The sequence below is a fragment of the Bradyrhizobium sp. USDA 241 genome (genome assembly GCF_049739505.1).
In the GTDB taxonomy this organism is placed as follows: domain Bacteria; phylum Pseudomonadota; class Alphaproteobacteria; order Rhizobiales; family Xanthobacteraceae; genus Bradyrhizobium; species Bradyrhizobium liaoningense.
Window position 1 is genome coordinate 1,188,098 of the sequence record NZ_JBMGPZ010000004.1, and the last position, 56,944, is coordinate 1,245,041.

Genomic DNA, 56,944 nt, shown 5'->3' on the forward strand with positions numbered 1-56,944 from the left:
GTCACGACGGTCAGCTGCGATATTCGCGACGGCGCGGCCGTCGACTGCATGATGGATCAGATCTGGCGAGAGGCGCCGCTCGACATCCTCGTCAACAATGCCGCTGCGACCTTCATCGCACAGAGCGAGCATCTCTCCTTCCGCGCCGCGGACGCGATCCTGGCGCCGACGCTGCATGGCGCGATGTATTGCACGCTCGCCGCCGGCAGGCGCTGGATCGCGGGCAAGCATGGCGGCGTCGTGCTCTCGATTCTCTCGACCTCCACCATCACCGGCCGCGCTTTCACGGTTCCGTCGGCGATGGCGAAGTCCGCCCTGCTGGCGATGACCAAGAGCCTTGCGGTGGAGTGGGGCCCGAAGGGCATCCGCACCGTCGCGATCGCGCCCGGTCCGTTTCCGACCGCCGGGGCGTCCGGTCAGCTCCGCCCCGAGGGCCGCGATGAAGGCTGGGCCTCGCGCAACCCGCTCGGCCGCACGGGTGAGCATAGTGAGCTTGCCGATCTCGCCAGCTTCCTGGTCTCCGACCGTGCCGGCTACATCAATGGCGAGATGGTGGTGATCGACGGTGGAGCGCATTTGCGTAGTTCCGGCGCCGAGGATTTGCTCGGCTGGACCGAGGCGCAATGGGCCGAGCAACGCGCCGCGCGATCCAGGGCCTAGCCGCAGCCGATACCGCTAACTGCCTTCCCAAATTGGACTTTCCCGGCTATCCCTGCCCGGGGACAAAGCGCGGTCGGGCCATCTTCCAGTCACAATATTGAGGGAACCACTCCGAGCATGTGGCGGGTGCTGATTTTAGCTTTGATGACTGGCGTCATGGCCGGGGGAATCGCCGATTCCGCGCGGGCGCAGACGGCGCAACCGGCGCCCAAGTCCGTTCCAAAAGAGTCTGCTCCAAAAGAGGCGACACCGAAGCCGGCTGCGTCGCCGGCCCATACGACCGCAAAGGGGGCTTCGAAGCCCGAGAGCAAACCGGCGGCCTCGCCCGCGGGAGTTGCGGGTGGCGCCGAGCCGACCTTGATCGGGCAATTCGGCACCTGGGGCGCCTATGCGGCGACGCCCAACGGCAAGAAGGTCTGCTTCGCGCTGGCCAAGCCTTCATCGTCGAAGACCAATCCGCCGAACCGGCCGCGTGATCCCGCCTATGCGTTCGTCTCGACCCGGCCGGCGGAGAAGGTCAACAACGAAGTCTCGGTCATGATCGGCTACGCGCTGAAGCCGGGCTCGGAATCGACCGTCGAGGTCGGCGGCGCCTCTTTTGCGATGTACACGCAGGGGGATGGCCTCTGGATCAAGAACGCGGCCGAGGAGGAGCGGATGGTCGAAGCCATGCGCAAATCCGCCGACCTCGTGGTCAAGGGCGTCTCGGCCAAGGGCACGGAGACGACCGACACCTTCTCGCTGAAGGGCCTCGCCCAGGCGCTCGACAAGATCGCCCAGGACTGCAAGCGGTAAGGCTAAGCAACGGCCACGGTCGCAATCGGCAGTTCCGGTTGCTATATAGAGGCGGTTCCACAATTTCGGTCGTCATGGCCGGGCTTGACCCGGCCATCCACGCGCAACCGCGATTGACGAAAGACGTGGATGCCCGGGTCAAGCCCGGGCATGACGAATTCAAACAGCAGTAATCCCAGGTCCTTTCGATGCAACCCACGACCGAGCCGCACAACGCAACCCTGGTGGAGAAGACTCCGCTCGAAACCTATGTGCCGCCGGCAAAACCGTCGCTGATCGGCCTGTCGCGCACCGAACTTGCCGACCGCCTCGGCGAGATCGGCGTCGCTCCGGCCCAGCGCAAGATGCGCGTGCAGCAGCTGTGGCACTGGCTCTATTTCCGGGGTGCCCAGAGTTTTGACGACATGACCTCGATCTCCAAGGGCATCCGCGCCGATCTCGCCCAGCACTTCACGGTCGACCGGCCCGAAGTCGTGGCCGAGCAGATCTCCAACGATGGCACCCGCAAATGGCTGCTGCGGCTGCCGAGCGGCGATTCCGTTCAAAAGGCGCATGAAGTCGAGTGCGTCTACATCCCCGAGACCGACCGCGGCACGCTTTGCGTCTCCTCGCAGGTCGGCTGCACGCTGAACTGTTCCTTCTGCCACACCGGCACGCAGCGCCTGGTGCGTAATCTCACCGCCGGCGAGATCGTCGGCCAAGTGATGGTCGCGCGCGATCGCCTGAACGACTGGGCCGATCGTGAGGACGGCACGCGCCGCGTCACCAACATCGTCATGATGGGCATGGGCGAGCCGCTCTACAATTTTGACGCGGTGCGCGATGCGCTGCTCATCGTCGGCGACAATGAAGGCATCGGCATCTCCCGCCGCCGCATCACGCTGTCCACCTCCGGCGTGGTGCCGAACATCGTGCGCGCAGGCGAGGAGATCGGCGTCATGCTCGCGATTTCGCTGCACGCGGTGCGCGACGAGCTGCGCAACGAGCTGGTGCCGCTGAACCGCAAATATCCGATCAAGGAGCTGCTGCAGGCCTGCCGCGACTATCCCGGCGCCTCGAACGCACGCCGCATCACCTTCGAATATGTGATGCTTAGGGGCGTCAACGATTCGCTCGACGATGCCAAGCTGCTGGTGAAGATGCTCAAGGGCATTCCGGCCAAGATCAATCTGATTCCGTTCAATCCGTGGCCCGGCACCGCCTATGAATGCTCGGACTGGGACCAGATCGAGAAGTTCTCCGAATACATCTTCAACGCCGGCTATTCCTCGCCGGTGCGCACCCCGCGCGGCCGCGACATCCTTGCCGCCTGCGGCCAGCTCAAGTCGGAGACCGAAAAGCTCAGCGCACGCGAACGTCAGGCGCTCCGCGCCATGGCGATGACGGATTGAGAATGGCGACTGTCTCCACGCGCGTCGTGGCCGGGCTTGACCCGGCCATCCACGCCGAGCCGCAAGAGAGAAAGTCGTGGATGCCCGGGTCAAGCCCGGGCATGACGACCAGGGGCCTGGTGACGCTGCCGGTCACCAATTTGCTTGCATCATGTCCCTGATCGGCCGCCTCGTCGTCATCTTCATCGGCTTCCTCGCCGCCTGCTTCGTCGGCGGCATGATCGTCGTCGTCGCGCTGCTGTTTCCGGAATTCGCCGATCTCGGCGCCGGTCCCGTCGATCAGGGCACGATCGACATCCTGCTCGGCTTCGGCTTCATTTTCGTCTCCGGCTTTGCGCTGGTGCCGGCGGCGGTGATCGTCGCGATCACCGAAGCGCTCTACATCCGCAGCGCGCTCGCCTACGCCGTCGGCGGCGGCGTCGTGGGGCTCGCCTGCTATCTCGGCCTCGTTCCCTTTCATCCCGACACGTTCCAGTTCGAGGGCATCGTGCGCCGTCACCTGGAGATCATGACCGGCGCCGGCATCGCTGCCGGCGTGGTCTACTGGCTGATCGCCGGCCGAAATGCCGGCGCCTGGCGCGATCCGCCGCCCGCGCGCAAGCCGCCTCCGCCGCTGCCGTCACAGTCGCGGCCGGATGCGCGGTGATGCTTTCTTACCCTCCCCTGGAGGGGGAGGGTCGATCGCGCATAGCGCGAGCGGGGTGGGGTGACAGACTATCCGCGATAGCGGTGCGCGTGGTTTCACCCCACCTCGGTTCGCATTTCGCTTCGCTACATTCGAACCGATCCTCCCCCTCCAGGGGAGGATGGGCACCTCCGTTGGGGTTTTCATCTCCGCCCCACTCCGCTAAACCGCGCGCCATGAACCGGACTGGACTCTTCATCGCCCTGGCGCTGTGGCTCGTGATCGGCGTCGTCTTCGGCCTCTATCCCGAGCTCGATCTCAAGCTCGCTGCGCTGTTCTTCGATCCCGAGACCAGGACGTTTCCGCTCAAGCTGAACGGCTGGGCCAGTTTCGCACGTGACGCTGCGATGTGGGTCGCCTGGGCATTCGTGCTGCCATCGCTGGTCGCACTCGTGGTCAAGATGATCCGGCCGGACCGGCCGCTGATAGTGTCGGGCCGCGCGATGGTGTTCCTGCTGGTCACGATCATCCTGTCGGCCGGCATCCTCACCAATCTCACCTTCAAGACCTATTGGGGCCGGCCACGCCCGGTGGTGGTGACCGAGTTTGCCGGCGACCAGCAATTCGTGCCGTGGTGGGATCCGCGCGGCGGCTGCGCGCGCAACTGCTCGTTCTTCTCGGGCGAGGGTGCGACCGCGTTCTGGACGCTCGCGCCGGCCGCGCTGGCGCCGCCGCCGTGGCGCCCGCTCGCCTATGCCGCCGCCGTGGTGTTCGGCGCCTTGACCAGCGGGCTGCGCATGGCCTTCGGGGGCCACTTCTTCACCGACGTTTCCATCGCCGGCCTCGTCACCTTCGTCGTGATCTGGTTCGCCTACGCGCTGATTTACCGCTGGCCGCGGACGCGGTTTTCGGACGAGGCGGTCGATGCCGCCCTGACCCGGCTGAGCATGCCCGGCTACCGGCTCCGCCAGCGCCTGTTCGGCCGCAAGACCGGTCCCGAGCCGTCGGTTTAGGCCATTAAAGGGGTGCCGAGCCCTGCGAAATTTGATATTCGCGCGGTCAAGTTCGCACCTTCATCAGCCCTTGAGACCCGATTGGAAGCCCCATGACCACGATCCTGAAGAGCCTGCCCAAGGGCGAGAAAGTCGGCATCGCGTTTTCGGGCGGCCTCGACACCAGCGCGGCGCTGCTCTGGATGAAGCAGAAGGGCGCGCGCTGCTACGCCTACACCGCCAATCTCGGCCAGCCGGATGAAGCCGACTACAACGAGATCCCGCGCAAGGCGATGGAGTTCGGCGCCGAGAAGGCGCGGCTGGTCGATTGCCGCACGCAGCTGGTGCACGAAGGCATCGCCGCGATCCAGTCCGGCGCCTTCCACATCTCGACCGGCGGCATCACCTATTTCAACACCACGCCTCTGGGCCGCGCCGTCACCGGCACGATGCTGGTCGCGGCGATGAAGGAGGACGGCGTCAACATCTGGGGCGACGGTTCGACCTTCAAGGGCAACGACATCGAGCGCTTCTACCGCTACGGCCTGCTCACCAATCCCGGCCTGAAGATCTACAAGCCCTGGCTCGACCAGCAGTTCATCGACGAGCTCGGCGGCCGCGCCGAGATGTCGGCGTTCATGACCGCGCAGGGCTTTGCCTACAAGATGAGCGCCGAGAAGGCGTACTCGACCGACAGCAACCTGCTCGGCGCCACGCACGAGGCCAAGGATCTCGAGAGCCTCGACAGCGGCATCAAGATCGTCAACCCCATCATGGGCGTGCCGTTCTGGCGCGACGACTGTAACGTCAAGGCCGAGAAGGTCGTGGTGCGTTTCGAGGAAGGCCAGCCCACCGCGCTGAACGGCCAGACCTTCTCCGATCCCGTCGCACTGTTCCTCGAAGCCAACGCGATCGGCGGCCGCCACGGCCTCGGCATGAGCGACCAGATCGAGAACCGCATCATCGAGGCCAAGAGCCGCGGCATCTACGAGGCGCCGGGCATGGCGCTGTTGCACGTCGCCTACGAGCGCCTCGTCACCGGCATCCACAACGAGGACACTATCGAGCAGTACCGCATCAGCGGCATGCGCCTTGGCCGGCTGCTCTATCAGGGCCGCTGGTTCGACTCGCAGGCCCTGATGCTGCGCGAGACCGCGCAGCGCTGGGTCGCGCGCGCGGTCACCGGCGAGGTCACGCTCGAGCTGCGCCGCGGCAACGACTATTCGATTCTCAACACCGAGAGCCCCAACCTCACCTATGCGCCGGAGCGGCTCAGCATGGAGAAGGTGGAGGACGCCGCCTTCACGCCGGCCGACCGCATCGGGCAGCTCACCATGCGCAACCTCGACATCGCCGACACCCGCACCAAGCTGAAGCTCTACAGCGACACCGGCCTGCTCTCGGGCAGCGAAGGCTCGCAGATCTTCCGCCTGGAGAGCGACAAGGGCTGAGCCTTCCGCGCGCCCGGATTGCGCTTCGCTCGATCCGGGTCCAGCGAATTTAATGACGGTGTCATTCTCGAACGCTACGCTTGCCGTTCCTGTCGGAAACCGGATTGCGGAGCATCGAGCATGGTCAGGGGATCGGCACTCGCCTCTTTCATCGTCCTCTGTTGGGCATCGTCATTGTCGGCGCAGACGATCTATCCGATCGATCGTGCCGAGATCCTGGCCGGAGCCAAATTCGACTTCAAGGTCGAGCTCCCCGGGCCGGTCGATCCCGCCAAGTTGAAGGTGACGGTGAACGGGGCGGACTATGCGACCGCGTTCGGCCGTGCCGGAACCTTCATCGAGCGCGAGGACGGCAAGGATCAGTCGGCCCTAGAGCGTGATGTTTTTGACTGGAATCGGGGTTCCCAGAGCGGGCGATTTCTGATTCAAGCTCCATGCTGGAGTGCGGAGGCCAGCATGGATGACGCGCCCCTATTCGGAAGACATCCGTGAACGCGCCTTGGCTCGCGCTGACGCGGGCGAGACGGTTCGTTCGATCGCAGAGGCGCTACAGATCAGCCCCTCGTGCGTGACGAAGTGGAAGAACCTAAGGCGTGATACCGGAGGCCTGGCGCCCGGCCAGATCGGCGGCCACAAGAAGCGGGTTCTGTCGGATGCCAACGCCGACTGGCTGCGCAAACGCATTCGCTCGGGGCCATTCACCTTGCGCAAGCTGACGCAGGAGCTGGCTGCACGGGGGATCAAGACAGACGTGCGGGCGGTGTGGACTTTTGTTCACGCCGAGGGGCTCAGCTTCAAAAAAAACGCTTCTACCAGCCGAGCAGGATCGCCCAGACGTCGCCCGTAAGCGGACCCGATGGAAAGCGCATCAAGGCAGGATTGACGTCACGCGGTTGGTTTTCATCGACGAGACGTGGATCAAGACCAATATGGCGCCGCTACGCGGCTGGGGGCCTTGTGGGCAGCGCCTCCAAGCATCTGCACCTTTCGGCCATTGGAAGACCATGACCTTCATCGCGGCGCTGCGTCATGATCGGATCAGTGCGCCTTGGGTGATTGATGGTCCCATCAATGGTGAACTCTTCACGCTGTACGTCGAGAAGGTGTTGGCACCCACCCTCGCACCGGACGAGATCGTCGTTCTCGACAATCTTGGCAGCCACAAGGGCAAAGCGGCTCGCCAAGCTATCCGCGCCAGAGGAGCCCACCTTATCTTCTTGCCGCCCTACAGCCCTGACCTCAACCCGATCGAGCAGGTCTTCGCCAAACTCAAACACCTCATGCGATCCGCAGAACCTCGTGACGTGGAGGCAACCTGGCGGAAGGTTGGTGAACTCCTCGATCTCTTCTCCCAGGAGGAGTGCACCAACTACTTCAAAAACTCAGGCTATGTTTCCGTGTAAATACATCATGCTCTAATCCTGCGCGACGTCACGCTGACCAGGCCAGGCAACGTCGTCGTCGACGTGAGCGACGGCATGGGCCAGCACAGCGTCACATGGACGGTCTACGACACGGGCCCGCGCAAGGCGAAGAATGTCATCCTCTTCATCGGTGACGGCATGTCGCCGGCTCATCGGGTCGCAGCCCGAATCCTCTCTAAGGGGATTTCGGAGGGCAAGAGCCGCGGCAAGCTCGCCATCGACGACATGCCTCACATGGCGCTGGTGGCAACCGCAGGCTCGGATTCGATCGTCACCGATTCCGCGAACGCGGCCAGTGCCTATGCGACCGGGCACAAGAGCGCCGTCAACGCTCTCGGCGTCTATGCGGACCGCACCGCAAGCCCGTTCGACGATCCCCGGGTCGAGACCATCACGAGCCTCGCCAGGAGGCGGCACGGCATGGCGATCGGTGTCGTCACCAACACCGAGATCGAAGACGCGACGCCGGCGGCGATGGTGGCGCACACGCGCCGCCGTGCCGCCTACGACGAGATCGTCGAGCAGTTCTTTGCGGCGAAGCCGGATGTCCTGATGGGCGGCGGCAGCGCGAATTTTCTGCCGAAGTCGGCCGCCGGCTCGAAACGCAAGGACGAGACCGACTACATCGCCAAGTTCCGCGATGCAGGCTATCAGGTGGCGACCACCGCGAGCGAGCTCGGCGCTCTCTCGGCACAGCCCGAGACGGCCAGGCTGCTCGGCCTGTTCGCCACCGGCAACATGGACGGTGTGCTGGACCGCAAATTCCTGAAGGGTGGCGGCGTCAAGAAATTTCCTGAGCAGCCCGACCTGACCGAGCAGGTGCAGGCAGCGCTGCAACTGCTGTCGCGGAATGAGGCCGGCTTCTTCCTGATGGTCGAATCCGGAATGATCGACAAATATGCGCATCTGCTCGACATGGAGCGGGCCGTCTACGACACGATCATGCTCGACAATGCGGTGCGCCAGACGCGTGAATGGGCGCGGGCGCGCGGCGACGACACCCTCATCCTGGTGCTGGCGGACCACAATCATCCCAACAGCCTCGTCGGCACGGTGAATGACGACATGGCCACCGTGCCCAACGTTCCCTTGCGCGAGCGCGTCGGCGTCTACGATCGGGCTGGATTTCCCAACTATCCGGCTCCTGACGCGGACGGTTATCCGGCGCGCATCGACGTGAGCCGCCGGCTGGCCATTTTCTCCGCCAGTCTGCCGGATCACTACGAGACGTTCCGTCCGAAGCTGGACAATCCCAACGAGCCGACCGTCAAGGCCGACGCCGACGGGACCTTCAAGGCCAACGACAAATACAAGGACGTTCCGGCGCGGTGCTGCGCCCCGGTAATCTTTCGGCGATGATCGGCGCCAGCGTGCATTCGGGCGAGGACGTCATCCTGACCGCGACCGGACCGGGCAGCGAGCGCGTGCACGGCTCGATGGACAATACCGACGTGTTTCGTGTCATGGCCGACGCGTTGGGATTGGCCGCGGGGCAATGATACAGCGGTTCGATTGCGAACCGCGGCCCGGTTGCACTTCTCCCGCAAACGGGCGCAGCAAGTCGGTCCGGCCCTGGCTCGCTCACATCACATGCATTTCACGATGAGGGGGGCGGCGCGAAGACCAGTTTCACACAGCTGCGGAAGAGCAGGATCTGCCGCTCCAGCCGCTTCGGATCGTTGAGTGTCTTCGACATGATGATCGCGCCGTCGACCACGCACGAGATCATCTCTGCGAGATCGTCGAGGTCGACCGGCTCGCGCGGCGGATAGACCGCGGCGATGCCGTCGAGGATCGCGCGGAAGTGCGCGTTCCAGGCCCGGACCGATTGCGCGGTCAGGTCGCGAACCTCGCGGTCGAACAGGCGCTCCTGATAGCAGATGCTGGCGATCAGGCACCCGGGATGGCCGTTGGGCAGATCGGCCATGACCTCGGCCAGCAGCTTCAGCGAGATCAGGAATGATTGCAGCGGATCGTCCGAGAGCTCACGCCCTCGCTGGAAGATCTCCTCGAACAGGCGATCGTTCGTCTCCACATAGCGGCGCAGCATCTCCCGCGCGAGCGCGTTCTTGTCCCTGAAGTGATAGAAGAATCCGCTCTTGGTCAGTCCGGCCTCGGCGATGACCTCTTCGATCGAGGTCGCGCCGAAGCCCTTTGCGAGCACCGCCGCTTCCGCGATCTCGAGAATGCGTTCGCGCGTCGCTTCGCCCTTTCCCATCGATCCCTCCAAAACCGTACCAGCGGTGTGGAATCCGCCGCGTGCGAAATCCGCGCCGCTCCCGGCGCTCCGCGTAAGTCTCTGATTTTGTATCTGTTTGCAGGTGGAGGTTCAGCCGCACCATCAGACTTCTAGAGCGGCGCGACATTATGCGGCACCACTTGCGCGAGACCGAAGGCGCCGCGACGCGACCGAAGTGGAGCGGCTGGCGCCAAGCGAAGGAGCGATCAATGGCCAAATATAGGCACGATCTGCCGCAGCATGGCGGCGGCATTTTCCTGACCGACGGCGGCATGGAAACCAGCCTGATCTTTCACCACGGGCTGGAGCTGCCGCACTTCGCGGCATTCGTGCTGCTGGACAGCGCGGATGGTCGCGCGCATCTGAAGCGGTACTACGAAGCCTATCTTCGCATCGCGCGGCAGCATGGACTCGGCTTCGTGCTCGACAGTCCGACCTGGCGCGCCAACCCTGATTGGGGCGTCAAGCTCGGCTACGATGCGGCCGGGCTCAAGGCCGTCAACATGGGCGCCATTCGTTTTCTCGACGAATTGCGCAGCACATGGGAATCGCCTCGCACCCCATGCGTGATCAACGGCGCGATCGGTCCGCGTGGCGACGGCTACAAGGCCGGCAACATGGACGCGGCGGAGGCGGAGGTCTACCACGCGGCCCAGATCGCAGCCTTCGCCGAGGCGGGCGCCGACATGGTGACTGCATTCACGCTGAACAGCATCAACGAAGCCATCGGCGTGGTGGGTGCAGCCAGGACGCAGGACATTCCGGTCGCGATCTCCTTCACGGTCGAGACCGATGGCTGCCTCGTCAGGGGAGAGTCGTTGCGCGAGGCGATCGAAGCGGTCGACGACGCAACGGACCGTGCTTGCGAATATTTCCTGATCAACTGCGCGCATCCGGCCCATTTTGACAGCGCGCTCGCGGCCGGCGAATCGTGGGTCCAGCGCATCCACGGCATCCGGGCCAACGCGTCGATCAAGAGCCATGCCGAGCTCGACGAATCGGAGACGCTCGACAGCGGCGATCCCGTCGATCTCGGCCGCCGTTACCTCTCGCTCAGGCGCGCGTTTCCGCAGATGCGGATTCTCGGCGGTTGTTGCGGTACCGATCACCGGCACGTTGCGGCCGTTTGCGAGGCCTGCCTGCCGCCAGAAGCGATGAGTGCGTGATACATGCAAAATGAATTGGCCGGGATCGCTCCCGGCCATTTACGTTTGTGGCTTGTGCCTCAGCGCGGCGGCGCAGTGCCGGGCGGGGGCGGCGGCAGCGAGGCCTGGCCGCCGTTGAGCAGCGGCGTGATGCGGCGGACCGTGACGCGCCGGTTGATCACGCTCGGTCCTTGCGTCTGCTCCTTCAAGTACTGCTCGCCGTAACCTTGCGACGTCAGGTTCTCAGCCGGGACACCGAACTGCTGCGTCAGCAGTTCGGCCGCGGACTGCGCGCGACGGTCCGACAATGACAGATTGTCGACCTCGTTGCCGACCGCGTCGGTGTGGCCCTCGATCAGGAACACCTCGCGCGGGTTGCGCTGGATCGCACGGTTGAGGCCGTCGGCGATCGCCTGCAGCCGGGCCGCCTGGTCCGGTGGGATGGTCCACGATCCCGTCTCGAAGTTGATCGTGTTGACGTCGATGCTCGGCATCTGCATGCGAACATTGGGGCTGTAGCGGATCTCGTCGAGCGAGTAGCGCCGATCGATCCGCTGCACCGGCGGTGCCTCCATGGTCTCGTAGATCAAGTCCGGCGACGCCTCCTGGGCATCGACGATGTAGCGGTCATAGGGCATGTTGACGACCGGCGGCGGCACGTCGACATAGAAGCCGCCGACCGACCGCGGATCGCGGTAGGTGTTGTCGATGATGATGACCTCGCGCCCAGCGGGGTCTCGGCGGATGCGCCGCATCAGCCGGCCGTCGGTGCCGACCACGGTGATGATCTCGCTGCCGTCGGGACGGATCACGACGGTGCGGGTTTCGCCGCCGACGGTGTCGGTGCGGATGTCGCGGGCCCCATAGCGGAAGCGATAGAGATCGTTGCCGCGGACATAGGCCTGCCCGCCCGGATCGCGGACGATGATGCGGTCCGGCTCGGTGTAGACGGTGCGGCCGCCTTCGATGGTCTCGCGGCGCTGGTTATGGAGATCGGCGATGGTGGCGCCGATCACGGCGCCGGCCACCACGCCCGCACCAACTGCGAGCGGCGTGAGGTCACGCTGCGGCGGACGCGGCGGCGGCGGCAGCGGTGCAGCAACCGTGGGAGCGGCCCGGAACGCGGGCGTCACCGTGGGCGGGGCGTATTGCGCCCTGTTCGGCGGCGGTGCGGCGGCCGGCGAGCCGGGAACGACCGTCGGCGCCGCAGCGCCGGCCGGAGGCGCCGGTGGGCGAGCCGGAGCGCCGGCTTGCGGTGCGGGCGGCGTACCGGCAGCGGGTGCGCCCGCAGGCGGCGTATCACCTCGAGGGCCGGGCGTCGGCGTCACCGTGCCGGGGGTCGGCGTCGCGGCTGGGGCCGGGGTTGCGCCGGGTGCAGGCGTCGGTGCCGTCCCGGGACGTGCGGGCGGCGTCGTCGGAGTGACGCCACCTGGTGCCGGCGTGGCCGCTGGAGCGGGCGTGGCACCGGGAGCAGGCGATCCTGCAGCCGGGGGCGTGCCGGGACGCACGCCGGGCGACGTCGTGCCGGGGGCCGGGGTCGCAGTCGGTGCGGGTGTGGTCGCCGGGGCAGGTGCGCCCGGTCGAGCCGTGGGCGCTGCTGTCGGAGCAGGGGGTGTCGCCGTGGGCGCCGGCGCGGGCCGCCCCGAAGGAGGCGCTGGAGGAGGCGGCGTCGGAGTCGGGCGAGCCGCAGGCGGCGGCGGTGTGGGCGCGTGTTGCTGCGGAGCCGCGGCGGGAGGCGGCGCAGGCTGCTTCGGCGCGGCAGGCGGCGGTGCCGGCGGCGTGGGCGCCGGGCGCGCGGCAGGCGGCTGCGGAGCCGCAGCCGGAGGCGGCGCAGGCTGCTTCGGAGCGGCCGGCGGCGGCGGGGGCGGCGGAGGTGCCGGACGGGCCGCAGGCGGCGGCGGAGGTGGGGGCGCCGGACGGGCCGCAGGTGGAGGCGGAGGCGGTGCTGCCGGACGCGGCGGTGCGGCTGCCGGCGGGGGCGCGGCGGGCGGATGGGGTGGCGCAGCCGCGGGCGGTGGTGCCGCCGGGCGCGCGGGTGCTGCAGGCGGAGCCGCTGCCGGCGGTCCCTTCGGCGGCTGCTTCGGTTTTCCGTCAGGGCCCGTCTCTTGAGGCTGGGCCTGCGCGACCACGAGCGGCGAAGCGTCCTGCGCATGCGATGCGGTGTTTGCCAATTGCATCGCGGTCAGAGCCGTCGTCGCAAGCAGCACGAAACGAAGGTTGGTCATGGTGTTGAACTTCCCCGGAAGGTTCTTTGACGAAGTGTCGGGATGAACAGCTACGCGTTAGGCCGCATTGTGGCAGGCGATGCAGCCGCAGCCCGATTTATTTCTGCACGCAAATCATCTCACTATGGCGACGTTCATTGCGCATTCAGATGCTGGTTGCAATCGCCTTGCATGTGATTGGAGAGTTCATGCGTGATCCCGCGGCATTGCATCTGTCGCAGGATTCGGAGTGAGCGGCCCATTCGGACCGCGTGAGGGAATCTCTTCGGGCACGTGGCCCGGCAATTCGTCGGGGCGCGGTGATTCGCCTGGCTCGCGGACCGGTGGTGTGATCTCAGGCTGCGGATTGCCAGGGGGGATTCCGGGCGGCGGCTCAGTTGGCGTGCCTGGTGTCGACGGCGGAATCTCGGGCGGTTCGATCGGCATCACATCGAGACCTTGCGGTTTTCGCCGATGTCCGGGCGTGTGTTCGTGACGGCCGCGGCCGCCATCTTCACGTAGGAGATCACCGTCCCCGGCGAGTCCCAGAATTCGGCGTCGTCAGGCGTGACCTTGAGCACGCGGATGTTGGGATCTTCCGCAGAGTCCCACCATGCCTTGGCCGGCGTCGAGAACAGCTCCTTGATCTTGGCACGATCGTTGGAGACGACGGCAGTGCCGGTCAGCGACACATATTTCTGGCTGCCGGCATCCGCGAACGACAGGTTGATGGATGGATTGCGCGCGATTTCCTCATCCTTGTGACGCCGTGCATCGGTCAGGAAAAAATCGTGTTCGCGTCGCGGTCGAAATAAGCGCTCATCGGCCGCGCGCGGAGCTTGTCGCCGTCGCGCGTGACCAGCATCGCGAACCCGATTTTCTTCATCAGATCCCAGACGCGATCGACGTTGCCGGCATTGTCGTTGGCCATGTCGTGCTCCTTTTTGCAAGGAACGATAACGGCCTGCCTGGAACGATGTTCCTGTCGAATCCTTCCTATTCCGGGGCGTGGCAGACGGCCTCGATATTGTGGCCGTCAGGGTCGAGCACGAACGCGCCGTAGTAGTTCGGGTGGTAATGCGGGCGGATGCCGGGCGAACCGTTGTCGCGGCCGCCGGCTGCGATTGCGGCCTTGTAGAAGGCGTCGACCGTGGCACGATCCTTGGCGCGAATGGCGACATGCACCGGCTTGTTCATGGCGCCTTCGCCGCCGATCCAGAAATCGGGCTTGCCCTCGGCGCCGAAGCCTGCGGCGGAAGCGTGGCCGGTCTGCTCTGCCGTGACCTCCATGACCAGGCTGTAGCCGAGCGGCGCCAGCGCCGTGGTGTAGAACGCTTTCGCGCGTTCATAGTCGGAGACCGAGATACCCAGATGGTCGATCATGGCAACCTCCCTTGTCCGCCCCTGTCGGCGTGACAGGAACGTATTGCGTCGGGTCTTGCGTGTCATCGCTCTTGAGCGAATGTGGCGCGAGATGCCCACTCCAAGTCTTCGCCAAATTGCTCCCTGTGGGTGGGCCCCGGATCGGCGCACGCTTGTTTGGGACGACGGAGAGAGAGTGCTACGCCGCCCGCTTGCGTTGCCTCAGGAAGCGGCCGAGCAGCTTGCGCTTGCCCTTGCGCGGAATCAGGTCGATGTCGCTGACGAGCTTGGCGCCGCCCTTGCGCCGCTCCAGCACGATCTTGCGGCTGTGGAAGGCCTCCAGCTCGGCGCGATGCGCGACGCTGACGATCGTCGCCTTCGGCAGCGCGTCGGTGATCATCTTCATCATCTTGTCCTGGCTCTTCTCGTCGAGCGCCGAGGTCGCCTCATCGAGCACGACGATGTCGGGATTGTGCAGCAGCAGCCGCGCAAAGGCGAGGCGCTGCTTCTCACCGCCGGACAGCGTCTGGTCCCAGGGTCCTTCCTCTTCGATCTTCTCCTTGAGATGATCGAGGCCGACCTTGTGCAGGGCTTCGCCGATCTCCTCGACGGTCCAGTGGTCGGCAGCGCCCGGATAGGCGACCGCCCGCCGCAAGGAGCCGGAGGGCACGTAAGGCCGCTGCGGCAGCATGAACAGCCGGCGGTCGGCATGGAAATTGACGCTGCCGCCACCCCAGGGCCATAGGCCTGCGATGGCGCGCACCAGCGTGCTCTTGCCGGTGCCGGATTCGCCGGCGACCAGCAGTCGTTCGCCGGGCTCGATCACGACCTCGGTCTCGCCGACCACGGCGGTGCCGTCGTCGAGCGTGACGGAGAGGTCCTTCAGCTCCAGCATGGCGTCGTTGCGCGTCTCGCCGCGCTTGATGCGCCCAAGGCCATCGCCCTGCTCGGCGCGTTCGAGGCCGTCGAGCGACATCATCAGCGAGGCGATGCGGCGCGCGCAGGCGTTCCAATCTGCCAGCCGGGGATAATTGTCGACCAGCCAGCCGAACGCGCTCTGCACGATGGTGAAGGCGGAAGCCGCCTGCATCACCTGTCCCAGCGTCATGCTGCCGTCGAGGAATTTTGGCGCGCACAGCAGCAGCGGCACCACCGGCGCAACCAGGCTCGATCCCTGCGACACCAGCGTGGTGCGCATGTGCTGGCCGGCGAGTCGCGCCCATTGCCGCAGCACGCGGGTGAAATTGCGGTCGATGCCGTCGCGCTCCTCCTCCTCGCCGCCGAGCAGCGCGATGCTCTCGCCGTTCTCGCGCACGCGCGTCAGCGTGTAGCGGAAATCGGCCTCGGCCTGGTTCTTGTCCTCGGAGACCTGGACGAAGCGCCGGCCGATCACCACAATCGAGCTGGATGCGGTAGCGGCGTAGAGGATCGCGGCGATCACGAGGAAGCCGGGGATGGTGATGGCCGAGCCGCCGAGCGTGACGGTGAGCGCGCCGCCGATGGTCCAGAGCACGACGATGAAGGTCGCGGCCGACAGCAGTGCGGACGTCACGCCGGCGAGGAAATCGACCGGGGAGTCGGTCGCAATCCGCAGATCCTCGGCGATGCGGTATTCGGGATTTTCGTGATCGCCGCCGACCAGGTTGAGCTGGTAGTAGCGCCCGTTCTTGAGCCACCGGGTCAGCACGCTCGCCGTGAGCCAGGCCCGCCAGCGCCGCTGGATGCCCATGCGCGCGAACACCTGCGCCACTGCGAGCACGATGCTGCCGATCGCGAGCGGGACGAACGCCGCCGTGAGCTGGAAGACACTCGTTGCGTCGCGCTTCTCGATGGCGTCGAAGATCGCGCGATTCCAGACATTGATGCCGTACTGGAAGCCAACCGTCAGCACGATCAGCAGGCCGAGACCGATCGAGAGCGGCCAGGCGAGGCGGTCGCCGCTGCGGCCCCAGAAGCCGCGGGCGCTGATCCAGAACCGGGTCAGCAGATAGTCCTTGCGGGCCTGCTCGGCTTCCTCGGGCGAGAGCTCGGGGTCGGGTTCGACCAGCTCCGGCGGGGGCGGTGCCACGTCATCGCCGTTCTCGCCTTTGATCTCCACAATGGGCGGCTTCCTGCCGCGGTTCGCGCGTTGTGGCCGGCTTGTGCATGAGCGGACAACGCACAAGGAAATCAAACGGTTCCCTTTGGTTCCGGCCGCCGGATCACTCGGCGGCGCCGTCGCGGACGTGCCGCAGCCGCGCGGCCCGGTGCAGAACGTGCGACAATTCCTCGACCGAATAGGGCTTTTGCACGAGATCGCAGCCGGCCGCGCCCTCCTGTGACAGAGCCTGGCTGTAGCCCGTGGTCAACACGACCGGCACGGCGATGCCGCGCTCGCGGATCGCCCGTACCAGATCGAGCCCGGTCATTCCGGGCATCACCACGTCCGAGAGCACGACGTCGAAACGATCCGCATCCACGACGAGCTCGGCAAGCGCATCGGCGGCATTGTCGACCAGCGTGATGCTGTAGCCGAGCTCGGTGAGGCCATCCGCGGCGAAATTGGCAAGCTCGATATTGTCCTCGACCACCAGCACCGACATGCCGGTACCGGCCACCGCCGGCGCAGTGTTGGGCGCCTGGCGCTGCGGCAGCAGCTCCGGGGACACGCGCGGCAGATAGAGCGAGAAGATGCTGCCGTGTCCCACCTCGCTCGTGACGGTCACTTCACCGCCGGACTGCCGGGCGAAGCCGAACACCTGGGACAGGCCGAGACCGGTGCCGTGGCCGATCTGCTTGGTGGTGAAGAACGGCTCGAAGATGCGCCCGAGCCGTGCGGCGGGAATGCCGACACCGGTGTCGCTGACGTTGACGCGGACGAAGCCATGGTCAGCCAAGATCTGGCTGGCCGAAGGCTTCGCCAGCGTGTCCGGAACTGTCGTTGCGGCCTCGACGCTGAAAACGATCGTGCCTTTGCCCCGCATGGCATCGCGCGCGTTGGTGGCCATGTTGATCAGCGCCGTCTCGAACTGGCTGGCATCGGCATTGACGAGGTACGGCTCCGCCGGCAGCCGCATGACGATCTCGATCGCGGGGCCGAGCAGCGTGGCGAGCATGTCGTGCAGCGATTGCACCCGCGCACCGACGTCGAACACCTCCGGCTTCAGGGTCTGGCGCCGCGCAAAGGCAAGTAGCTGCGAGGTCAGCTTGGCCGCGCGCGCCACCGAATCCGCAATGGCCGTGATGTAGCGCTGTCGGCGCTCCTCCGTCAGTTGCGGCCGGTTCAAGAGGTCGACCGACGCGCGGATCACGGTCAGGAGGTTGTTGAAGTCGTGCGCGACGCCGCCGGTGAGCTGCCCGAGCGCCTCCAGGCGCTGGCCGTGCTTGAGCGCCTCCTCGGCCTCGCGCCGCTTTGCAGCTTCCGCCTGAAGGTGCCGCGTTCGCCGCAACGCGAGCGCCAGCAACAGAAACAGAAGCGCGGTCGCGGGAATGCCGAACACCAGATGCTGGCCCATGGTGGCGAACCAGCGCGCGCGGATCGCCGAGGTCTCGAGCCCGGCGCTGACATAGATCGGATATTCGGCGACACGCCGGTAGGCGATGCGCCGCTCGATGCCGTCCGAGGGCCATGCGACGGTGATGAGGCCGTGCTCGGGTTGAGCCGCGATCTTCTGGCCCACCGGTCCGGCCGGATCGAGCCGAAGCTCCTGGTCAAGCCGGGGAAAATGCGTGAGCATCGCGCCGTCGGTGCGGCCCATCGCGAAGAAGCTGCCGGGATCCGATCCAATTCTGGCGTAAAAGCTCTCGAAATATTCCGGCAGGACCGAGGCCTGGATCACGCCGATGAAGCTGCCGTCATCGGAGTCACGGCGGCGGCTGACCCCAAAGAAGCGGGCGCCCCGATAGGGTGGCCGTGGCGTCAGGGCTGTGCCGATGAAAGTGCCGATGCCATGGTCGATGTGGGCGTAGAAGTAATCGCGATCCGCAAAGCTGAGGTCCGGCGGCGGCGAGGCAAGGCTGTTGACCAGCGCCTTTCCGTTCGCGTCGAAGATCCAGGCCGATTTGAGCTGCGGCAGCGCATCGGTCAGGCGCTTCAGGCGGCGATGCAGCGCCGGTTCTCGCGCGCGGATGATGTCGTCCGGCAAGCCGCGCACGACCTCGTTGAGCTCGGCGATGCTGCGGTCGATGGTCTCGAACACCTTGAGCGCGTGCTCATGAGCGACATCGACCGTGCGCTCGATCTCCCGGTCGGCGATATCCCTGGTGGAGGTGTAGGAGATCGTGGCGGCAACGGCGAAGAGCGCAATCGGCAGCGCCAGGGATGCCGCCATCATCCACTGCAAAAGCCTTAGCGAATTGCGATGCGCGCCCTGCACGGCTCCGGACCCTGATCGTAAGCTTAACCGAATTTCGCGCTAGGAAGGAAGCAGCTTGTTGGTCCAGCCACGGGTTGAATTCTTGTGAAGCCGCGCGCCTCGCGGGCTGAGGAAGATTCTACTCAAATTGCGCCCGATGGACAGGGCTCTTTCCCAGACCAGCCTGGCTGCGCGGTCAGATATCGTGCTCGTCGCGCAGCGCGCGTGCCGCCTTCTCCCCGATGATGACGCAGGGCGCCATCGTGTTCCCGGTGGTGATCCGCGGCATCACCGAGCCGTCGGCGATGCGGAGACCGTCGATGCCGTACACCTTGAGCTTGCCATCGACCACGGACATCGCATCGCGTCCCATCTTCGCCGAGCATGTCTGGTGCCAGTAGGTCACCGCGGAGTCGCGCACGAAGCGTTCCATCGCGGCGCCACCGAGAGGGCCGGGCATCGACTCGCGCACCACCAGCGGCTCGAAGGCGCGGGTATTGCCGAGCGCACGGCAAACATCGACGCAGGCGATCGCCGTCCTCACATCGTCAGGATGCGACAGCATGTTGGCTTCGATCCGCGGCGTCGCCAGCGGCTCGGCGTTTCGGAGCCTCACCCTGCCTCGGCTCTTCGGCAATGCAAGGCCGGCGAACATCGTCCAGCCATGGGCAGGCGCCCGGCCGGCTGCCTCGGGGCTCGGCACGGGAAACTCGACCTGGCAGAACAGCAGGTCGGGAGTCCTGAGTGCAGAATCAGATTTCCAATAGAGCGTCGCCCCGTTGCCGGTGTTGCGCGGCGCGATCGGCTCGCGATACTCCCAGATGCATCCAAACGATACGTGATCCTGCAGGTTCTGACCGACACCGGGCAGGTGCTGGACCACGGGTATATCAAACGTTCGAAGCTCGTTCTCATCGCCGATGCCGGAGCGCATCAGCACGGACGGTGTTTGTATTGCACCGAGCGCGAGCACGACCTCCCTGGACGCGTTGATCCGCAATGTCCTGCCGTCGCGCACCGCCTCGACGCCGACGGCCCTCCCGCGTTCGAGCAGGACGCGGGAGACCTGTGTGCCGGTCAGCAGGGTGAGATTGGGCCGATCGAGATAGGGATAGGTATAGGCGCGGAAGATGGAATGGCGTCTGCCGTTCCGGACCAGGATATCTGCAACGGCGCAGCCGCCTTCGCCCTCCATCATCTCACCATTGGGGCTTTCGAAAGTCGGAATACCGATCTCCTCTGCTGCATCGAGCATGGCCAGGGCGGCTGGACCGGGATTCGGTGACGGCTGCACGAAGACGGGGCCCCCGGTACCGCGATGGCGTGGATCGGGCTTGCCTTGCCAGTTCTCGATCTGCCGGAAGATCTTCGAGACTGCGTCGTAACCCCAGGATTGATCGCCGGTTTCCTCGGCGAAGAAATCCCAATCACTGCGGTGACCCCGCGCCCACAGCATCACATTGATGCTGGAGCCGCCGCCGAGAACCTTGCCCATCGACATCGGAAGCGCACGGCCGTTCAAATGCGGATTGGGCTCTGCGACAAAGCCCCAATCGGTCGCGCTCCCGAGGTTGCCCGGCCATGCCGCCGGCTCCATGACGGTCGGCACCTCGTCGCTTCCCCCTGCTTCGATCAGCAGAACAGTGACGGAGGGATTTTCGGCGAGGCGGCGCGCGACGACCGACCCGGAACTGCCAGCGCCGCAAACGACGAAGTCGTAACTGCCGCTGGAATTTTCGTGGAGGCGACGCTGATTGGCAGCAACGCGGTCAGCAAACTCCGGAAGATCGGAAGGCAGAAAGTCACTCATGAGGATGCTCCAGACAAATCGACGGTGCGGGGGACGCAACGCACCAGGGAAGACGGCGGTAAGGAGATGAAGAGGGGCGTCGCCGGGACGAAGCTCGGTCGAGAGGCGTCACGGATCGCGACATTCCCGTGGTTGAGAGTGTGTGGAGTGGCCAGCCGCGCGGCGGTTCGGCTTGCGCGAGGACGATTCGCCGGGCGGCTCAGGGCCAGAGCCCGGCTTCTTCCAGAGGAAGACGTGGCCCTCGGCAGCTCGCATCTGCCATGCAGTGCGGAGCCATCCTATCAGATTTATCAAATCTATCGTTATCATCAAATCTATCAAAATAGCAGCCTCCTGCTCTTGTCAACACAAAGTGGCAGCACGACATTGTGAGGTCTGGGACGAGGCCGGCCGGCGCGCGGTCGGGGGTAAAGATGGATGGTATGGCCAAGGACATTCTGACGACGGCGGAGGCTGCCAAGATACTGGGCGTCTCCGTCCGCACGGCTCAGCTTCTGATCGAAGGCGGCTCGATCCCGTCCTGGAAAACCCCGGGGGGTCATCGCCGCGTCTACCGCCGCGACGTTCTCGGGCTGATCGCCGGCTCCGGCGAGCCGCCGATGCTTGCTTCCGCCCGGGTGATCCTCATTGCGCGGCAAGAACGCATGGCCGACTACAAGGCGGCCTTGGCGAAGGTCGATTTCTGTGTCGTCGAAAGTTACTCGGACATCTACACCGCGCTGCTTGCGATCGGCACGCGGTTGCCGGCTGCCGTTGTGATCGAAGCCGAAACATCGGACGCCAGCAGACTCGCCATGCTGGAGAGCCTGCGCGCCGATCCATCACTCGGAAGTACCGAGATCCTTGTCGTCGGGCGCTCGGCTGCAACCCGGCGATCAGGCGGGGGCGGGCCCGACTCCAGAATGACGGTGTTCGTCGACGAATTGCCGGCGTTGCCTGCAGCAATCGAAACCGTTTTCAAAGCCGCCGTCGGACATCCCTTTCCGTTCGAGACGCCGCCTTCCTTTCCCTTCCCGGACAATGAGGGCCAGCGGCTTCTCGCACTCGAACGCTCCGGCCTCGTCGACACGCCGCCTGAAGATTCTTTCGATCGCCTGACCTGGCTGGCGGCGCGCAGCCTTGATGCTCCCGTGGCACTGCTGACGATGCTGACCCCGACCCGACAATGGTTCAAGTCGCGCCATGGGCTCGATATGATCGATACGCCGCGCGGCTGGGCGTTCTGCAACTACACCATTCTGCAGAAGGGTATCATGGTCGCCGAGAACCTCGCGACCGACCTGCGTTTTGCGGAGAATCCGGCGGTGAAGGGTGAGCTGGGGTTTCGGTTCTACGCTGGCTGCCCAGTGAGCGATCCCGACGGCTTTACCCTGGGGTCGCTCTGCGTGATCGACACTCGGCCACGCGCGCTGGACGAAACGCAGAAGCAGATCCTTGCCAATCTCGCCGCTCTCGCCTCGGACGAGATTAAGTTGCGCGCCACGGACCGCCAACTGCGCTGGGCAATCGAACGCGGGAATTCAAAACCTGGCGCGGCGGCAGCGTCGCCCCTGCCTGGCACCAAGCGTGTAGTGGAGCATCAATAAAGCGCGATGGGGATCGGGTGATCGACGTCGCGCTTGGATCATCGTTTGAGAATGATTTTGAGCGTCGGCTCTGATTCGATCAGAACCGACAACGCTCCGGGCCGCAGTGAGACGCGTCGTCGCTCACACAGGGCCAATCAGATCTGGCGTTCGACCATCTTGAGCTTGAGCTCGGCGATGGCTTCCGCCGGGTTCAGTCCCTTCGGGCACGCCTTGGCGCAGTTCATGATGGTGTGGCAGCGGTAGAGGCGGAACGGGTCCTCGAGATTGTCGAGCCGCTCGCCGGTTGCCTCGTCGCGGGAATCGGAGACCCAGCGGTTGGCCTGGAGCAGCGCGGCAGGTCCGAGATAGCGCTCGCTGTTCCACCAATAGCTCGGGCACGAGGTCGAGCAGCAGGCGCACAGGATGCATTCGTAGAGGCCGTCGAGCTTCTCGCGGTCCTCGTGGCTCTGGCGCCATTCCTTCTGCGGCGTCGGCGAGGTCGTCTTCAGCCAGGGCTCGATCGACGCATACTGGGCGTAGAAGTTGGTGAGGTCGGGGACGAGGTCCTTCACCACCGGCTGGTGCGGCAGCGGGTTGATCTTCACCGCGCCGTCCTTGACGTCGTGCATCGAGCGGGTGCAGGCCAGCGTGTTCTGGCCGTCGATGTTCATGGCGCAGGAGCCGCAGACGCCTTCGCGGCAGGAGCGGCGGAAGGTCAGCGACGGGTCGATGTGGTTCTTGATCCAGATCAGGCCGTCCAGCACCATCGGACCGCAATCATTGGTGTCGACGTAATAGGTGTCGACGCTCGGATTCTTGCCGTCGTCCGGATTCCAGCGATAGACCTTGAACTCGCGGAGCTCGGTCGCGCCCGCAGGCTTCGGCCAGGTCTTGCCACCTGATATCTTGGAGTTCTTCGGAAGTGCGAATTCAACCATTGCTCTAACCTTTCGTCATTCCGGGCTGGTCGGACCAGGCCCGGAATCTCGAGATTCCGGGCCTGATGCTTCGCATCGCCCCGGAATGACGGCTACTGTTCGATCAATACACGCGCGCCTTCGGCGGGATGTACTGCACGTCGTTGGTCATGGTGTAGTCGTGAACCGGGCGGTACTCGATCCTGACCTTGCCGGCATCGTCCAGCCAGGCCAGCGTGTGCTTCATCCAGTTCTTGTCGTCGCGCTCGGAGAAGTCCTCGCGCGCATGGGCGCCGCGGCTCTCGGTGCGGTTGGCGGCCGAGTTCATCGTCACCACCGCCTGCGAGATCAGGTTGTCGAACTCCAGCGTCTCGACGAGGTCCGAATTCCACACCAGCGAGCGGTCGGACACGGCGATGTCGCTGATGCCGCTGTGAACCTTCTGGATCAGGTTCTGGCCTTCGCTCAAGACTTCGCCGGTGCGGAACACCGCGCAATTGTTCTGCATCACGTGCTGCATGCCCTCGCGAAGCTTCGCGGTGGGTGTGCCGCCTGAGGCGTAACGGAAATGGTCGAGGCGGCCGAGCGCCATCTCGGCCGAGTTCGCCGGCAGCTCGGGCTGCTTGCCGTTGGGCGTGAGCTTCTCGGCGAGGCGGAGCGCAGCGGCGCGGCCGAACACGACGAGGTCGATCAGCGAGTTGGAGCCGAGGCGGTTGGCGCCGTGCACGGAGACGCAGGCGGCTTCGCCGATCGCCATCAGGCCGGGGATCACCGCGTTGTCGTCGCCGTCCTTCTTGGTCAGGACTTCGCCGTGATAGTTCGTGGGAATGCCGCCCATGTTGTAGTGCACCGTCGGCACGATCGGGATCGGCTCGCGCGTCACGTCGACATTGGCGAAGATCTTTGCGGATTCCGAGATGCCCGGCAGGCGCTCGGCCAGCACGGCGGGATCGAGATGGTCGAGATGCAGGAAGATGTGGTCCTTCTTCTTGCCCACGCCGCGTCCCTCGCGGATCTCGATCGTCATCGCGCGCGAGACCACGTCGCGCGAGGCGAGGTCCTTCGCCGACGGCGCATAGCGCTCCATGAAGCGCTCGCCCTCGGAGTTGACGAGATAGCCGCCTTCGCCGCGCGCGCCTTCGGTGACGAGGCAGCCCGAGCCGTAGATGCCGGTCGGGTGGAACTGCACGAACTCCATGTCCTGCAGCGGCAGGCCGGCGCGCAGCACCATGCCGCCGCCGTCGCCGGTGCAGGTGTGCGCCGAGGTGCAGGAGGCGTAGGCGCGGCCATAGCCGCCCGTCGCGAGGATCACGGTCTGGGCGCGGAAGCGGTGCAGCGTGCCGTCGTCGAGCTTGATCGCGATGACGCCGCGGCAGGTGCCCTGGTCGTCCATGATCAGGTCGATGGCGAAGAATTCGATGAAGAACTCGGCCGCGTGGCGCAGCGACTGGCCGTACATGGTGTGCAGCATCGCGTGGCCGGTGCGGTCGGCGGCGGCGCAGGTGCGCTGCGCCTGGCCTTTGCCGTAGTCCAGGGTCATGCCGCCGAACGGGCGCTGGTAGATCTTGCCGTCCTCGGTGCGCGAGAACGGCACGCCCCAATGCTCGAGCTCGTAGACCGCTTCGGGCGCGTTGCGCACCATGTATTCGATCGCGTCCTGGTCCCCCAGCCAGTCCGACCCCTTCACGGTGTCGTACATGTGCCAGCGCCAGTCGTCCTTGTGCATGTTGCCGAGCGAGGCGGAGATGCCGCCCTGCGCCGCGACCGTGTGCGAGCGGGTCGGAAACACCTTCGTGATGCAGGCGGTGCGAAGTCCGGCCTCGCTGCAGCCGACCACCGCGCGCAAGCCGGCGCCGCCGGCGCCGACCACGACGACGTCGTAGGTGTGGTCTTCGATCGGATAGGCTTTGCCGTTGGTGGCGGGAGCGCCGTTGCCCGTGCCATTCGTTGTGGCGGCCATGGGTTACACTCCGGAAGAAAGTTTCAGGATCGCATAGGTCGAGGCGAGTGCGACGGCGATCGAGAAGAAGTTGTTGAGCATGATCGCGGTGAGCTTCAGCTTCTCGTTATGGACGTAGTCCTCGATCACCACCTGCATCCCGATCTTCATGTGCCAGGCGCTGGCGAAGATGAAGAGCAGCAGGATCACCGCGATCGGCAGCGAGCCGAGGATCTGCGCCGCGCCGGCCTGGTTGCGGCCGAGCAGCATCATCACGATGACCACGACCGGAATCATCAGCAGCGTCATGGCGACGCCGGTGATGCGCTGGCGCCAGAAGTCGGTGGTGCCGGAATGCGCAGCGCCGAGATTGCGGACGCGGCCGAGCGGGGTGCGCATGGACGGCGGCTTCGGAGAGCCGTGCGACTCGGTGTAGCTCATCGTCCGCCTCCGATTGCATAGGCGATGATCCAGATCAGCACCGTCAGCACGATGCCACCGATCAGCGCGCCCCAGGTCAGGGCTTCGCGCTCGTTGGCCTTGAAGCCGTAGCCGAGGTCCCACACGAAATGCCGGATGCCGCTCAGCATATGGTGCATCAGCGCCCAGGTGTAGCCAAACACGATCAGGCGGCCGATGATGCTGCCGGTGAAGGCCTGGACGTGGGCGTAGGCGGCCGGGCCGGAGGCTGCCGCGATCAGCCACCAGGCGAGCAGCAGCGTTCCGACGTAAAGAGCGATGCCGGTGGCACGGTGAACGATGGACAGCGCCATCGTCAGGGTCCAGCGATAGGTTTGGATGTGCGGCGAAAGCGGTCGTTCGATCCGTGCGGTCATGGGCGGCTTTTGATGTTTGTTGCGGCCCAGCATGGGGCGCGCGGGGATCTTGAAAGGTCGGCTCTATTTACGGAGTCGATTTGGCCGGCGCAATCACCAAATCGCCATAAATCGAACTTGGGTTCAGCTCTATGGTCTTGATGAACCAAGGCCAATCCGGCTCTTGGTATACCAGGCCGGCGGTCCACCAACCAAGATAGGAATATAAATTCATATTTTGGGCCGGCAAGGCAGGCGCGTTGAAATCGCTATTGGAACGCCTCTAATCCACCCAATTGCCATCGGCGGTTCGTGACGGCCAGCGCATCGGCGCAGCTAGCCGCTCATTCCTCGCGACGGAACCTTGGACGCAGCTCAACGGTGCCATGGCGCGCTGCCAGCCGATATGCGCGGCCCGCATTCCACCCCAGCCGGGCTGTCCCGGCGTGTCGACCAGATCAGGCAGATCGCCTACAGCTTTGCCCGCAGCCAGATCCGAGCCGATGCTTCGGAGCAGCTGCGCCAGTCGACGGGGCAGTTCGGGGTGATTGCGGGTCTCGATATCAAGGAAATCGTCGAGCTCGCGCTGCTGCTGATCGCAACCGGCGCGCTCTCGGGATTTCTGGCCGGCGTGTTCGGGATCAGCGGCGGCGCGATCCTCGTGCCGGTGTTCTATGAGTGCTTCCGCATCGCCGGCGTGCCGCTCGAGGTGCGGATGCCGCTGTGTGTCGGCACCTCGCTCGCCGTGATCATCCCGACCTCGATCCGCTCGTTCCAGGCGCATTACAAGCGCGGGGCGGTCGACATGACGATCCTGCGCGCCTGGTGGCTGCCGATCGTGATCGGCGTCCTCGCCGGCAGCGTGATCGCGCGCTACGCGCCGGAGCGGCTGTTCAAGATCGTGTTCGTGGCCGTCGCCTGGTCAGCCGCGGTCCGGCTGATCTTCGCGCGCGAGACCTGGAAGCTCGGCGACGATATGCCGAAGGGCCCATTGATGCGCGTCTACGGCTTCTGCGTCGGCATCTTGTCGACCTTGATGGGCATCGGAGGCGGCCTGTTCTCGAACCTGCTGATGACCTTCTATAGCCGTCCGATCCATCAGCCGTCGCGACCTCGTCGGCGCTCGCGGTGCTGATCTCGATTCCCGGCGCGCTCGGCTACATCTATGCCGGCTGGCCGGCGGCGGCGAAATATCCGGCCGTCGCGGCCCTGCAGGCTCCCTTCGCGCTCGGCTACGTCTCGCTGATCGGTGCCGTGCTGGTGATGCCGATGAGTCTTGTGACAGCACCGCTCGGCGTGAGAGCCGCGCATGCGATGTCGAAGCGGACGCTGGAGGCCGCGTTCGGGTGCTATTTGTTTATCGTCGGCAGCCGGTTCGTGCTGAGTCTGGTGGGCGGGCTGTAGCCGGCTTAGGCCTAACCCCACATCGAACACTCCGCTGTCATCGCCCGACTTGATCGGGCGATCCAGTATTCCAGAGACAGCATTGATTGGGCCGAGAGGCCGCGGCGTACTGGATGCCCCGGTCCCGGCTCCGCCAAGGCTACGCCGAGGCCCACGGAGTTGCTCGGCGCGCCGAAGCGTCAGCGAAGGCGGCAAGCCGGGGCATGACAGCGCGCTATGTGGATGCTCTCCGCTGCAACGACTGCGACGAGCGCCTCACTTCTTCGCGTAGATGTCCTTGTACGTATCGCGCAGCACGTTCTTCTGCACTTTGCCCATGGTGTTGCGCGGGAGCTCGTCGACGACGAAGACGCGCTTGGGCATCTTGAACTTGGCGAGCCGGCCGTCGAGCGCCTTGAGCACCGAGGCTTCGCTGACATCGGCGCCCTTGTTGCAGACCAGCACCGCCGTGACACCCTCGCCGAAATCGGCATGCGGTACCCCGATCACGGCGGACTCGACCACACCAGGCATGGCGTCGATCTCGCTCTCGATCTCCTTCGGGTACACATTGAAGCCGCCGGAGATCACGAGATCCTTGCCGCGGCCGAGGATGTGGACGTAGCCCTTGGCGTCGATCTTGCCGAGATCGCCGGTGATGAAGAATCCGTCCGGCCGGAATTCGGCCTTGGTCTTCTCCGGCATGCGCCAATAGCCTTTGAAGACGTTCGGGCCCTTCACCTCGATCATGCCGATCTCCTCGCGCGGCAATTCCTTGCCGGTCTCGGGATCGGTGACGCGCACCGAAACGCCGGGAAGGGGAAAACCGACCGCGCCGGGCACACGCTCGCCGTCATAGGGGTTCGACGTGTTCATGTTGGTTTCGGTCATGCCGTAGCGCTCGAGGACCGCATGTCCCGTGCGCGCCGACCATTCGCGGTGGGTGTCGGCGAGCAGCGGTGCCGAGCCCGAGATGAACAGCCGCATGTGCTTTGTGGTGTCGCGCGAGAGCGCGGGATTTTGCAGGAGCCGCGTGTAGAAGGTCGGCACGCCCATCAGCACCGTCGCGCGCGCCATCAGCTTGATGATCAGATCCGGATCGAGCTTCGGCAGGAAGATCATCGAGGCGCGTGCGAACAGCGTCACGTTGGTCGCCACGAACAGGCCGTGCGTATGGTAGATCGGCAGCGCGTGGATCAGCACGTCCTTGTCGGTGAAGCGCCAATAGTCGACGAGGCTCAGCGAGTTCGACGCGAGATTGTCGTGCGTGAGCATCGCGCCCTTGGAGCGGCCGGTGGTGCCCGAGGTGTAGAGAATCGCGGCGAGATCGTCGTTTTCGCGCGGCACCGTGGTGAACTCGCTGCTCGCCTTGTCGGCGGCGTCCGTCAGCGAGCCCTTGCCGTCGGGCCCGAGCGTCTTGACCTTGGCCTTCACCTTGGCGGCAATGGGGGCAAGCCCTTCTGCCTTGGCGGGATCGCAGACCACGAGCGACGGCTCGGCATCGCCGATGAAGTAGTCGAGCTCGTTCAGCGTATAGGCGGTGTTCAGCGGCAGATAGACCGCGCCGGCCCGCACCGTGCCGAGATACAGCACGATATTGGCGACCGACTTTTCCACCTGCACCGCGACGCGGTCGCCCGGCTTCACGCCGCGGGCGACCAGCACGTTCGCCATCTGCCCCGCGCGCGCGATCAGATCGCCATAGCTGATATGGGCGCCGTCATGCGTCTCGATCGCGAGCCGCTTGGGATCGTCCAGGCCATCGAACAGGCGGGAAAACAGGTTGGCGTCGGCAGCTTGGTTCATGCAACATTCCTCGCCGGCAGAGGCCGGTTAAAACCGAGGGCTGGATTAGCAAAAACCGCCCCGCAGAAGCAACGGAGACAGTTTGCATGTCAAAAAACGGGAAACGCGTGGCCTGGGTCACGGGCGGCGGCAGCGGGATCGGGGAAGCCGGCGCCGAGGCGTTGGCGGCCGACGGCTGGACGGTGGTGGTCTCGGGCCGCCGCAAGGATGCCCTGGATACCGTGGTTGCCAGGATCATCGGGGCGGGCGGAGCGGCCGAGGCCATTGCGCTCGACGTCTCCAATGCAGCCGAGGCCCAGAAGGCGGCCGATCAGATCGTCGCAAAGCACGGCCGCATCGATCTGCTGGTCAACAATGCCGGCATCAATCTCCCCAAGCGCAGCTGGAAGGACATGGAACTGGAAGGGTGGGACAAGCTGGTCCAGGTCAATCTCAACGGCGTGCTCTATTGCATGCGCGCCGTGCTGCCGACGATGCGAAAGCAGCAGGACGGCGCGATCATCAACGTCTCGTCCTGGGCCGGCCGGCATGTCTCGAAGATGCCGGGTCCGGCCTACACCACGACCAAGCACGCGGTGCTGGCGCTGACCCATTCCTTTAACATGGACGAATGCGTCAACGGCCTGCGCGCCTGCTGTCTGATGCCGGGCGAGGTGGCGACCCCGATCCTGAAGCTGCGCCCGGTGGTGCCGAGCGAGGAGGAGCAGGCGAAGATGCTGCAATCCGAGGATCTCGGCCGCACCATCGCCTTCATCGCGTCGATGCCGCCGCGTGTCTGCATCAACGAGCTCCTGATCAGCCCGACGCATAATCGCGGCTTCATCCAGACGCCGAACAACAGGGATTGAAGCACGACCACCGCGCGGCAATCTCTCCTCGTCGTCCCGGGGCGCGACGCAGTCGCGAACCCGGGACCCATAACCACAGGGAGAAATCGTCGCGCGAGACTGGTAACTCCGAGTCTTCGCCAAACCACTTCCTGTGGTCATAGGTACGGATCTGCGCTGCGCTTGTCCGGGATGACAGCGGAGTGTGTGGCTTCGCTTTTCGCAATGACGACGAAGCCACCACACGGCCATTCCGCCCCATAGTTTCACGCATCACAAAGAATTTTTCTCCGAAACCACATCGCAAACCCTCCCGTAGCTCGGCCAACGACGGCGCTGCTGCTTCACGTCAAACTGTCGCAAGCGCCGTTGTTGCAAACTCAACGCCGGCCGTGCCGGTCACCATTCAATCGGGAGATCTCCATGTCGAAGCGCATTGCCTATCTCGCTGCTGCCGCCTTCAGCGCCCTCGCCATCACCGCGACCGTCGTCGCGCCGGCCAGCGCCGAGGAGAAGACCGTCATGGTCGGCGGCGCTGCGATGTTCCCGTCGAAGAACATCGTGCAGAACGCGGTCAACTCGAAGGACCACACCACGCTGGTGGCGGCCGTGAAGGCGGCGGGCCTGGTGCCGACGCTGGAAAGCAAGGGTCCGTTCACGGTGTTCGCGCCGACCAACGCCGCCTTCGGCAAGCTGCCGGCCGGCACCGTCGACAATCTGGTCAAGCCCGAGAACAAGGCGACACTGACCAAGATTCTCACCTATCATGTCGTGCCCGGCAAGCTCGCGGCCTCCGACCTCACCGACGGGAAGAAGATGAAGACCGCGGAGGGCGAGGAACTGACGGTGAAGAAGATGGACGGCAAGACCTGGATCGTCGATGCCAAGGGCGGCACCTCGATGGTGACGATCTCCAACGTCAACCAGTCGAACGGCGTGATCCATGTGGTCGACACCGTGCTGATGCCGGCGACGTAACACCGCGCGCCCCTGTTTCATCCCCCGAACAGGGTGCTTTGAGACGGCGAGCCGGGGGTGCCCGGCTCGCTTTTTTGTGACCGCGATAGGCTCGCGGCATCGATTCCATGCCGGACAGGGCGTAACGAAAGCGGAAACTTCGGCGTATAATTATCGTCAGACGATCTTCAGGACGGAACCAGCATGGCGAGTCTCACAGTCACCGACGAGCGGGTCGGGGCCACCCCGGCCAAAGTGATCCAGCCGGCCTGGGTGCGGATCATGCACTGGGTCAACGCGCTTGCCATGATCCTGATGATCCTGTCGGGCTGGCAGATCTATAACGCCTCGCCGCTGTTCGGCTTCAGCTTCCCGCGCGAATATACGCTCGGCGGCTGGCTCGGCGGCGGCCTGCTCTGGCACTTTGCGGCGATGTGGCTGCTGATGATCAACGGCCTCGCCTATCTCGTCACCGGCTTCGTCACCGGCCGCTTCCGCAGAAAGCTGCTGCCGATCACGGCGTCCGGCGTGCTGCACGACGTCAGGGCGGCGCTGACCTTCAAGCTCGGCCATGACGATCTCACCGTCTACAACTATGTTCAGCGCCTGCTCTATGCCGGCATCATCGTGGTCGGCGTGCTGATCGTGTTGTCGGGACTTGCGATATGGAAGCCGGTACAGCTCTATTACCTCGTGATGCTGTTCGGCGATTATCCGGCCGCGCGCTACGTGCACTTCTTCTGCATGGCCGCGATCTGCGCATTCCTCGTCATCCATGTCCTGCTCGCGCTGCTGGTGCCGAAGAGCCTGCGCGCCATGATCATCGGCCGTTGATTAGGAGTATTGTCATGGCCAAGCGTCCGTTTCTGATCCCCGGCGTCGACAAGCGGCTCCTGATCAAGGACTCCCTCAAGACGATGCCCGATGTCACCCGCCGCCGCTTCATCGCAGGCGGTGCCAGTCTCGGGGCGCTGACGCTGCTCACCGGCTGCGACGTCGTCGACTCGTCCTCGGCCGAAACCATGCTCGCCAAGGTCTCGAAGTTCAACGACGCCGTGCAGGCTTGGATGTTCAATCCGGACGCGCTGGCACCGACCTTTCCCGAGAGCGCGATCACGAAGCCGTTTCCGTTCAACGCCTATTACGATCTCGACGACGCGCCCGATATCGACGGCGCCGACTGGAAGCTCGAGGTGCGCGGTCTCGTCGACAACAAGAAGTCATGGACGCTGGACGAGCTCTACAAGCTGCCGCAGGTGACGCAGATCACCCGCCACATCTGCGTCGAGGGCTGGAGCGCGATCGGCAGCTGGACCGGCACGCCCATGCGCGACTTCCTCAAGCTGATCGGCGCCGACACGCGCGCCAAATATGTCTGGTTCCAGTGCGCCGACAAGGACGGCTACAACTCGCCGCTCGACATGCGCTCCGCGTTGCATCCGCAGACCCAGATGACGTTCAAATACGCGAGCGAGATCCTGCCGCGCGCCTACGGTTTCCCGATGAAGATCCGCGTGCCGACGAAGCTCGGCTTCAAGAACCCGAAATACGTGGTCTCCATGGAAGTCACCAACGACTACAAGGGCGGCTATTGGGAAGACCAGGGATATAATTCGTTTAGTGGAAGCTAGTACCCACTTTTCTTGGAACGTGAGTCGTGATTCAAGGTCGGGATGATACCCGAAGCAAGAGAAGTCCACCTTTCGAGGAAAGATCGCAAGGTGCTTGAGGCGTGCTGTCGCTCACCGGTGACGTTGCAGCGCGATTTGAAGCGGGCGCGGATAGTTCTGTTGGCGGCGGATGGGCGCAGCACCCGGTCGATCGCCAAGGAAGTTGGGGTCCAGCCGCGGATTGTCAGCCTTTGGCGGCATCGCTATGCCGACCATGGCCTTGAAGGGCTGCAAGACAAGCCGCGGCCTGGCAAGCAGCCGATCTATACGAAGACGACCGACAAGCGGATTCTGAAGCTGCTGGATAAGCCGCCACCGCAAGGGTTTGCGCGCTGGACCGGCCCCCTGCTGGCCGAGGCGCTGGGCGATGTCGATGTCCAATATGTCTGGCGGTTCCTGCGCAGCCACAAGATTGACCTGGTGGCTCGCAAGTCCTGGTGCGAGAGCAACGACCCGAACTTTACGGCCAAAGCCGCCGATGTTGTCGGCCTCTATGTCGCGCCGCCGGCGAAGGCCATTGTGCTGTGCGTGGACGAGAAGCCCTCGATCCAGGCTTTGGAGCGAGCGCAGGGTTATCTGAAGTTGCCCAATGGCCGCGCCTTGACCGGCCAAAGCCACGATTACAAGCGGCATGGCACCACAACATTGTTTGCGGCGCTCGAAGTCGCCACCGGAAAGATCATCGCGACCCATTCAAAACGCCGGCGCCGCGTCGAGTTTCTCGATTTCATGAACAGCGTCACCGCGGCTTTTCCGAACCGCAAGCTTCACGTCATCCTCGACAACCTCAACACCCATAAAAAGAACGAGGACTGGCTCAAGGCCCACCCCAACGTGCAATTTCATTTCACGCCGACAAGTGCGTCATGGCTCAATCAGGTCGAAGTATGGTTTTCCATCTTGCAGGGGCAGTCGCTCAGCGGCACCTCCTTCACGAGCCTCAAGCAGCTTCAGGAACACATCGATGCCTACGTCAACGCATACAACGACAGAGCCGAGCCCTTCGTCTGGACCAAGAAAAAGGTCCGTCAACGCCGTTTCAAAGGCCGCCGTATCACTCAGCTCTGATTCCGGGTACTAGGCTGGATCTTACCCTCCCCTGGAGGGGTCCGGGACGAGCGTAGCTCGCCCATGGGTCGGCACGTGATCGAGCGAAGCGAGATCGCATGACGGGGTGGGGTGATCTCTCCACTCGGGCACTGTTCGTCGCGGAGAGACCGTCACCCCACCCCGCTCGCGCTGCGCGCGATCGACCCTCCCCCTCCAGGGGAGGGTCAGCAAGAAATCGCGCCACCTTCGCAGCGGCCCACCCGCCCTTGCCGAAGCCGCATTGGGTGTCTACCTCTCGCGAGGTGCTTATTTCAGAGGATCTCCCATGCTGGATGCCGCCATCAAGGCGCTGTCGCAAATGATCTCGCCGCCAATGCGCTCGATCCTGTGGCGATCGGTCGGCTTGGCGCTGGTGCTGATCACCGTGCTGGCGATCGGCCTGCAGCGGCTCCTCAGCTGGTTTGCGACCAATGGCGAGGTCTGGCTGGAAGGCCTGCTCGGACCGGGCTGGCATTCATCGATCGAAGTCCTGTCCTGGATCGTCTCGATCGCGGCGGGCCTCGGCGTCGTGTTCGGCGGCATCTTCCTGATGCCCGCGATCACCTCGCTGGTGGCGAGCCTGTTCGTCGACGACGTCGCCGACATCGTCGAGCGTGAGCATTATCCGGCCGAGCGGCCCGGCGTGGCGCTGCCGTTCAGCCAGGCGATCCTCGAGGGCATCAAGACCGCGCTCTTGACGATTGTGATCTATCTCGTCGCCTTGCCGCTGGTGTTGTTCGCCGGCGCGGGTTTCCTGATCTTCTTCCTCGCCGCGGCCTGGCTGCTCGGCCGCGAATATTTCGAGCTCGCCGCGATGCGCTTCCGCCCGCCGGAGGAAGCCAAGGCGATGCGGCGTGACAACGCCGCCACGATCTTCACGGCCGGGCTCTTCATCGCCGCCTTCGTCTCGATTCCGATCGTCAACCTGGCGACGCCGATCTTCGCCATGGCCTTCATGGTCCACATGCACAAGCGCCTGTCAGGCCCGCGGCCCGAGCTGATCGAGCCGGTGCGGCAGGTGCGGTGATTGTGCTCTCCCGCTTGCGCTTGCGGGAGAGGTGAACACCCCCGTCGCGCGAGCGAACGAACCAACCACCACCCCATTCAGGCGGCCCGCACACCACACTTTCGCAGCAGCATCCTGGCGAAGCCGAACGGCGCCGGCGTGAAGGGACCCGTCGGCGCGCGCGTAACCAGCGCGACGATTGCGAGCGCGACTATCGCGAGCCAGAAGCAGAGCCAGAAGCCGTCGATATAGGCGAGCACATTGGCCTCGCGCTGCACGATGCCCGCCAGCGTGCCGACCGCGCGCGACTGCGCAGATCCTGTGCCATGGGCGGCGAAGTGATCGGCAAGCTGCTTCAATCTCTGCACGACATCGGCATCGCCGACCGCAAGGTTCTGGCCGAGATAGAAGGAATGGACCTGCTCGCGCACGCGCAGCCACGTGCCCATCAGCGCCACGCCGATCTCGGCGCCGCCGAGCCGCATAATCTGGATATAGGCGGCAAAGGAGGTGGCGCGGCTGGGATCGGAGTTGGAGAGCAGCGTGATGATCAGCGGCAGCAAGGTCAGCGACTGCCCGATCGCCTGGAGCAGCACGATGCCGGCGAAGTCCTCGCGCGCCCAGGCGTGGGTGAGTTGCGTGCCCCAGAGATTGGCCGCGGCGAAGCAGGCAAAGCCCACGACGATCACCGTCCGCGTATCGAAATGCCGCAGCAGCCAGATCGAGACCGGCACCAGCACGAACATCGGCAACGCGCCATAGGTGAGCAGCAACAGGCCGCTCTGCTCGGGCCTGAGCAGCGCGATGGTGGCAAGGAAGTTCGGCACCAGCGACGCATTGGACAGGCTGGTCAGCGTGTAGAGCAGGATCAGGACCAGTCCCAGGCCGATGTTGCGCGAGAACAGCACGTTGACATGTGCCCAGGGCTTCCGCACCAGGGACTCGTTGACGAGGAAGGCCAGAAACAGCACCGCGCCCGCTGCGAGCAGTGCCATCACCGTGCCGGAACCGAGCCAGTCCAGCCGGTTGCCCTGGTCAAGCCCCGCATAGATCATCGACACCGAGGCGCCGAGCAGCAGCATGCCGCCCCAATCGGCCTCGCGCAGCAGCGCGCGGTTCACCGGCTCGTTCGGCGTGCCCAGATAGACCATCAGGCCCATCAAGGGCGCGATCACGACGCCCTGCCAGTACAGCCATTGCCAGCCGAGATGGTCGACATAGAAGCCGACCAGCGAGGTCGAGGTGTCCAACGCGAAGCCGACGCGGATCGCATAGATCGAGATCGCCGGCAGCCACCAGCGGATCGGCAGATTGCGGAACACGATCATCAGCGTCGCCGGCACGAAGGTGCCGAGCAGGAGACCATGCACGACGCTGAGCGCGAGCAATGTCGGATAGTCGTGCACGAACGGAATGATGAACGAGACGGCGGCATAGACGAGGCTGGGGATGCCGAGCACGCGGCGCAGGCCGAACACCGTGGCAAGCCAGGCCACCGCGGGCGCGATGAAGATCTGCGAGCCGATGCCGGCGGTCGAGAGCCAGGCGCCCTCGTCGAAGCCGAGCGAGAACGCGCCGCGCAGGTCCGGCAGGCCGACCGTGGTCAGCCGGCTGTCGAAATTGGCAAGGAACGAGCCGAGCAGCACCGCCGCGACGGCGAACAGCGGCTGCGGCGCGACGCCACCGCGCGAGAGCGGCTCGCGGCTGGCATCGTCATTTTCGGCCATTCGCGGCCTTCGTATCGATGCTGGTGACCACCGACATGCCCGGCACCAGCCGCGCCAGCAGCGGCTGGCCGTCATCGAACTGAATGCGCACGGGAATGCGCTGCACCACCTTCGTGAAATTGCCTGTTGCGTTGTCGGGCGGCAGCAGCGCCACCTGTGCACCCGTCGCCGGCGCAATGCGCTCGACCCGGCCGCGCAGCTTCTCGCGCGGGAAACTGTCGACGGTGATCTCGACCGGCTGGCCCGGTGCTACGTGCGTGAGCTGGGTCTCCTTGTAGTTCGCGATCACATAGACCTTGGGCAGCGGCACCACGTTGATGAGGTTGGTGCCGATATTGACGTAGTCGCCGGGCTGCACCTGGCGCTCGCCGACAACGCCGTCGAACGGCGCGGTGATCTTCGTGTAACCAAGCTTGAGCTTCGTACCCGCCAGCGTCGCCTTGGCCGCCTCGACATCGGCAGCGCGCTGCTTCCTGGTACCTTGCAGGACCTCGAGCTGGTGCTGCTGGGCCGCGATCACGGCGCGGCTCGCGCGCACGTCGGCCTGTGCCGCGACCGCCTGCTCGAGGCGCTGGCGCGTGCCGGACTCGGTCTGCGACAGCGATTGCTGGCGCTCCTGCTCCTGCCGGGCCTCGACCTCCATGGCCTCCGCAGACAGCCGCGCGGCCTGCGCCTGCGCGATCGTCGCATATTGCAGCTCGATCTGGTTGGCGAGATTGTCGAGCGCGGCTTGCGCCGCGGCGACCGCAGCTTCGGCCTGCGCGACTTGCGCCTCGTAATCGGCGGGATCGATCTGGATCAGGAGGTCGCCGGCCTTGACGCGCTGGAAATCGGTGACCCCCACGCTCAGCACTTCGCCCGAGACGCGGCTCGACAGCCGCGTCAACTCGGCGCGCACATAGGCGTCGTTGGTGGTCTGGATCACCGTATTGCCGACCCATTCGTCGAAGCGCAGCGTCGCCAGCGCGACGAAGGCGAGCGCGACGATGACCGCAAACAGCGGGATCGCGAGCCGGCTCCAGAGCGGCGTGGCCGGCCGCTGCGTCGGCTTCGGCGGTAGGGCCGGTGATGCGGGTGGTGCGTTCTGTTCCTGTTGACTCACGAGATCACCTCAACCCGGCGCCACTAAAACACAAATCCCGCCTTGTCATTCCGGGGCGATGCGTAGCATCGAACCCGGAATCTCGAGATTCCGGACCCGGTCCTTCGGACAGCCCCGGAATGACGATCATTGAATCACACCGTCTTCTCCGGCCACCGGCAGAGATCGTTGATCAGGCACACCTCGCAGCGCGGCTTGCGCGCGAGGCAAGTATAGCGACCGTGCAGGATCAACCAATGATGGGCATGCAGCATGAACTCTGCCGGGATGACCTTTTCGAGACCGAGCTCGACCTCGAGCGGCGTCTTGCCCGGCGCAAGTCCAGTGCGGTTGCCGACGCGGAAGACATGCGTGTCGACCGCCATGGTGTGCTCGCCGAAGGCCATGTTGAGCACGACGTTCGCGGTCTTGCGTCCGGCGCCGGGCAGCGATTCGATCCCGGCACGCGTGCGCGGCACTTGGCCGCCGAATTCGCTGAGCAGCTTCGCCGACAGCGCGATCACGTTCTTCGCCTTGGTGCGGTAGAGGCCGATGGTCTTGATGTACTCGCGCAGGCGCTCCTCGCCGAGCTCGAGCATCTTCTGCGGGGTGTCGGCGACCTCGAACAAGGCGCGCGTCGCCTTGTTGACGCCGGCGTCGGTCGCTTGCGCCGATAGCACCACCGCGACCAGCAGCGTGAACGGATTGACGTGCTCGAGCTCGCCCTTCGGCTCCGGATTGGCCTTGCGGAAACGGCTGAAGACCTCGTGGACCTCAGCCGGCGTCCAGGGCTTTATGGCTTTGAGCGATTTCTTCGCGGGCGCCTTCGGTTTGGTCGCGACCGGTTTTGCCTTTTTCTTCGGCACCGCCGCTTTACGCGGGGCCGGCTTGCGGGTGATTTTCGCCATGATCGGGATATACTGATGGACGATGAGCACAGGCAACGAAATTGAGTGCGCGCGATCTGAAAGCGAGGACGAGCCTCAGATCTTCTCCGCGCTGCTGACGCCGCACCGCTCGCTGAACCGCACCGGCTTTCTCGCCGTGATGCTGTTCCTGAGCGTCGTCAGCTTCGTCACCGGCCTCGCTTTCCTGATGATGGGCGCCTGGCCGGTGTTCGGCTTTTTCGGCCTCGACGTGCTGGTGATCTGGTGGGCCTTCAAGGTCAATTTCCGCGCGGCGCGGGCCAGCGAGGAGATCGTGGTGACGCCGTCGGAACTGCGCGTGCGGCGCGTCAGCCATCGTGGCCAGGTTGCCGAATGGACCTTCAATCCGCTCTGGGTCCGGCTCGACCAGGAGATCGACGAGGAATACGGCATCGAGCACCTCTATCTGATCTCGCGCGGCCGCCGGCTGCTCATCGCCGGTTTTCTCGGACCAGTAGAAAAGGCAAACTTTTACAATGCCTTAGTCGGGGCCCTCAACGCTGCAAGACGTGGACCGACGTATAATCCGGTGACCTGAGCACAGTCGGAAATCGGGTGGTTTCGAGCCACCCCTTCTCCTACATTCCGGTCATGATGACCCTCGCGATACATGACCAGCGCCTGACCAAGCCGGGCACCCAGAACGCCGCGTTGCGCGACTATGATTCGGTGCGCCGGGCGATCGCCTTCATCTCGGCGAACTGGCGCGCGCAGCCGACCATCGAGGCGATGGCGGATGCCGCTGGCGTCACGCCGGACGAGCTGCACCATCTGTTCCGCCGCTGGGCCTCGATCACACCGAAGGCCTTCATGCAGGCGCTCACCCTCGACCACGCCAAGAACCTGCTCAGGGATTCCGCCAGCATCCTTGATGCGGCGCTCGACTCCGGCCTGTCGGGCCCGGGCCGGCTGCACGATCTCTTCGTCACCCACGAAGCGATGTCGCCGGGCGAATGGAAGAACGGCGGTGCCGGCCTCACCTTGCGCTACGGCTTCCATCCCTCGCCGTTCGGCACCGCGATCGTGATCGCCACCGATCGCGGCCTGACCGGCCTCGCCTTCGCCGATCACGGCGAGGAGAAGGTGGCGCTCGCCGACATGACGCGGCGCTGGCCGAAGGCCACCTATGTGGAAGATCACGAAGGCACCGCGCCGTTCGCAGCGCGCATCTTCGACCCGAAGCTGTGGCGGCCGGATCAGCCACTGCGCGTGATCCTGATCGGCACCGATTTCGAGGTGCGGGTGTGGGAGACGCTGCTGAAGATTCCGATGGGACGCGCGGTGTCCTATTCCGACATCGCCTGCAACATCAACAGCCCGAAGGCCTCGCGCGCCGTCGGCGCTGCCGTCGGCAAGAACCCGGTCTCCTTCGTCGTGCCCTGCCACCGCGCGCTCGGCAAGAGCGGCACGCTCACTGGCTATCATTGGGGCATCACCCGCAAGCAGGCGATGCTGGGCTGGGAAGCGGGGCAGCTGGGGGTGCAGTGACCGAGATGCCGTAGGGTGGGCAAAGCGAAGCGTGCCCACCATTCTCATTGATTGCGGATGAATGGTGGGCACGGCGCTATGCGCCTTTGCCCACCCTACGAGACCTTCGTCAACCCGCCAGGTCCAGCTTCGAGGCCACGGTCGAATCCGCATTGAGCCGGTAGATGATCGGCACGCCGGTGGCGAGTTCGCGCTTCAAAATGCCCTCGGGCGAGAGCTTCTCCAGCACCATGATCAGCGCGCGCAGCGAATTGCCGTGGGCGGCAACCAGGGTGCGCTTGCCGTTGAGCACGCCGGGCAGGATCTCCTGCACGTAATAGGGCAGCGCGCGCGCGAGCGTGTCCTTCAGGCTTTCGCCGCCGGGCGGCGGCACGTCGTAGGAGCGGCGCCAGATCAGCACCTGCTCCTCGCCCCATTTCTTGCGCGCATCGTCCTTGTTGAGACCGGAGAGATCGCCGTAATCGCGCTCGTTCAACGCGAGATTCTTCGAGGTCGGCAGACCGGTCTGGCCGAGCTCGGCGAGGATGAGATCCAGCGTGTGCTGCGCGCGCGTCAGGACCGAGGTGAAGGCGACGTCGAACACGAGACCCTGTGCCTTCAGCTTGCGGCCGGCTTCCTTGGCTTCGTTCACACCGAGCTCGGTGAGATCGGGGTCCTTCCAGCCCGTGAACAGGTTCTTCAGATTCCATTCGCTCTGGCCGTGGCGCACGAGCACGAGAAGACGTTCGCTCATTGACTGCTTTCCGTTAGGTTCGCTCAGATGTCGGAGAGGCCGAGCACGTCGGCCATCGAGTAGTGCCCCGGCTGCTTGCCGTGCGCCCACAGCGCCGCCTTCAGCGCGCCATGGGCGAACAGCATGCGGTCCTCGGCCTGATGCGACAGCGTCAGGCGCTCGAACGGGCCGAGGAAGCTGACGCTGTGATCGCCGGCCACGGTGCCGCCGCGCAAGGAGGCGAAACCGATATTTCCCGGCCGGCGCGCGCCGGTGATGCCGTCGCGCCCGCGCTCGGAATGTTCATCGAGGGTGACGCCGCGGCCGCTGGCTGCGGCCTGGCCCAGCATCAGCGCCGTGCCCGAGGGCGCGTCGACCTTCATGCGATGATGGGTTTCGACGATCTCGATGTCGAAGCTCTGGTCGAGCGCCTTGGCGACGCGCCTGACCACGGCGGCGAGCAGATTGACGCCGAGGCTCATATTGCCCGATTGCACCACGACGGCGCGATTGGTGACGCTCTTGATCACGGCGTTGTCGGAGCCGGACAGTCCGGTCGTGCCGATGACGTGGACGATGCCGCGCTCGGCGGCGATCGCGACATTGGCGATGGTCGCCGCCGGAACGGTGAAGTCGAGGATGCCGTCGGCATCCTTGGACATTGCCCAGAGATCGGCGGACAGCTTGATGCCGCTGGCCGGCAGGCCTGCGAGCACGCCGGCATCCTTGCCGAGCAGCTCCGAACCCGGTGCCTCCAGCGCGCCCGCCAGCACCGCGCCCTTGCTCTCGGCAATCGCCCGCACCAGCGCACGGCCCATCCGGCCGCCGGCTCCTGCAACAATCAAGCGCATGTCGGACATGGTGTGATCCTCTCCGGCGCCGTTTTAGCGGGGGGATGCAGTTCCGGCAACCGAGGGCCCGAGAGCGCGACGCGCGATTGCGTGACGGGGTGGGGGACGGTCTCTCGACAGCGAACAGCGCCCGAAAAGGGGAGATCACCCCACCCCGCTCGCGCTTTGCGCGATCGACCCTCCCCCTCCAGGGGAGGGTTAAGAGCCTCAGCCGTCCTGCGGCTGCGGGCCGTCATAGCCTTCGATGATGATGAGGTCGGCAACCGAGTGCGGCTGGCGCACCTTGATGTTGGCCTGGTATTCCGGCGAATTGTAACAGGCGAGCGCAGTCTCGTAGTCCGGGAATTCAATGACGACGTTGCGGGTGCGGCTGGCGCCTTCGACGGTGGTGAACTTGCCGGCGCGGACGACGAAGCGGCCGCCCCATTTCTTGAAGATCGGACCGTTGGCGACGGCGTAGGGCTTGTAGCCCTCGTCACTGCTTACATCGACACGCCCGATCCAGTAGCCCTTTGCCATCGTTCTCTCCCTTGTTGATTAGCTGAGCGCTTGCACGATCTCGGCCTGGATTGCATCGGCCGCGGCCTTGGGATCGGACGCCTCGAGGATCGGCCGTCCGACGACGAGATAGTCGGCGCCCGCCGCGATCGCACGACCCGGCGTCATGACGCGCTTCTGGTCGCCGGTCGGTGCGCCCGCCGGACGGATGCCGGGCGTGACGAGGCTCATCTGATGGCCGACGATCTTGCGCAAGGCACCCACCTCTTCCGGCGAGCAGACGAGTCCATCGATGCCGAGCACCTGTGCCTGCTGTGCGCGCGCTTCGACCAGCTCGGAGACGCCGAGCCGATAGCCGGCCGCGTGCAGGTCGTCGTCATTGTACGAGGTCAGCACCGTGACCGCGAGAATCTTCAAGCTCGATCCGCCACGCCCGTCGACCGCCGCCTTCATGGTCTGCGGATAGGCGTGGACGGTGAGGAAGGTCGCCCCCAGCCTGGCGACACTCTCGACACCGCGCATCACGGTGTTGCCGATGTCGTGCATCTTGAGATCGGCAAACACTTTCTTGCCCTCGCCGGCGAGCTTGCCGATCAGCGGCAGGCCGCCGGCATAGGCGAGCTGATAGCCGATCTTGTAGAACGTGACGCTGTCGCCGAGCCTTGCGACCATCGCCTCCGCAGCCTCCGGGCTCGACACATCGAGCGGAACGATCAGGCGGTCCTTGGGGGCGATCTCGGCTGGCGTCATGTCACCTCACATCATGCGTTGGGAAACGTCGATCAACTGCGCTACCAGCTCCTTCAACGCGGCGATATCGCCCTCATTCTTCAGCCTGTCCATATCGTCATAGGCCTGGTCGGCAAAGGCGAGCGTGAGCTGGCTGGCAATCACATTGGCGTGGCACGAGGAGAGGATCAGCCGCAAGGCCTGGAGCGCGCGGGCCGCGCCAAGGCGGCTCTGCGAGGCGCCGGCGAGCGCGAAGACGCGGTTGCGGAACACCTCGCCGCGCGCTTCGTGCAGCTCGTGCACGCGGCTGACCCAGTCGATCGCGTTCTTGAGCAGCGGCGGCACCGAGGCGTTGTATTCGGGCGAGACGATGAGGACGCCGTGATGGGCGCCGATCATGCGCTTGAGATTGATGGCGTGCTTGGGCACGCCGGATTTGGCCTGGAGATCGCCGTCGTAGATCGGCAGCGGAAAATCGGCCAGCGAGATGCGGGTAACGTCGACGCCGGCCCGGGCGAATTCATACGCAGCGACCGCTGCCAGCTTCGCGTTGTGCGAGCCGGTGCGCAGTGAGCCGGGAATGATCAGGATTTTGGGCGCGGACATCCAATCCCATGCGTTCGGCGAAACGAGCCCGCCGCGCAAAACGAGGAGCCGGCGGAATTAGTCCTTGCGATACACCCAGACGCGGGCCGGCGGAAGGTTCATCCAGATCCGTTCCGAAGCCTCTGTGGACACGCCGTGCAGCGATTTCGGGATCGGCGGCACCACCGCATAGGTGAACTGGATGAAGGGCGCGCCGGGCGCGAGCGCGGTGAAGGCGTCGCGGATGAGCCGCAGCCGCGTCAGCATCGGTTTTGTGACGAGCGGCAGGCCCGAGACGACCGCGCTAGCCGGCGCGCTCAAGACATTCCAGAGCGTGTCGCGGAGGCGATAGGCATCGCCCTGCACCACCTTGGCTTGTGGATAGCGGTCGCGCAGCAGCGCGCAGAAGCCGGGATTGTATTCGACCAGGACGAGACGCTTCTGGTCGACACCGCGCTCGATCAGCGCGGAGGTGATGGCGCCGGTGCCGGGTCCGAGCTCGACCACCGGTGCGTCCGAATCGACATCGACGTAATGAGCCATGGTCCGCGCCAGCAGCTTGCCTGACGGCATGACCGCGCCCATGTGCAGTGGCTTTTCGATCCACGACCTCAGAAAGCGCACCTCGTCATCGAGTCGAGGCTTCTTCAACGCACGCGCGGACGATGGCAATGGCATGTTGGGACCGGACGGGACCGCGGGACCGCGGCGTGTCAGAAAATGGTCATAAAGACGTATAGGCCGAAGGCGGTACGGTCAAGACGAGTCAACTCGCCCGATTACCGAAGAAATCCTTGACCTTGGCGAAGAAACCCTCGGATTCCGGCTGGGTGTTGCCGGAGGAGAGCTTGTCGAACTCGGCCAGCAATTCCTGCTGCTTCTTGGTGAGATTCTGCGGGGTCTCGACCACGACCTGAACATACATGTCGCCCATCTGTCGCGAGCGCAGCACCGGCATACCCTTTGATGCAATGCGGAATCGGCGGCCCGACTGGGTTCCGGCGGGCACCTTCACCTTGGTCTTGGCCTTCTCGATCGTCGGCACTTCGAATTCGCCGCCGAGCGCGGCCGTCACCATCGAGATCGGCACGCGGCAATGCAGATCGGCGCCGTCGCGTTGGAAGAACTGGTGCTGGGCTAGGGAAAGGAAGATGTAGAGGTCGCCGGGCGGTCCGCCGCGGACTCCGGCCTCGCCCTCGCCGGCGAGCCTGATCCGCGTGCCGTCCTCGACGCCCGGCGGAATGTTGACCGACAGCGTGCGCTCGCGGGTGACCCGGCCCTGGCCTGCACAGGACGGGCAGGCGTCCTCGATCATCTGGCCGCGCCCCTGGCAACCGGGACAGGTCCGCTCCAGCGTGAAGAAGCCCTGCGACTGCCGCACGCGGCCGGCGCCGCCGCAGGTCGAGCAGGTCTTCGGCTTGGTGCCGGCCTTGGCACCGATGCCCGAGCAGGCCTCGCAGGTGACCGAGACCGGAATCTCGATCTGCGCGGTCTTGCCGCCGAAAGCTTCCTCGAGGGTGATTTCCATGTTGTAGCGCAGGTCGGCGCCGCGCTCGCGGCCGCCGCGGCCGCGCTGTCCGGCCATGCCGAACAGGTCTTCAAAAATGTCCGAGAAGGAGGAGGCGAAGCCCGCACCGAAGCCGGCACCGCCGCCAAAGCCGCCGCCCTGCTCGAAGGCGGCGTGGCCGTAACGGTCATAGGCGGCGCGCTTGTCCTTGTCCTTCAGGACCTCGTACGCCTCGTTGATTTCCTTGAACTTGACTTCGCTGGTCTCATCCCCGGGATTGCGGTCGGGGTGGAATTTCATCGCCAGCTTGCGGAACGACGATTTCAGCCTGGATTCGTCGGCATCACGTTCGACTTCGAGGGTCTCGTAATAGCAGCGCTTGGTGGACGTGGACATGCTGAGCTCGGTCTATCCAATCGCGATTCAAGTTGGGGCGAAACAACGTTGCCACGCACCGATATAAGCGCCCTTCGACCTTGCGGCAGAGGGCAGCATGGCAGCGCTGGGAATAACGGCTGGGAATTGATCGATCATAGTGGGCGCCTTGCCCGCCCGCCCCGACACGACGGCCTCCCCCGCGAAGGAGGAGGCCGGCACTGCGTGTGGGGTCCAAGCCGTCCGCATCATCACCCTCTCGGGGTTCAGGCGGACTTCTTGTTGTTCTTGTCGTCGTCGACTTCGGTGAACTCCGCATCGACGACGTCGTCCTTGGCCGCGTCCTTCTTGGCGTCGGCCTCGGCCTGCTGCTTGTACATGGCCTCGCCGAGCTTCATCGAAGCCTGCGCCAGCGTCTGCGTCTTGGCCTTGATCGCCTCGGCATCGTCGCCCTTCAGCGCTTCCTTGAGGTCGCTGACGGCATCCTCGATGGCGCGGCGCTCGCTCTCGGCGACCTTCGAACCGTGCTCGGCCAGGGCCTTCTCGGTCGAATGCACCAGGCCGTCGGCCTCGTTCTTGGCGGTCACGGCCTCGCGGCGCTTCTTGTCCGCCTCGGCATTGGCCTCGGCGTCCTTGACCATCTTCTCGATGTCGGCTTCCGACAGACCACCCGAGGCCTGGATGCGGATCTGCTGCTCCTTGCCCGTGGCCTTGTCCTTGGCCGAGACGTTGACGATGCCGTTCGCGTCGATGTCGAAGGTCACCTCGATCTGCGGCATGCCGCGCGGAGCCGGCGGGATGCCCATCAGGTCGAACTGACCGAGCATCTTGTTGTCAGCCGCCATTTCACGCTCGCCCTGGAAGACCCGGATGGTGACGGCATTCTGATTGTCTTCAGCCGTCGAGAACACCTGGCTCTTCTTGGTCGGGATCGTGGTGTTGCGGTCGATGATGCGGGTGAACACGCCGCCCAGCGTCTCGATGCCCAGCGACAGCGGGGTCACGTCGAGCAGCAGCACGTCCTTGACGTCGCCCTGGAGCACGCCGGCCTGGATCGCGGCACCGATCGCCACGACTTCGTCCGGGTTGACGCCCTTGTGCGGCTCCTTGCCGAACAGCTGCTTCACGACTTCCTGGACCTTCGGCATGCGCGACATGCCGCCGACCAGCACGACTTCGCCGATCTCACCGGCGGTGACGCCGGCATCCTTCAGCGCCTTGCGGCAGGGCTCGACCGTCTTCTGGATGAGGTCGTCGACCAGCGCCTCGAACTTGGCGCGGGTGAGCTTCATCGTCAGATGCTTCGGGCCGGTCTGGTCCGCCGTGATGAACGGCAGGTTGATCTCGGTCTGCGTCGTCGAGGACAGCTCGATCTTGGCCTTCTCAGCGGCTTCCTTCAGGCGCTGCAACGCGAGCTTGTCGTTGCGCAGGTTGATGCCCTGCTCCTTCTGGAACTCGTCGGCCAGATAGCCCACGAGACGCATGTCGAAGTCTTCGCCGCCGAGGAAGGTGTCGCCGTTGGTCGACTTCACCTCGAACACGCCGTCGCCGATTTCGAGAATGGAGATATCGAAGGTGCCGCCGCCGAGGTCGTACACGGCGATGGTGCCGGCCTTGGTCTTGTCGAGGCCGTAGGCGAGCGCGGCCGCGGTCGGCTCGTTGATGATGCGCAGCACTTCAAGGCCCGCAATCTTGCCGGCGTCCTTGGTCGCCTGGCGCTGGGCGTCGTTGAAGTAGGCGGGAACGGTGATGACGGCCTGATCGACCTTCTGACCGAGATGGGCTTCCGCGGTCTCCTTCATCTTCTGCAAGATGAACGCCGAGACCTGCGAGGGCGAGTAGGTCTGGCCGTCAGCCTCGACCCAGGCGTCGCCGTTGGAGGCCTTCACGATCTTGTACGGGACGAGCTTCTTGTCCTTCTCGACCATCGGGTCGTCGTAGCGGCGGCCGATGAGGCGCTTCACTGCGAAGAACGTGCGCTCGGGATTGGTGACGGCCTGGCGCTTGGCCGGCTGGCCGACGAGGCGCTCGCCGTCATCCGTGACGGCGACGATCGAAGGCGTCGTCCGCATGCCTTCGGAATTCTCGATGACTTTCGCGTTCTTGCCATCCATCACGGCGACGCACGAATTTGTGGTGCCGAGGTCGATCCCAATGACCTTTCCCATGGTCCTGATACCCTTCTTTTTGCGGCAGGTTGGCTGGGCCCAGAAGGCACCCGAACCGAAACCCCCTAAGATCAAACATCCGCGATATTGCGATGATTGAGGCTCATATAGGAGGGGGGGAGGGGCCCGCAAGGACCGAAGCTACGTTTCTGCCGCGAAAACATTGGGTTTTGAAAGAAGATGTCTGGGCCCCACCGCCCTTGCGGGTGTGGAATTATTAACAGGTTCGGGCCTCGGCAAACCCCCGCCACCCGCAACAGGCCCTGCCCTGTTGCGGCAAGGCCAAACCCGCTAAAAGGCGAACCGGCCGGACAGCCGGCGCAGCTGCTTCGCGCGACAAAGCGGCCCGGCGGCCGACCATCGAACGGCCTCAATGTGAACCAATCAGAGTGCCCATGAAGCTGATCCGCCCCCTCGCCGCGCTAGCCCTCCTCGCCGTAACAGTGTTTCCGGCCCTCGCCGCCGACGCCGTTTTCCCACCTGGCTTGCGCCTCGGCATGGTGCCGTTGATCGGCCTCAGCACGGCCAAGACCTTTCCGGGCTTCGAGAGCGAGGATGGCAGCGTCAAGGTGCTGGTGACCGAGCTGCCGCCGGCGGCCTATGGCGAGGTCGTGAGCGCCTTCAATTCCAATCCCGCCGGGACCAATGGCGTCACGCAGGACAAGATCGAGACCCCCGCGGGGCTCGCCTATTTCACCACCGAAAGCGGCAAGGCCGGCGATACCCCGGTGAAGCGCTATTCGATGATCGTGCCCGGCGCCGGCTTCTCCGGCTATGTCGCGGTGCAGATCCCGGAGAATGCGACCAAGATCTACACGGATGAAGCGGTGCGGCAGATGTTTGCGAGCACCGTCACCCGCAGGCAGGTCTCGGCTGAAGAGCAGATCGCGCTGATGCCGTTCAAGATCACCGATCTCGCCAACTTCAAGGACATCCGAACGCTCGCGCCGGGCAGCAGCATCATCCTCGCCGACGGCGATGAGAGCACGGGTTACGAGTCGAAGCCGTTCATGATTCTCGGCGTGATCGGCGCCACCCCGCAGCAGGCCGACGACCGCGCCCGCTTCGCCCAGGAGGCGGCGCTCCAGATTCCCGGCGTGCGCGAGTCGCGCATCACCATGTCCGAGCCGATTCGCATCAACGGCCAGCAGGGTTTCGAGACCCGGATCGACGGCGTCAGCGGCAAGGACAAGATCCCTGTGACCGTGGTGCAGTGGATCCGCTTCTCGACCGGCGGCGCATCATTGCGCATCATCGCCAGCGCCCCGCGCGACCAGTGGCTGCCCGCCTTCACCCGCTTCCGCGCCGTCCGCGACGGCATCCAGCCGAAGGGATAGCTGCATCCGCAAGCGAGATGCGCTCCCTCCCTCGCTTGCGGGGGCTGGGAGAGCGCTGTCTCACCAGCGAAGACTCTCTCAGAGGAGAGCCTCAACCGGCCGCTTGCGCACCATGAGGTTCGATCAGTTCGGCGCGCCGTTCGATTCATTGTTGTTGGCGGCGGGGGCTGCCTTCGCACCGCCCTTGGCGACACCGACCAGCGCGGGGCGCAGCACGCGCTCGCCGATGGTATAGCCGGCCTGCACGACCTGCACCACGGTGCCTGACGGCACCGACGCATCGGGCACCTCGAACATCGCCTGCTGGAAGTTCGGGTCGAACTTCTGGCCCTGCGGATCGAACTTCTTCACGCCGTGCTTTTCCAGCGCATTGAGCAGTGAGCGCTCGGTGAGCTCGACGCCCTCGATCAGCGAGGTCAGGCCGGGATCGGCCGCGGCACGCGCTTCGGCCGGAACGGCATCGAGCGCGCGCTGAAGATTGTCGGCGATATCGAGCACGTCGCGGGCAAAGCCGGTGATGCCGTAGAGGCGGGCGTCGGCGACCTCCTTGGTGGTACGCTTGCGCAGATTCTCCATCTCGGCCAGCGTCCGCAGCATGCGGTCGCGCGCCTCGGCGGCTTCCTTCTGCAACGTCTCGACCGAGCCGGGCTCGGGATCGTCAGGCATGATGTAGGGCTTTGACACCACGGGCTCGGGCGTCGGCGCGGTCGTGTCTTCGGGTTGCCGGTCTCGATCGGTCATCGGCTCTAATCTCGAACTCGTTTCCAGGGGTTGTTGGCCCGGATATCGTGCCTAAGCTCACGAAAATCAAGCGTCCGTGATCGGAGGAGGCGCCGGTCAGCCCCCCAAGAGGCGGCTGACGATGCGGGCGGCGTAGTCCACGGTCGTGATCACGCGGGCATAATTCAGCCGCGTCGGGCCGATCACGCCGAGAACGCCGACGATGTGGCCGGCGGCATCCCGATAGGGCGAGATGATGGTGGAGGACCCCGACAGCGAGAACAGCTTGTTCTCGCTGCCGATGAAGATGCGCACACCCTCCGCCGTCTCGGCACGACCGAGCAGGTCGATCACGCCGCGCTTGGTCTCGAGGTCGTCGAACAACAGGCGAACGCGCTCCAGATCCTCCAGCGCATGCAGATCTTCGAGCAGATTGGCATGGCCGCGCACGATCAGCTGGCGGTCCTCGTTCTCGCCGCCGGACCAGCTGGCGATGCCGGCCGAGATCACCTTCTGCGTCAGCTGATCGAGCTCTGCACGGGCCTCTCCAAGTGCCGTCTCGAGCTCGAGCCGCGCCTCGGCCAGGGTGCGGCCGCGGATCCGCGCATTGAGGAAATTGCCGGCCTCGGTGAGCGCCGAGGAGGGAACTCCAGGCGGCAGCGCCAGCACGCGGTTTTCCACCTGGCCGTCCTCGCCGACGAGGATGACCAGCGCTTTCTCGGGTTCCAGGCGGACGAATTCGATGTGCTTCAGCCGCGCATTGGACTTTGGCGTCAACACGACGGCGGCGGCCCGGGTGAGGCCGGAGAGCCGCATCAAGGCCTGGTCCAGCGCCGCCTCGACCGACTGCGCCTCGCCGACCGAGGAGAGCTGGCTCTGGATCGACTGCCGCTCGGCCTCGTTGAGGTCGCCGACCTGCATCAGGGCATCGACGAAGAAGCGCAGGCCGAGTTCCGTCGGCAACCGCCCGGCGGAGGTGTGCGGGGCATAGATCAGGCCGAGTTGTTCCAGATCCGCCATGACGTTACGGACCGAGGCCGGCGACAGCGGCATGGCGATCAGGCGGGAAATGTTGCGCGAGCCGACAGGCTCGCCGGTCGCGAGGTAGCTTTCGACAATTTGACGAAAGATGTCGCGGGAACGCTCGTTGAGCTGGGCAAGGCCTGCGCGCGGCGCGATCAGATGGATCGGATCGTGATGGGCCACAGACGGTAACTCCTCTCAGATACTTGTAATTTGTCTATCCCGGACGCTTCTGACAAGCGTGGCGTTTGCGGCCGCGAAATCAGGGGGTGAAAAAGCCTTGCCGCCCATCCCCGCCGCACCTACAAGCACCGCGAGCAGCCTTTTCCCGTGAGTTTTGGAGGATTTCCCATGCGGCCAAGCCGCCGTGCGCCCGACGAATTGCGCCCCGTGACGCTGGAGCGCGGCGTGGTGAAATATGCGGAAGGTTCGTGCCTGGTGAAATTCGGCGACACCCATGTGCTGGTCACCGCCACGCTGGAGGACCGCCTGCCGCCGTGGCTGAAGGGCCAGGGCCGCGGCTGGGTCACCGCCGAATACGGCATGCTGCCGCGCGCGACCTCGGAACGGACCCGCCGCGAGGCCTCCGCCGGCAAGCAGAGCGGCCGCACCGTCGAGATCCAGCGCCTGATCGGCCGCTCGCTCCGCACCATCATCAATCTCGAAGCGCTTGGCGAGCGCCAGATCACGGTCGATTGCGACGTGCTCCAGGCCGACGGCGGCACGCGCACGGCCTCGATCACGGGCGCCTGGGTCGCACTCGCCGATTGCGTCAACTGGATGAAGGCGCGCAACATGGTCAAGGCCAACGTGCTGCGCGACAACGTCGCCGCGATCTCCTGCGGCATCTACAACGGCACGCCGGTGCTCGACCTCGACTACGCTGAGGATTCCGAGGCCGAGACCGATGCCAATTTCGTCATGACCGGCGATGGCCGCATCATCGAGGTGCAGGGCACCGCGGAACGCGAGCCGTTCACCGAAGCCGAGCTGCTGGCGCTGATGGCGTTGGCCCGCAAGGGCGTCGCGCGTCTGGTGGACTTGCAGAAACTGGCTGTGGCGTAGTCAATAGGCCATGCACCGCCGAATCACGGACAAGCTGGTCATCGCCACCCACAATCCCGGCAAGCTCGCCGAGATGCGGGAGCTGCTTGCACCGTACGGCATCGAGGCGGTGTCGGCGGGAGAGCTCGGCCTGTCCGAGCCGGAGGAAACCGGCAGCGATTTCCGCAGCAATGCCGCGATCAAGGCGATCGCGGCGGCGCAAGCAGCCAGGCTTCCCGCCTTCGCCGATGATTCCGGCATCGTGGTCGACGCGCTCGACGGCGCGCCCGGCATCTACAGCGCGCGCTGGGCCGGCCCGTCCAAGGATTTCAACGCGGCGATGGCGCAGATCGAGCGCCTGTTGCAGGAGCGCGGCGCCACCACGCCGGACAAGCGCAGAGCCCATTTCGTCTCGGCACTCTGCGTCGCCTGGCCCGACGATCACCTCGAGCAGGTCGAGGCGCGCGTCGACGGCACGCTGGTCTGGCCGCCGCGCGGGACTGCCGGCTTCGGCTACGATCCGATGTTCCTGCCCGACGGCCACAACCGCACTTTCGGCGAGATGGAGAGCATCGAGAAGCACGGCCTGCCGCCGCTTGGCCTCGGCCTGTCGCACCGCGCCCGCGCCTTCGTGAAACTGGCGGAGATCTGCCTTGAGCCGCGCTAGAGCGTTTTCGAGCGAAATGGACACCGGTTCGCGCCGGGAAAACGCGTCAAAACAATCCGAAGCTTTCGGCGTCTACGTGCACTGGCCGTTCTGCCTGTCGAAATGTCCCTATTGCGACTTCAACAGCCACGTTCGCCACGCCGCGATCGACGAGGCGCGCTTCGCTTCCGCCTTTGCGCGCGAGATCGCAACCACCGCAGAGCGTGCGCCGGGCCGCGAGGTCACCTCGATCTTCCTCGGTGGCGGCACGCCATCCCTGATGCAGCCCGCAACGGTCGGCGCCGTGCTCGATGCGATCGGCAAGCACTGGACCGTCGCAGGCGACGTCGAGGTCACGCTGGAAGCGAACCCGACCAGCGTCGAAGCCACGCGCTTCGCCGGCTATCGCACCGCCGGCGTCAACCGCGTCTCGCTCGGCGTGCAGGCCCTCGACGATGCCTCGCTGAAGGCGCTCGGCCGCATGCACAGCGCGCGCGAGGCGCTCGATGCCGTCGCCATCGCACGCCGCTCGTTCGACCGCTATTCGTTCGACCTGATCTACGCCCGTCCCGACCAGACGCCGGCGATGTGGGCCGACGAACTGCGTCTGGCAATCGATGAAGCGGCCGAGCATCTGTCGCTCTATCAATTGACGATCGAGGAAGGCACGCCGTTCTTCGGCCTGCACCAGGCCGGCAAATTGAAGACGCCGGATGAAGCGGTCGCGCGCGCGCTCTACGACGTCACGCAGGAGACCTGCGACAAGCTCGGTCTGCCCGCCTACGAGATCTCCAATCACGCCCGGCGCGGCGCCGAGTGCCGGCACAATCTGGTGTACTGGCGCGGCGAGGAATATGCCGGCATCGGCCCCGGCGCACATGGCCGCCTTGACATCGACGGTATCAGGCACGCCACCGCCACCGAGAAGCGCCCCGAGGCCTGGCTGATGCGCGTCGAGACCAACGGCCACGGCATCGTCACCGACGAGCGCCTCAACAGCGAAGAGCGCGCCGACGAATTCCTGCTGATGGGATTGCGCCTCGCCGAAGGCATTGACCCCGAGCGCTACAAGGCCCTCTCCGGCCGCCCGCTCGACCCCCGCCGCATCGCGCTCTTGCGCGAGGAAGGCGCGATCACCGTGGACCCGACGGGCCGGCTGCGCGTGACCAGCAGCGGATTTCCGGTGCTGGACGCGGTGGTCGCGGATCTGGCGGCCTAGCGAGATCTTGTAGGGTGGGTAAAGGCGCACTTGCGCCGTGCCCACCATCTCTCTCGATCGCAAAAAATGCGTGGGCACGCTTCGCTTTGCCCACCCTACGGCACCGTCGTCCTGAGCTACGCCCCAAAACTCTTCGGCGAGCCTGCGACCGCAACGCCGCCACCCTGCGTCACCTTCATCACCGCGAGCCCGCGCTCGTTGGTGCCGTCCGCGCGGAAGCGGAACAGGCCGTCGATGCCGGCGAAACCAGAAGGGTTGGTGAGCACGTCCGGCGAGAAGCGCGTGGGACCTTGCGTGCGCGCCAGTGCGGCGACGAGGGCGACCGCGTCGTAGGCCAATGTCGCCGTGCGCACCGGCTCGCCGCCATATTTGGTGCGATCGGCCGGAGAAGGCGCGAAAGCCGGCCGGGTCGGGCGCGGCGTAGAGGCCGCCCTGCAGTGCGGCGCTGGCATAGACGCGCGGATTGTCCCACAGGCCGGTGCCGAGCAGCTGGATGTTGCGCAGGTTCGCGCCTGCCGCCGTCATCGCATCCGCCACCGACACCACGGCATCGCCATCATCGGCAATGAACAGCGCATCCGCGCTGCCGAGCTGCTGCGCCACGGTGCGCGCCGGCGTGGCGCGATCGGCACCGTATTTCTCGAAGGCGACGATGCGCCCACCGCGCCGCGGCACCGCTGCTTTCACCGCGGCTTCGACGACATTGCCATAGGCATTGTCGGGCACCAGCACGGCGACGGAGCGCTTTCCGATGCTGGCGGAATAGTCGACGATGCGGTTGACGTCGGACTCCGGCAGGAACGAGAGCAGATAGACACCGCGTCCGGCGATGCTGGAATCGGTCGAGAAGGCGATGACGGAGATGCCGCGCGTGCGCGCGACCTGCGCCACCGCCGGAACCGACTGCGCGAACAGTGGCCCGAGGATGATCTCGGCGCCTTCGTCGACCGCCTGCTGCGCGCCGACTTGCGCGCCTTGCGGGCTGCCATTGTCGTCCTTGATCAGGAGCTGGATGTTCGGGTTCTGGAACTCGGCCAGTGCCATCTCGGCGGCGTTGCGCATGGATTGCGCGGCGAGCCCGGCATTGCCGGCGGCGGAGAGCGGCAGAATCACGGCGACCTTCACGCCGCCGGTGCCGGCAGTTGTCGCCTGTTGCGGGGGCCCTGCCGGCTGGGCCGGCGGCGCGGAGCTCGAGAACGGGTTGGAGAACTGGCTGAGACTCTGCTGCACGCCGGCGCAGGCCGACAGCACGGGCGCACCGAGCAACAGGCCAAGTGCGCTCCGGCGAGTGGCCCCCGACGATCGGGATCCCGGAGCGAGAGACTTTGGATGACGCGGGCCCACCATGGCAGCTTCTCTTCTGACCCGCCGTCGCCGGCCGGTCACGACATTCCTTCCGCGACACAGGCCGCGGATTCAGGCATATTGTCGGCAAACAGTTAACCAAAACAAAAGGATAACAGCCGCTTAACGCGACCGCCCTCCCGTCCCGGCAGCCGTTCGCCGTCGCTCATCGAGCATCAAGGCGGCGTTTCCGTCGTGAATATGGCGCGATGGCCCCCATTCCCACTCGAGGTGACCTTGGCCGATCACATTCCCGTCCGTTCCTCGCCCCCTCACTTGGGCACGATCTTGGGCACGATCTTTTTCGACCAGCCGGTTCCCAGCCCTGCGGATCGTGCCTAAGTTGGCTTCATTATGCGCGCAAAGCCGGCCCCGATAAATACGTCTGAAGCTACTCAAGACGCCGCCTCGCGCGGTTTCTCCATCGATGCCCATCGGCTCACGGCGCCGAAGGCCGCGCCGGGCCTCTATCTGGTCGCGACACCCATCGGCAATCTCGGCGACATCACCCTGCGGCGCGCTTCAGACGCTCGCCGGCGTCGATGTCATCGCCTGCGAGGACACCCGCATCACGCGCCGCCTGACCGAGCGCTATGCGATCGCTGCAACGCTCAAGCAATATCACGAGCACAATGCGGAAGCGGCGCGTCCGAAGATTCTCGAGGCGCTGGCGCAAGGCGGCTCGGTCGCGCTGGTGTCGGACGCCGGCACGCCACTGATCTCCGATCCCGGCTTCAAGCTGGTGCGCGAGGTCTGCGCCGCCGGCCATCCGGTGCACGCGCTGCCCGGCCCGTCCTCGGTGCTGGCAGCTCTGTCCGTCGCCGCGCTGCCGACCGACCGCTTCTTCTTCGAGGGTTTCCTGCCGGCGAAATCCGCCGCGCGCCGCGCACGCCTGGCCGAGCTTGCGCGCATCGACGCGACGCTGGTGATGTTCGAATCGGGCAACCGGATGCAGGCCACCTTGGACGATCTCGCGGAGATCATGGGCGAACGCGAGGCCGCGGTCTGTCGCGAGCTGACGAAGTTGCACGAGGAGGTCAGGCGTGCGCCGCTCGCCGAGCTCGCGCGGCAAGCCGATGCGCCCGAGACGCGCGGCGAGTTCGTTCTGGTGATCGGCCCGCCCGCAGCGGACGCCGACGTGCTGGCATCGGACGCGCTCGACGGACTCTTGCGCGAGCAGCTTGCCGCAAACAGCGTCAAGGATGCCGTGGCGCATGCGGTCGCACTGTCAGGCCGGCCGCGCCGCGAGGTCTATACCCGCGCGCTGGAGCTCGCAAAGGATCTTCGGGGCGGCGATGGCGAAGACTGAGATCCCCAGGAAGCCGAAGGTCGCCTCGCCCGAGCGCGTCGCCGCGTTCCGCACCGGCATTTCCGCGGAGAGCCGCGCCGCGGCCTATCTGATGGCCAAGGGCTACCGCATCCTCGCCAAACGCTACCGCACCCCGCATGGCGAGATCGACATCGTGGCGCGCCGCCGCAACCTGATCGCTTTCGTGGAGGTCAAGGCGCGGGCGAGCCTGGACGACGCCGCTTTCGCCGTGACGCCGCGCCAGCAGCAGCGCATCATCGACGCCGCGCAAGGCTGGCTCGTGGCGCATCCCGAGCATGCCGAATTCGAATTGCGATTCGACGCGATGCTGATTGCGCCGCGCTCGCTTCCGCGCCATGTGTTGGCGGCATTCGACGCCTCGACCTGAAAGGCAGATCATGAAACTCAATGTCGCCGTCCAGATGGATCCCATCGCCCGCATCAACATCAAGGGCGATTCCACTTTTGCGCTGCTTCTGGAAGCGCAGAAGCGCGGCCATGGCCTGTCCTATTACACGCCCGACAAGCTCTCGATGGTCGGCGGAGAGCTGGTCGCGCCGGTTCAGCTCCTGACCGTGCGCGACGAGCCCGGCGACCACTTCACCTTGGGCGAGCCCAGGCGCGAAGCGTTGAACGGCTTCGACGTGGTGCTGCTCCGCCAGGACCCGCCGTTCGACCTCGCCTACATCACCTCGACGCATTTCCTGGAGCGCATTCATCCGAAGACGCTGGTGGTCAACGATCCCGCCTCGGTGCGCAACGCGCCGGAGAAGCTGTTCGTGATGAATTTTCCGCAGCTGATGCCGCCGACGCTGATCTCGCGCGACCTGGACGAGATCAACGCGTTTCGCGACAAGCACGGTGCCGTCGTCATGAAGCCGCTGCACGGCCATGGCGGCGCGGCGGTGTTTCGCGTGATGCCGCAAGACATGAATTTCGGCTCGCTGTTCGACATGTTCTCGGTGACGTTCAGGGAGCCCTGGGTGATCCAGCAGTTCATCCCCGAGGTGAAGCACGGCGACAAGCGCATCATCCTGGTCGACGGCGAGTTCGCCGGCGCGGTGAACCGCGTGCCGGCCGCCGACGACCTCCGCTCCAACATGGTGCGCGGCGGCGCGGCGCAGGAAACGGAGCTCACCCCGCGCGAGCGCGAGATCTGCGCCACCGTCGGCCCGGCGCTGCGCGCGCGCGGCCTCCTGTTCGTCGGCATCGACGTCATCAACGGCAACCTCACCGAGATCAACGT

The 56,944-nt window shown here is 65.3% G+C and carries 49 protein-coding genes and 5 pseudogenes (2 of these 54 cut by a window edge); 27 read left to right on the forward strand and 27 right to left on the reverse strand.

Translation table 11 applies throughout. The annotated features are described in order from the left end of the window. The 9 genes and pseudogenes from ABIF91_RS15410 to ABIF91_RS15450 all read left to right on the forward strand — a co-directional run. Positions 1-660: the 3' portion of an SDR family oxidoreductase gene (locus ABIF91_RS15410; protein WP_035671628.1), read on the forward strand. 180 nt of this gene lie to the left of the window's left edge; only the last 660 of its 840 coding nucleotides appear in the window; its start codon lies beyond the left edge, outside the window; it ends in the stop codon at positions 658-660. Between the two features lie 117 nt (positions 661-777). After that, a complete protein-coding gene (locus tag ABIF91_RS15415; protein WP_028180001.1) occupies positions 778-1,455 on the forward strand; it encodes an invasion associated locus B family protein in 678 nt (225 codons plus the stop codon). A 188-nt stretch (positions 1,456-1,643) separates the two neighbouring features. Next, complete coding sequence (gene rlmN / locus ABIF91_RS15420) at positions 1,644-2,846, forward strand: 23S rRNA (adenine(2503)-C(2))-methyltransferase RlmN (protein WP_028180000.1); 1,203 nt, start codon at positions 1,644-1,646, stop codon at positions 2,844-2,846. A gap of 151 nt (positions 2,847-2,997) precedes the next feature. Further along, positions 2,998-3,492, forward strand: coding sequence for a hypothetical protein (locus ABIF91_RS15425; RefSeq protein ID WP_028179999.1), 495 nt, complete (start codon positions 2,998-3,000; stop codon positions 3,490-3,492). A 215-nt stretch (positions 3,493-3,707) separates the two neighbouring features. Next, positions 3,708-4,484: a phosphatase PAP2 family protein gene (locus ABIF91_RS15430; protein ID WP_028179998.1), complete on the forward strand. Its 777-nt coding sequence runs from the start codon at positions 3,708-3,710 to the stop codon at positions 4,482-4,484. A gap of 92 nt (positions 4,485-4,576) precedes the next feature. Further along, on the forward strand, positions 4,577-5,914 hold the full coding sequence (argG, locus tag ABIF91_RS15435; protein WP_028179997.1) for an argininosuccinate synthase: 1,338 nt from the start codon (positions 4,577-4,579) through the stop codon (positions 5,912-5,914). A gap of 174 nt (positions 5,915-6,088) precedes the next feature. Beyond that, positions 6,089-6,406, forward strand: a complete 318-nt coding sequence (locus ABIF91_RS15440) for a hypothetical protein (protein WP_035718123.1) — start codon at positions 6,089-6,091, stop codon at positions 6,404-6,406. Then, positions 6,375-7,317 (forward strand): IS630 family transposase gene (locus ABIF91_RS15445; RefSeq protein ID WP_424579229.1). Its coding sequence is split into 2 segments (ribosomal slippage): positions 6,375-6,710 and positions 6,712-7,317, totalling 942 coding nucleotides; the frame shifts between segments, so codons are not numbered across the junction. The genes ABIF91_RS15440 and ABIF91_RS15445 overlap by 32 nt, the downstream gene beginning before the upstream one ends. Before the next feature lie 9 nt (positions 7,318-7,326). After that, positions 7,327-8,837: pseudogene (locus ABIF91_RS15450) on the forward strand (alkaline phosphatase); the annotation flags it as partial. A gap of 98 nt (positions 8,838-8,935) precedes the next feature. On the opposite strand, the gene ABIF91_RS15455 reads toward ABIF91_RS15450, so the two are convergent. After that, on the reverse strand, positions 8,936-9,556 hold the full coding sequence (locus ABIF91_RS15455; RefSeq protein ID WP_028179632.1) for a TetR/AcrR family transcriptional regulator: 621 nt from the start codon (positions 9,554-9,556) through the stop codon (positions 8,936-8,938). A 230-nt stretch (positions 9,557-9,786) separates the two neighbouring features. On the opposite strand from ABIF91_RS15455, the gene ABIF91_RS15460 reads away from it, so the two are divergent. Continuing rightward, positions 9,787-10,743, forward strand: a complete 957-nt coding sequence (locus ABIF91_RS15460) for a homocysteine S-methyltransferase family protein (protein ID WP_028179633.1) — start codon at positions 9,787-9,789, stop codon at positions 10,741-10,743. A 59-nt stretch (positions 10,744-10,802) separates the two neighbouring features. On the opposite strand, the gene ABIF91_RS15465 is transcribed toward ABIF91_RS15460, so the two are convergent. From ABIF91_RS15465 to ABIF91_RS15495, 7 genes and pseudogenes are all read right to left on the reverse strand, one after another. Continuing rightward, positions 10,803-12,947, reverse strand: a complete 2,145-nt coding sequence (locus ABIF91_RS15465; RefSeq protein WP_063829379.1) for an OmpA family protein — start codon at positions 12,945-12,947, stop codon at positions 10,803-10,805. A gap of 186 nt (positions 12,948-13,133) precedes the next feature. After that, positions 13,134-13,373, reverse strand: a complete 240-nt coding sequence (locus ABIF91_RS15470) for a hypothetical protein (RefSeq protein ID WP_035671606.1) — start codon at positions 13,371-13,373, stop codon at positions 13,134-13,136. Further along, positions 13,373-13,857 (reverse strand): annotated as a pseudogene (locus tag ABIF91_RS15475) (pyridoxamine 5'-phosphate oxidase family protein). The gene ABIF91_RS15470 and the pseudogene ABIF91_RS15475 overlap by 1 nt, the downstream one beginning before the upstream one ends. A gap of 65 nt (positions 13,858-13,922) precedes the next feature. Beyond that, positions 13,923-14,309, reverse strand: coding sequence for a VOC family protein (locus ABIF91_RS15480; protein WP_028179636.1), 387 nt, complete (start codon positions 14,307-14,309; stop codon positions 13,923-13,925). Positions 14,310-14,487: 178 nt separating this feature from the next. Beyond that, positions 14,488-16,356 (reverse strand): ABC transporter ATP-binding protein/permease, encoded by a 1,869-nt coding sequence (locus ABIF91_RS15485; RefSeq protein ID WP_424579230.1) that lies wholly within the window; start codon positions 16,354-16,356, stop codon positions 14,488-14,490. A gap of 133 nt (positions 16,357-16,489) precedes the next feature. Beyond that, positions 16,490-18,643: a hybrid sensor histidine kinase/response regulator gene (locus ABIF91_RS15490; RefSeq protein WP_028179638.1), complete on the reverse strand. Its 2,154-nt coding sequence runs from the start codon at positions 18,641-18,643 to the stop codon at positions 16,490-16,492. Positions 18,644-18,818: 175 nt separating this feature from the next. Further along, entirely contained in the window at positions 18,819-20,432 is a 1,614-nt protein-coding gene (locus ABIF91_RS15495) for a GMC family oxidoreductase (RefSeq protein WP_028179639.1), read from the reverse strand. Between the two features lie 422 nt (positions 20,433-20,854). Here ABIF91_RS15495 and ABIF91_RS15500 point away from each other — a divergent pair, with 422 nt between their 5' ends. Continuing rightward, complete coding sequence (locus ABIF91_RS15500) at positions 20,855-22,018, forward strand: GAF domain-containing protein (protein ID WP_050995080.1); 1,164 nt, start codon at positions 20,855-20,857, stop codon at positions 22,016-22,018. Between the two features lie 137 nt (positions 22,019-22,155). Here the strand turns inward: ABIF91_RS15500 and ABIF91_RS15505 are convergent, their stop codons facing one another. The 4 genes from ABIF91_RS15505 to sdhC form a co-directional block, all read right to left on the reverse strand. After that, positions 22,156-22,938 (reverse strand): succinate dehydrogenase iron-sulfur subunit, encoded by a 783-nt coding sequence (locus tag ABIF91_RS15505; RefSeq protein ID WP_028179640.1) that lies wholly within the window; start codon positions 22,936-22,938, stop codon positions 22,156-22,158. A 103-nt stretch (positions 22,939-23,041) separates the two neighbouring features. Continuing rightward, positions 23,042-24,877 carry a succinate dehydrogenase flavoprotein subunit gene (gene sdhA, locus ABIF91_RS15510; protein WP_035671583.1) on the reverse strand — a complete coding sequence of 612 codons (1,836 nt, stop codon included), beginning with the start codon at positions 24,875-24,877 and terminating at the stop codon, positions 23,042-23,044. A 3-nt stretch (positions 24,878-24,880) separates the two neighbouring features. Beyond that, on the reverse strand, positions 24,881-25,255 hold the full coding sequence (gene sdhD, locus ABIF91_RS15515; protein ID WP_028179642.1) for a succinate dehydrogenase, hydrophobic membrane anchor protein: 375 nt from the start codon (positions 25,253-25,255) through the stop codon (positions 24,881-24,883). A 38-nt stretch (positions 25,256-25,293) separates the two neighbouring features. After that, positions 25,294-25,692, reverse strand: coding sequence for a succinate dehydrogenase, cytochrome b556 subunit (gene sdhC / locus ABIF91_RS15520; RefSeq protein WP_028179643.1), 399 nt, complete (start codon positions 25,690-25,692; stop codon positions 25,294-25,296). Positions 25,693-26,215: 523 nt separating this feature from the next. Here sdhC and ABIF91_RS15525 point away from each other — a divergent pair. Beyond that, positions 26,216-27,075 (forward strand): annotated as a pseudogene (locus ABIF91_RS15525) (sulfite exporter TauE/SafE family protein). A gap of 255 nt (positions 27,076-27,330) precedes the next feature. Here the strand turns inward: ABIF91_RS15525 and ABIF91_RS15530 are convergent. After that, on the reverse strand, positions 27,331-28,860 hold the full coding sequence (locus ABIF91_RS15530; RefSeq protein ID WP_028179644.1) for a malonate--CoA ligase: 1,530 nt from the start codon (positions 28,858-28,860) through the stop codon (positions 27,331-27,333). 86 nt (positions 28,861-28,946) lie between these two features. Here ABIF91_RS15530 and ABIF91_RS15535 point away from each other — a divergent pair, with 86 nt between their 5' ends. The 6 genes from ABIF91_RS15535 (at position 28,947) to ABIF91_RS15560 (ending at position 34,430) form a co-directional block, all read left to right on the forward strand. Next, positions 28,947-29,708, forward strand: coding sequence for an SDR family oxidoreductase (locus ABIF91_RS15535; protein WP_028179645.1), 762 nt, complete (start codon positions 28,947-28,949; stop codon positions 29,706-29,708). Between the two features lie 402 nt (positions 29,709-30,110). Further along, positions 30,111-30,665, forward strand: a complete 555-nt coding sequence (locus ABIF91_RS15540; RefSeq protein ID WP_028179646.1) for a fasciclin domain-containing protein — start codon at positions 30,111-30,113, stop codon at positions 30,663-30,665. A 183-nt stretch (positions 30,666-30,848) separates the two neighbouring features. After that, positions 30,849-31,478, forward strand: coding sequence for a cytochrome b/b6 domain-containing protein (locus tag ABIF91_RS15545; RefSeq protein ID WP_028179647.1), 630 nt, complete (start codon positions 30,849-30,851; stop codon positions 31,476-31,478). Between the two features lie 14 nt (positions 31,479-31,492). Beyond that, positions 31,493-32,275 carry a molybdopterin-binding protein gene (locus ABIF91_RS15550; RefSeq protein WP_028179648.1) on the forward strand — a complete coding sequence of 261 codons (783 nt, stop codon included), beginning with the start codon at positions 31,493-31,495 and terminating at the stop codon, positions 32,273-32,275. 42 nt (positions 32,276-32,317) lie between these two features. Then, on the forward strand, positions 32,318-33,382 hold the full coding sequence (locus tag ABIF91_RS15555) for an IS630-like element ISRj1 family transposase (protein WP_026192128.1): 1,065 nt from the start codon (positions 32,318-32,320) through the stop codon (positions 33,380-33,382). A gap of 307 nt (positions 33,383-33,689) precedes the next feature. Then, the gene (locus ABIF91_RS15560) at positions 33,690-34,430 is read left to right on the forward strand and encodes a sulfate transporter family protein (RefSeq protein ID WP_028178930.1); all 741 of its coding nucleotides are present in this window, start codon (positions 33,690-33,692) and stop codon (positions 34,428-34,430) included. A 77-nt stretch (positions 34,431-34,507) separates the two neighbouring features. Here ABIF91_RS15560 and ABIF91_RS15565 read toward each other — a convergent pair whose 3' ends face one another. The 3 genes from ABIF91_RS15565 to nth all read right to left on the reverse strand — a co-directional run bounded on the left by ABIF91_RS15565 (position 34,508) and on the right by nth (position 38,125). Continuing rightward, positions 34,508-36,136 (reverse strand): MFS transporter, encoded by a 1,629-nt coding sequence (locus ABIF91_RS15565; protein WP_028178931.1) that lies wholly within the window; start codon positions 36,134-36,136, stop codon positions 34,508-34,510. Further along, a complete protein-coding gene (locus ABIF91_RS15570; RefSeq protein ID WP_035673137.1) occupies positions 36,123-37,238 on the reverse strand; it encodes an HlyD family secretion protein in 1,116 nt (371 codons plus the stop codon). Before ABIF91_RS15570 ends, ABIF91_RS15565 begins: the two co-directional genes overlap by 14 nt. Positions 37,239-37,372: 134 nt before the next feature. Then, complete coding sequence (nth, locus tag ABIF91_RS15575; RefSeq protein ID WP_028178933.1) at positions 37,373-38,125, reverse strand: endonuclease III; 753 nt, start codon at positions 38,123-38,125, stop codon at positions 37,373-37,375. Between the two features lie 22 nt (positions 38,126-38,147). Here nth and ABIF91_RS15580 point away from each other — a divergent pair, with 22 nt between their 5' ends. Continuing rightward, positions 38,148-38,681: a DUF2244 domain-containing protein gene (locus ABIF91_RS15580; RefSeq protein ID WP_028178934.1), complete on the forward strand. Its 534-nt coding sequence runs from the start codon at positions 38,148-38,150 to the stop codon at positions 38,679-38,681. Positions 38,682-38,734: 53 nt separating this feature from the next. Beyond that, on the forward strand, positions 38,735-39,631 hold the full coding sequence (locus ABIF91_RS15585) for a methylated-DNA--[protein]-cysteine S-methyltransferase (protein ID WP_028178935.1): 897 nt from the start codon (positions 38,735-38,737) through the stop codon (positions 39,629-39,631). A 109-nt stretch (positions 39,632-39,740) separates the two neighbouring features. Here ABIF91_RS15585 and ABIF91_RS15590 read toward each other — a convergent pair whose 3' ends face one another. The 8 genes from ABIF91_RS15590 to dnaK all read right to left on the reverse strand — a co-directional run bounded on the left by ABIF91_RS15590 (position 39,741) and on the right by dnaK (position 47,056). Beyond that, the gene (locus tag ABIF91_RS15590; protein WP_028178936.1) at positions 39,741-40,364 is read right to left on the reverse strand and encodes a 2,3-bisphosphoglycerate-dependent phosphoglycerate mutase; all 624 of its coding nucleotides are present in this window, start codon (positions 40,362-40,364) and stop codon (positions 39,741-39,743) included. Between the two features lie 23 nt (positions 40,365-40,387). Then, positions 40,388-41,203 carry a 4-hydroxy-tetrahydrodipicolinate reductase gene (gene dapB, locus ABIF91_RS15595; RefSeq protein WP_028178937.1) on the reverse strand — a complete coding sequence of 272 codons (816 nt, stop codon included), beginning with the start codon at positions 41,201-41,203 and terminating at the stop codon, positions 40,388-40,390. Positions 41,204-41,401: 198 nt separating this feature from the next. Further along, positions 41,402-41,713, reverse strand: coding sequence for a DUF1330 domain-containing protein (locus ABIF91_RS15600; RefSeq protein WP_028133551.1), 312 nt, complete (start codon positions 41,711-41,713; stop codon positions 41,402-41,404). Between the two features lie 18 nt (positions 41,714-41,731). Beyond that, positions 41,732-42,442: an orotidine-5'-phosphate decarboxylase gene (gene pyrF / locus ABIF91_RS15605; RefSeq protein ID WP_028178939.1), complete on the reverse strand. Its 711-nt coding sequence runs from the start codon at positions 42,440-42,442 to the stop codon at positions 41,732-41,734. A gap of 6 nt (positions 42,443-42,448) precedes the next feature. Beyond that, entirely contained in the window at positions 42,449-43,027 is a 579-nt protein-coding gene (locus ABIF91_RS15610; RefSeq protein ID WP_028178940.1) for an NADPH-dependent FMN reductase, read from the reverse strand. Positions 43,028-43,084: 57 nt separating this feature from the next. Then, complete coding sequence (locus ABIF91_RS15615) at positions 43,085-43,684, reverse strand: class I SAM-dependent methyltransferase (protein ID WP_028178941.1); 600 nt, start codon at positions 43,682-43,684, stop codon at positions 43,085-43,087. 88 nt (positions 43,685-43,772) lie between these two features. Beyond that, on the reverse strand, positions 43,773-44,909 hold the full coding sequence (gene dnaJ, locus ABIF91_RS15620) for a molecular chaperone DnaJ (protein ID WP_028178942.1): 1,137 nt from the start codon (positions 44,907-44,909) through the stop codon (positions 43,773-43,775). A 245-nt stretch (positions 44,910-45,154) separates the two neighbouring features. Then, complete coding sequence (gene dnaK / locus ABIF91_RS15625; protein WP_025033017.1) at positions 45,155-47,056, reverse strand: molecular chaperone DnaK; 1,902 nt, start codon at positions 47,054-47,056, stop codon at positions 45,155-45,157. 395 nt (positions 47,057-47,451) lie between these two features. On the opposite strand from dnaK, the gene ABIF91_RS15630 reads away from it, so the two are divergent. Beyond that, on the forward strand, positions 47,452-48,393 hold the full coding sequence (locus ABIF91_RS15630; protein WP_028178943.1) for a hypothetical protein: 942 nt from the start codon (positions 47,452-47,454) through the stop codon (positions 48,391-48,393). Positions 48,394-48,516: 123 nt separating this feature from the next. On the opposite strand, the gene grpE is transcribed toward ABIF91_RS15630, so the two are convergent. Both grpE and hrcA read right to left on the reverse strand, forming a co-directional pair. Further along, positions 48,517-49,134 (reverse strand): nucleotide exchange factor GrpE, encoded by a 618-nt coding sequence (gene grpE / locus ABIF91_RS15635; protein ID WP_028178944.1) that lies wholly within the window; start codon positions 49,132-49,134, stop codon positions 48,517-48,519. 96 nt (positions 49,135-49,230) lie between these two features. Further along, positions 49,231-50,319, reverse strand: a complete 1,089-nt coding sequence (gene hrcA / locus ABIF91_RS15640; protein WP_028178945.1) for a heat-inducible transcriptional repressor HrcA — start codon at positions 50,317-50,319, stop codon at positions 49,231-49,233. Positions 50,320-50,487: 168 nt separating this feature from the next. Here hrcA and rph point away from each other — a divergent pair, with 168 nt between their 5' ends. From rph to hemW, 3 genes are read left to right on the forward strand one after another with little or no spacing between them, the layout of a single operon-like run. After that, positions 50,488-51,201 carry a ribonuclease PH gene (gene rph / locus ABIF91_RS15645; protein ID WP_028178946.1) on the forward strand — a complete coding sequence of 238 codons (714 nt, stop codon included), beginning with the start codon at positions 50,488-50,490 and terminating at the stop codon, positions 51,199-51,201. A 10-nt stretch (positions 51,202-51,211) separates the two neighbouring features. After that, positions 51,212-51,847 (forward strand): RdgB/HAM1 family non-canonical purine NTP pyrophosphatase, encoded by a 636-nt coding sequence (gene rdgB / locus ABIF91_RS15650; RefSeq protein WP_028178947.1) that lies wholly within the window; start codon positions 51,212-51,214, stop codon positions 51,845-51,847. 16 nt (positions 51,848-51,863) lie between these two features. Next, complete coding sequence (gene hemW / locus ABIF91_RS15655; protein WP_028178948.1) at positions 51,864-53,045, forward strand: radical SAM family heme chaperone HemW; 1,182 nt, start codon at positions 51,864-51,866, stop codon at positions 53,043-53,045. A gap of 116 nt (positions 53,046-53,161) precedes the next feature. Here the strand turns inward: hemW and ABIF91_RS15660 are convergent. Continuing rightward, positions 53,162-54,392 (reverse strand): annotated as a pseudogene (locus ABIF91_RS15660) (penicillin-binding protein activator). Between the two features lie 351 nt (positions 54,393-54,743). Between ABIF91_RS15660 and rsmI the strand changes: the two are divergent. The 3 genes and pseudogenes from rsmI to gshB all read left to right on the forward strand — a co-directional run. Continuing rightward, positions 54,744-55,698, forward strand: a pseudogene (gene rsmI / locus ABIF91_RS15665) (16S rRNA (cytidine(1402)-2'-O)-methyltransferase). After that, a complete protein-coding gene (locus ABIF91_RS15670; protein ID WP_424579231.1) occupies positions 55,685-56,086 on the forward strand; it encodes a YraN family protein in 402 nt (133 codons plus the stop codon). The pseudogene rsmI and the gene ABIF91_RS15670 overlap by 14 nt, the downstream one beginning before the upstream one ends. A gap of 10 nt (positions 56,087-56,096) precedes the next feature. Then, positions 56,097-56,944 carry the 5' portion of a glutathione synthase gene (gene gshB / locus ABIF91_RS15675; protein ID WP_028178953.1) on the forward strand. 97 nt of this gene lie beyond the right edge of the window, so only the first 848 of its 945 coding nucleotides appear in the window; it begins with the start codon at positions 56,097-56,099; its stop codon lies off the right edge, out of view.

Coding starts and splice junctions, on each gene's coding strand:
- ABIF91_RS15415 (WP_028180001.1), top strand. CDS start 778: ATGTGGCGGGTGCTGATTTTAGCTTTGATGACTGGCGTCATGGCCGGG.
- rlmN (WP_028180000.1), top strand. CDS start 1,644: ATGCAACCCACGACCGAGCCGCACAACGCAACCCTGGTGGAGAAGACT.
- ABIF91_RS15425 (WP_028179999.1), top strand. CDS start 2,998: ATGTCCCTGATCGGCCGCCTCGTCGTCATCTTCATCGGCTTCCTCGCC.
- ABIF91_RS15430 (WP_028179998.1), top strand. CDS start 3,708: ATGAACCGGACTGGACTCTTCATCGCCCTGGCGCTGTGGCTCGTGATC.
- argG (WP_028179997.1), top strand. CDS start 4,577: ATGACCACGATCCTGAAGAGCCTGCCCAAGGGCGAGAAAGTCGGCATC.
- ABIF91_RS15455 (WP_028179632.1), bottom strand. CDS start 9,556: ATGGGAAAGGGCGAAGCGACGCGCGAACGCATTCTCGAGATCGCGGAA.
- ABIF91_RS15460 (WP_028179633.1), top strand. CDS start 9,787: ATGGCCAAATATAGGCACGATCTGCCGCAGCATGGCGGCGGCATTTTC.
- ABIF91_RS15465 (WP_063829379.1), bottom strand. CDS start 12,947: ATGACCAACCTTCGTTTCGTGCTGCTTGCGACGACGGCTCTGACCGCG.
- ABIF91_RS15470 (WP_035671606.1), bottom strand. CDS start 13,373: ATGCCGATCGAACCGCCCGAGATTCCGCCGTCGACACCAGGCACGCCA.
- ABIF91_RS15480 (WP_028179636.1), bottom strand. CDS start 14,309: ATGATCGACCATCTGGGTATCTCGGTCTCCGACTATGAACGCGCGAAA.
- ABIF91_RS15495 (WP_028179639.1), bottom strand. CDS start 20,432: ATGAGTGACTTTCTGCCTTCCGATCTTCCGGAGTTTGCTGACCGCGTT.
- ABIF91_RS15500 (WP_050995080.1), top strand. CDS start 20,855: ATGGCCAAGGACATTCTGACGACGGCGGAGGCTGCCAAGATACTGGGC.
- ABIF91_RS15505 (WP_028179640.1), bottom strand. CDS start 22,938: ATGGTTGAATTCGCACTTCCGAAGAACTCCAAGATATCAGGTGGCAAG.
- sdhA (WP_035671583.1), bottom strand. CDS start 24,877: ATGGCCGCCACAACGAATGGCACGGGCAACGGCGCTCCCGCCACCAAC.
- sdhD (WP_028179642.1), bottom strand. CDS start 25,255: ATGCGCACCCCGCTCGGCCGCGTCCGCAATCTCGGCGCTGCGCATTCC.
- sdhC (WP_028179643.1), bottom strand. CDS start 25,692: ATGACCGCACGGATCGAACGACCGCTTTCGCCGCACATCCAAACCTAT.
- ABIF91_RS15530 (WP_028179644.1), bottom strand. CDS start 28,860: ATGAACCAAGCTGCCGACGCCAACCTGTTTTCCCGCCTGTTCGATGGC.
- ABIF91_RS15535 (WP_028179645.1), top strand. CDS start 28,947: ATGTCAAAAAACGGGAAACGCGTGGCCTGGGTCACGGGCGGCGGCAGC.
- ABIF91_RS15540 (WP_028179646.1), top strand. CDS start 30,111: ATGTCGAAGCGCATTGCCTATCTCGCTGCTGCCGCCTTCAGCGCCCTC.
- ABIF91_RS15545 (WP_028179647.1), top strand. CDS start 30,849: ATGGCGAGTCTCACAGTCACCGACGAGCGGGTCGGGGCCACCCCGGCC.
- ABIF91_RS15550 (WP_028179648.1), top strand. CDS start 31,493: ATGGCCAAGCGTCCGTTTCTGATCCCCGGCGTCGACAAGCGGCTCCTG.
- ABIF91_RS15555 (WP_026192128.1), top strand. CDS start 32,318: ATGATACCCGAAGCAAGAGAAGTCCACCTTTCGAGGAAAGATCGCAAG.
- ABIF91_RS15560 (WP_028178930.1), top strand. CDS start 33,690: ATGCTGGATGCCGCCATCAAGGCGCTGTCGCAAATGATCTCGCCGCCA.
- ABIF91_RS15565 (WP_028178931.1), bottom strand. CDS start 36,136: ATGGCCGAAAATGACGATGCCAGCCGCGAGCCGCTCTCGCGCGGTGGC.
- nth (WP_028178933.1), bottom strand. CDS start 38,125: ATGGCGAAAATCACCCGCAAGCCGGCCCCGCGTAAAGCGGCGGTGCCG.
- ABIF91_RS15580 (WP_028178934.1), top strand. CDS start 38,148: ATGAGCACAGGCAACGAAATTGAGTGCGCGCGATCTGAAAGCGAGGAC.
- ABIF91_RS15585 (WP_028178935.1), top strand. CDS start 38,735: ATGATGACCCTCGCGATACATGACCAGCGCCTGACCAAGCCGGGCACC.
- ABIF91_RS15590 (WP_028178936.1), bottom strand. CDS start 40,364: ATGAGCGAACGTCTTCTCGTGCTCGTGCGCCACGGCCAGAGCGAATGG.
- dapB (WP_028178937.1), bottom strand. CDS start 41,203: ATGTCCGACATGCGCTTGATTGTTGCAGGAGCCGGCGGCCGGATGGGC.
- ABIF91_RS15600 (WP_028133551.1), bottom strand. CDS start 41,713: ATGGCAAAGGGCTACTGGATCGGGCGTGTCGATGTAAGCAGTGACGAG.
- pyrF (WP_028178939.1), bottom strand. CDS start 42,442: ATGACGCCAGCCGAGATCGCCCCCAAGGACCGCCTGATCGTTCCGCTC.
- ABIF91_RS15610 (WP_028178940.1), bottom strand. CDS start 43,027: ATGTCCGCGCCCAAAATCCTGATCATTCCCGGCTCACTGCGCACCGGC.
- ABIF91_RS15615 (WP_028178941.1), bottom strand. CDS start 43,684: ATGCCATTGCCATCGTCCGCGCGTGCGTTGAAGAAGCCTCGACTCGAT.
- dnaJ (WP_028178942.1), bottom strand. CDS start 44,909: ATGTCCACGTCCACCAAGCGCTGCTATTACGAGACCCTCGAAGTCGAA.
- dnaK (WP_025033017.1), bottom strand. CDS start 47,056: ATGGGAAAGGTCATTGGGATCGACCTCGGCACCACAAATTCGTGCGTC.
- ABIF91_RS15630 (WP_028178943.1), top strand. CDS start 47,452: ATGAAGCTGATCCGCCCCCTCGCCGCGCTAGCCCTCCTCGCCGTAACA.
- grpE (WP_028178944.1), bottom strand. CDS start 49,134: ATGACCGATCGAGACCGGCAACCCGAAGACACGACCGCGCCGACGCCC.
- rph (WP_028178946.1), top strand. CDS start 50,488: ATGCGGCCAAGCCGCCGTGCGCCCGACGAATTGCGCCCCGTGACGCTG.
- rdgB (WP_028178947.1), top strand. CDS start 51,212: ATGCACCGCCGAATCACGGACAAGCTGGTCATCGCCACCCACAATCCC.
- hemW (WP_028178948.1), top strand. CDS start 51,864: ATGGACACCGGTTCGCGCCGGGAAAACGCGTCAAAACAATCCGAAGCT.
- ABIF91_RS15670 (WP_424579231.1), top strand. CDS start 55,685: ATGGCGAAGACTGAGATCCCCAGGAAGCCGAAGGTCGCCTCGCCCGAG.